42 protein-coding genes, 1 tRNA gene and 3 pseudogenes (2 of these 46 only partly in view) are annotated in these 57,671 nt (G+C 45.7%); 30 read left to right on the top strand and 16 right to left on the bottom strand.

Going from position 1 to position 57,671, the window contains the following annotated elements; all coding sequences use genetic code 11:
* A protein-coding gene (locus tag HRU78_13115; protein QOJ24464.1) for a CusA/CzcA family heavy metal efflux RND transporter crosses the window boundary here: on the top strand, positions 1 to 2,931 show its 3' portion. It extends 252 nt beyond the left edge of the window; the window shows 2,931 of its 3,183 coding nt (coding positions 253-3,183); its start codon lies beyond the left edge, outside the window; it ends in the stop codon at positions 2,929 to 2,931.
* A 446-nt stretch (positions 2,932 to 3,377) separates the two neighbouring features.
* On the top strand, positions 3,378 to 3,566 hold the full coding sequence (locus HRU78_13110; GenBank protein QOJ24463.1) for a hypothetical protein: 189 nt from the start codon (positions 3,378 to 3,380) through the stop codon (positions 3,564 to 3,566).
* A gap of 274 nt (positions 3,567 to 3,840) precedes the next feature.
* On the opposite strand, the pseudogene HRU78_13105 reads toward HRU78_13110, so the two are convergent.
* The 11 genes and pseudogenes from HRU78_13105 to HRU78_13055 form a co-directional block, all read right to left on the bottom strand.
* Positions 3,841 to 3,930: pseudogene (locus HRU78_13105) on the bottom strand (PEP-CTERM sorting domain-containing protein).
* 1,028 nt (positions 3,931 to 4,958) lie between these two features.
* Entirely contained in the window at positions 4,959 to 7,172 is a 2,214-nt protein-coding gene (gene rlmKL / locus HRU78_13100) for a bifunctional 23S rRNA (guanine(2069)-N(7))-methyltransferase RlmK/23S rRNA (guanine(2445)-N(2))-methyltransferase RlmL (protein QOJ24462.1), read from the bottom strand.
* Between the two features lie 79 nt (positions 7,173 to 7,251).
* Entirely contained in the window at positions 7,252 to 7,464 is a 213-nt protein-coding gene (locus HRU78_13095; GenBank protein ID QOJ24461.1) for an RNA-binding S4 domain-containing protein, read from the bottom strand.
* Positions 7,457 to 7,705 carry a DUF2132 domain-containing protein gene (locus HRU78_13090; GenBank protein ID QOJ24460.1) on the bottom strand — a complete coding sequence of 83 codons (249 nt, stop codon included), beginning with the start codon at positions 7,703 to 7,705 and terminating at the stop codon, positions 7,457 to 7,459. Before HRU78_13090 ends, HRU78_13095 begins: the two co-directional genes overlap by 8 nt.
* A 133-nt stretch (positions 7,706 to 7,838) precedes the next feature.
* Complete coding sequence (locus tag HRU78_13085) at positions 7,839 to 8,492, bottom strand: NAD(P)H-dependent oxidoreductase (protein ID QOJ24459.1); 654 nt, start codon at positions 8,490 to 8,492, stop codon at positions 7,839 to 7,841.
* 73 nt (positions 8,493 to 8,565) lie between these two features.
* Positions 8,566 to 9,612, bottom strand: coding sequence for a hypothetical protein (locus HRU78_13080; protein QOJ24458.1), 1,047 nt, complete (start codon positions 9,610 to 9,612; stop codon positions 8,566 to 8,568).
* Positions 9,613 to 9,784: 172 nt separating this feature from the next.
* Positions 9,785 to 11,227 (bottom strand): magnesium transporter, encoded by a 1,443-nt coding sequence (gene mgtE / locus HRU78_13075; protein ID QOJ24457.1) that lies wholly within the window; start codon positions 11,225 to 11,227, stop codon positions 9,785 to 9,787.
* 456 nt (positions 11,228 to 11,683) lie between these two features.
* Positions 11,684 to 12,502, bottom strand: a complete 819-nt coding sequence (gene aroE, locus HRU78_13070; GenBank protein ID QOJ24456.1) for a shikimate dehydrogenase — start codon at positions 12,500 to 12,502, stop codon at positions 11,684 to 11,686.
* 39 nt (positions 12,503 to 12,541) lie between these two features.
* A complete protein-coding gene (locus tag HRU78_13065) occupies positions 12,542 to 13,372 on the bottom strand; it encodes a TonB family protein (GenBank protein QOJ25056.1) in 831 nt (276 codons plus the stop codon).
* Positions 13,373 to 13,568: 196 nt separating this feature from the next.
* On the bottom strand, positions 13,569 to 15,425 hold the full coding sequence (locus HRU78_13060; GenBank protein QOJ24455.1) for an RNB domain-containing ribonuclease: 1,857 nt from the start codon (positions 15,423 to 15,425) through the stop codon (positions 13,569 to 13,571).
* A gap of 378 nt (positions 15,426 to 15,803) precedes the next feature.
* Positions 15,804 to 16,268 (bottom strand): DUF721 domain-containing protein, encoded by a 465-nt coding sequence (locus tag HRU78_13055; protein QOJ25055.1) that lies wholly within the window; start codon positions 16,266 to 16,268, stop codon positions 15,804 to 15,806.
* Between the two features lie 30 nt (positions 16,269 to 16,298).
* Here HRU78_13055 and HRU78_13050 point away from each other — a divergent pair, with 30 nt between their 5' ends.
* The 8 genes from HRU78_13050 to HRU78_13015 all read left to right on the top strand — a co-directional run bounded on the left by HRU78_13050 (position 16,299) and on the right by HRU78_13015 (position 24,009).
* Complete coding sequence (locus HRU78_13050; protein ID QOJ24454.1) at positions 16,299 to 17,216, top strand: M23 family metallopeptidase; 918 nt, start codon at positions 16,299 to 16,301, stop codon at positions 17,214 to 17,216.
* A gap of 103 nt (positions 17,217 to 17,319) precedes the next feature.
* The gene (secA, locus tag HRU78_13045) at positions 17,320 to 20,052 is read left to right on the top strand and encodes a preprotein translocase subunit SecA (protein QOJ24453.1); all 2,733 of its coding nucleotides are present in this window, start codon (positions 17,320 to 17,322) and stop codon (positions 20,050 to 20,052) included.
* 216 nt (positions 20,053 to 20,268) lie between these two features.
* Entirely contained in the window at positions 20,269 to 20,877 is a 609-nt protein-coding gene (gene petA / locus HRU78_13040) for a ubiquinol-cytochrome c reductase iron-sulfur subunit (protein ID QOJ24452.1), read from the top strand.
* Complete coding sequence (locus HRU78_13035) at positions 20,878 to 22,125, top strand: cytochrome bc complex cytochrome b subunit (protein QOJ24451.1); 1,248 nt, start codon at positions 20,878 to 20,880, stop codon at positions 22,123 to 22,125.
* A gap of 4 nt (positions 22,126 to 22,129) precedes the next feature.
* Positions 22,130 to 22,852, top strand: coding sequence for a cytochrome c1 (locus tag HRU78_13030; GenBank protein QOJ24450.1), 723 nt, complete (start codon positions 22,130 to 22,132; stop codon positions 22,850 to 22,852).
* 46 nt (positions 22,853 to 22,898) lie between these two features.
* Positions 22,899 to 23,498 (top strand): glutathione S-transferase N-terminal domain-containing protein, encoded by a 600-nt coding sequence (locus tag HRU78_13025; GenBank protein QOJ24449.1) that lies wholly within the window; start codon positions 22,899 to 22,901, stop codon positions 23,496 to 23,498.
* On the top strand, positions 23,495 to 23,917 hold the full coding sequence (locus HRU78_13020; protein ID QOJ24448.1) for a ClpXP protease specificity-enhancing factor: 423 nt from the start codon (positions 23,495 to 23,497) through the stop codon (positions 23,915 to 23,917). Before HRU78_13025 ends, HRU78_13020 begins: the two co-directional genes overlap by 4 nt.
* 16 nt (positions 23,918 to 23,933) lie before the next feature.
* Positions 23,934 to 24,009 (top strand) — tRNA-Thr (locus HRU78_13015).
* A 34-nt stretch (positions 24,010 to 24,043) separates the two neighbouring features.
* Here HRU78_13015 and HRU78_13010 read toward each other — a convergent pair.
* From HRU78_13010 to HRU78_12995, 4 genes are all read right to left on the bottom strand, one after another.
* On the bottom strand, positions 24,044 to 25,060 hold the full coding sequence (locus HRU78_13010) for a site-specific integrase (protein ID QOJ24447.1): 1,017 nt from the start codon (positions 25,058 to 25,060) through the stop codon (positions 24,044 to 24,046).
* Between the two features lie 239 nt (positions 25,061 to 25,299).
* A complete protein-coding gene (locus HRU78_13005; protein QOJ24446.1) occupies positions 25,300 to 25,728 on the bottom strand; it encodes a conjugal transfer protein TraM in 429 nt (142 codons plus the stop codon).
* Positions 25,725 to 26,456, bottom strand: a complete 732-nt coding sequence (locus tag HRU78_13000; GenBank protein ID QOJ24445.1) for a conjugal transfer protein TraL — start codon at positions 26,454 to 26,456, stop codon at positions 25,725 to 25,727. The genes HRU78_13005 and HRU78_13000 overlap by 4 nt, the downstream gene beginning before the upstream one ends.
* Complete coding sequence (locus tag HRU78_12995) at positions 26,456 to 26,929, bottom strand: hypothetical protein (GenBank protein QOJ24444.1); 474 nt, start codon at positions 26,927 to 26,929, stop codon at positions 26,456 to 26,458. Before HRU78_12995 ends, HRU78_13000 begins: the two co-directional genes overlap by 1 nt.
* Before the next feature lie 195 nt (positions 26,930 to 27,124).
* On the opposite strand from HRU78_12995, the gene traJ reads away from it, so the two are divergent.
* The 10 genes from traJ to HRU78_12945 all read left to right on the top strand — a co-directional run bounded on the left by traJ (position 27,125) and on the right by HRU78_12945 (position 37,830).
* The gene (traJ, locus tag HRU78_12990; protein ID QOJ24443.1) at positions 27,125 to 27,493 is read left to right on the top strand and encodes a conjugal transfer transcriptional regulator TraJ; all 369 of its coding nucleotides are present in this window, start codon (positions 27,125 to 27,127) and stop codon (positions 27,491 to 27,493) included.
* 41 nt (positions 27,494 to 27,534) lie between these two features.
* Positions 27,535 to 29,172 (top strand): relaxase/mobilization nuclease domain-containing protein, encoded by a 1,638-nt coding sequence (locus tag HRU78_12985; protein ID QOJ24442.1) that lies wholly within the window; start codon positions 27,535 to 27,537, stop codon positions 29,170 to 29,172.
* The gene (locus tag HRU78_12980; GenBank protein ID QOJ24441.1) at positions 29,172 to 31,016 is read left to right on the top strand and encodes a type IV secretory system conjugative DNA transfer family protein; all 1,845 of its coding nucleotides are present in this window, start codon (positions 29,172 to 29,174) and stop codon (positions 31,014 to 31,016) included. Before HRU78_12985 ends, HRU78_12980 begins: the two co-directional genes overlap by 1 nt.
* Before the next feature lie 29 nt (positions 31,017 to 31,045).
* Positions 31,046 to 31,585, top strand: a complete 540-nt coding sequence (gene traF / locus HRU78_12975; GenBank protein QOJ24440.1) for a conjugative transfer signal peptidase TraF — start codon at positions 31,046 to 31,048, stop codon at positions 31,583 to 31,585.
* A gap of 24 nt (positions 31,586 to 31,609) precedes the next feature.
* Entirely contained in the window at positions 31,610 to 31,828 is a 219-nt protein-coding gene (locus tag HRU78_12970) for a conjugal transfer protein TraD (GenBank protein QOJ24439.1), read from the top strand.
* The gene (locus tag HRU78_12965) at positions 31,815 to 34,652 is read left to right on the top strand and encodes a DUF1738 domain-containing protein (GenBank protein QOJ24438.1); all 2,838 of its coding nucleotides are present in this window, start codon (positions 31,815 to 31,817) and stop codon (positions 34,650 to 34,652) included. The genes HRU78_12970 and HRU78_12965 overlap by 14 nt, the downstream gene beginning before the upstream one ends.
* A 20-nt stretch (positions 34,653 to 34,672) precedes the next feature.
* A complete protein-coding gene (locus HRU78_12960; GenBank protein ID QOJ24437.1) occupies positions 34,673 to 35,788 on the top strand; it encodes a DNA repair protein RadC in 1,116 nt (371 codons plus the stop codon).
* Between the two features lie 78 nt (positions 35,789 to 35,866).
* Positions 35,867 to 36,169 carry a helix-turn-helix transcriptional regulator gene (locus tag HRU78_12955; GenBank protein QOJ24436.1) on the top strand — a complete coding sequence of 101 codons (303 nt, stop codon included), beginning with the start codon at positions 35,867 to 35,869 and terminating at the stop codon, positions 36,167 to 36,169.
* Positions 36,166 to 37,416 (top strand): type II toxin-antitoxin system HipA family toxin, encoded by a 1,251-nt coding sequence (locus HRU78_12950; protein ID QOJ24435.1) that lies wholly within the window; start codon positions 36,166 to 36,168, stop codon positions 37,414 to 37,416. Before HRU78_12955 ends, HRU78_12950 begins: the two co-directional genes overlap by 4 nt.
* 243 nt (positions 37,417 to 37,659) lie before the next feature.
* A complete protein-coding gene (locus HRU78_12945) occupies positions 37,660 to 37,830 on the top strand; it encodes a hypothetical protein (GenBank protein QOJ24434.1) in 171 nt (56 codons plus the stop codon).
* A 158-nt stretch (positions 37,831 to 37,988) separates the two neighbouring features.
* Here HRU78_12945 and HRU78_12940 read toward each other — a convergent pair whose 3' ends face one another.
* On the bottom strand, positions 37,989 to 38,321 hold the full coding sequence (locus HRU78_12940) for an HU family DNA-binding protein (GenBank protein ID QOJ24433.1): 333 nt from the start codon (positions 38,319 to 38,321) through the stop codon (positions 37,989 to 37,991).
* A gap of 774 nt (positions 38,322 to 39,095) precedes the next feature.
* On the opposite strand from HRU78_12940, the gene HRU78_12935 reads away from it, so the two are divergent.
* The 10 genes and pseudogenes from HRU78_12935 to HRU78_12890 form a co-directional block, all read left to right on the top strand.
* Positions 39,096 to 39,296, top strand: coding sequence for a hypothetical protein (locus tag HRU78_12935; GenBank protein QOJ24432.1), 201 nt, complete (start codon positions 39,096 to 39,098; stop codon positions 39,294 to 39,296).
* Positions 39,293 to 40,234 (top strand): DUF4007 family protein, encoded by a 942-nt coding sequence (locus tag HRU78_12930; protein ID QOJ24431.1) that lies wholly within the window; start codon positions 39,293 to 39,295, stop codon positions 40,232 to 40,234. Before HRU78_12935 ends, HRU78_12930 begins: the two co-directional genes overlap by 4 nt.
* Entirely contained in the window at positions 40,231 to 43,734 is a 3,504-nt protein-coding gene (locus HRU78_12925; GenBank protein ID QOJ24430.1) for a hypothetical protein, read from the top strand. The genes HRU78_12930 and HRU78_12925 overlap by 4 nt, the downstream gene beginning before the upstream one ends.
* Positions 43,724 to 44,515 carry a phosphoadenosine phosphosulfate reductase family protein gene (locus HRU78_12920; protein QOJ24429.1) on the top strand — a complete coding sequence of 264 codons (792 nt, stop codon included), beginning with the start codon at positions 43,724 to 43,726 and terminating at the stop codon, positions 44,513 to 44,515. Before HRU78_12925 ends, HRU78_12920 begins: the two co-directional genes overlap by 11 nt.
* 80 nt (positions 44,516 to 44,595) lie before the next feature.
* Entirely contained in the window at positions 44,596 to 46,428 is a 1,833-nt protein-coding gene (locus HRU78_12915; protein ID QOJ24428.1) for a hypothetical protein, read from the top strand.
* Complete coding sequence (locus HRU78_12910) at positions 46,425 to 47,957, top strand: hypothetical protein (protein QOJ24427.1); 1,533 nt, start codon at positions 46,425 to 46,427, stop codon at positions 47,955 to 47,957. The genes HRU78_12915 and HRU78_12910 overlap by 4 nt, the downstream gene beginning before the upstream one ends.
* A pseudogene (locus HRU78_12905) lies at positions 47,954 to 52,150 on the top strand (DNA translocase FtsK). Before HRU78_12910 ends, HRU78_12905 begins: the two are co-directional and overlap by 4 nt.
* A 339-nt stretch (positions 52,151 to 52,489) precedes the next feature.
* Positions 52,490 to 53,677, top strand: a pseudogene (locus tag HRU78_12900) (DNA translocase FtsK).
* Between the two features lie 56 nt (positions 53,678 to 53,733).
* Positions 53,734 to 56,094 (top strand): sensor histidine kinase, encoded by a 2,361-nt coding sequence (locus tag HRU78_12895; GenBank protein ID QOJ24426.1) that lies wholly within the window; start codon positions 53,734 to 53,736, stop codon positions 56,092 to 56,094.
* Positions 56,091 to 57,671: the 5' portion of a hypothetical protein gene (locus tag HRU78_12890; protein ID QOJ24425.1), read on the top strand. Its footprint extends 411 nt past the window's final position; the window shows 1,581 of its 1,992 coding nt (coding positions 1-1,581); its start codon is at positions 56,091 to 56,093; its stop codon lies beyond the right edge, outside the window. Before HRU78_12895 ends, HRU78_12890 begins: the two co-directional genes overlap by 4 nt.

Genomic DNA, 57,671 nt, shown 5'->3' with positions numbered 1-57,671 from the left:
ATTTCCCGCTATGGATTGTCGCAAGTCACGGTCATTTTCGATGATGGAACGGATATTTATTTCGCGCGCCAGCAGGTCAGTCAGCGCATCCAGGAAGCCAAAGGCCGTTTGCCCATTGGCATCGAGCCGATGATGGGGCCGATTTCGACCGGCTTGGGTGAAATTTTCATGTGGACGATCGAGGCCAAGGAAGGTGCGCGGAAACCTGACGGCACTCCCTATACCACCACCGATTTGCGCGAAATTCAAGATTGGGTGATCCGGCCGCAACTTCGCATGGTGAAAGGAGTGACCGAGATCAATACCGTCGGCGGCTATGTCAAACAATTTCATGTCGTGCCCTATCCGGAAAAAATGATTTCCTTCGGTCTATCGCTGGTCGATTTGATGACGGCGCTGGAGCGCAACAATTTGAACGTCGGCGCCGGCTATATCGAAAGAAGCGGTGAACAGTATCTGGTTCGCGTTCCCGGTCAGATTGCTGATCTGGCTGAAATCGGCAATATCATTCTGGGATCTCGCCAAGGGACACCGATCCGCGTCAAGGACGTGGCCGATATTCTGATCGGCAAGGAATTGCGCAACGGTGCGGCGACGCAAAATGGCAAGGAAGTCGTGATGGGCACGGTGCATATGCTGATCGGGGAAAATAGCCGCATTGTGGCCCAGGCTGCCGCCAGAAAACTCGAAGAAATCAGCCGCAACTTACCTGAAGGCGTCGTCACGACACCGGTATACGATCGCACCACGCTGGTCGATAAAACCATTCATACAGTGGCGAAAAATCTACTCGAAGGCGCGGCGCTGGTGATCGTGGTACTGTTGCTATTCCTCGGCAATTTGCGCGCGGCGCTGATTGCGGCCTTCGTGATTCCGTTGTCGATGTTGTTCACGTTTACCGGCATGGTAGCCAATCATGTCAGCGCCAATCTGATGAGCCTGGGCGCGATCGATTTCGGCATCATCGTTGATGGCGCGATCGTGATCGTCGAAAATAGCATCCGCAGGCTGGCGCATGAACAGACGCGGCTGGGACGGAGTCTGACGCTTCCAGAGCGCCTCGAACTGGTGTTCGATGCCTCGCGCGAAGCGCGGCGGGTGCTCATCTACGGTGAGTTGATCATCATCATCGTCTATTTGCCGATTTTTGCGCTGACGGGCGTCGAAGGGAAAATGTTTCATCCAATGGCGCTGACTGTGGTCACAGCTCTGGTGGGCGCGATGATACTTTCGATTACGTTTGTTCCGGCTGCCATTGCATTGTTCTTATCCAGCAAGGTGCAGGAAAAGGAAAGCCGTGTCATGACCTGGGCTAAAAAAACCTATGTTCCGTTACTGGCTGCCACGATGAAGAATCGTGAACTGACGGTTACGATTGCGATCGTCATCGTGATTTTGTCCGGTTTGTTGACCACCCGCGTTGGCAGCGAGTTCGTTCCCAGCTTGAATGAAGGCGATATCGCGCTGCACGCCATTCGCATTCCCGGCACCAGTTTGACCACCGCCATTGAAATGCAGAATGAACTGGAGCAAACCATCAAAACATTCCCTGAAGTCGAACGAATATTTTCCAAGATCGGCACCGCCGAGATAGCGACCGATCCCATGCCGCCGAGTGTCGCGGATACGTTCATCATTCTGAAACCGCAGGCGGAGTGGACGGGCGAGCACCGCACCAAAACGGAACTGATCGCAGCGATGGAGCAGGCTGTGCAGAAAGTACCGGGCAATAATTACGAATTCACGCAACCGATCCAGATGCGTTTCAATGAGTTGTTGTCGGGGGTACGCGCCGATGTGGCGGTCAAGGTATTTGGCGATGACATGGATACGCTGCTGGATTTAGGAGAGGCTATCGAAAAATTGCTGAAAACCGTTCCCGGCGCAGCGGACGTGAGAACTGAACAGATCTCCGGCTTACCGGTGCTGTCGATTCAGATGGATCGTGCCAAGATGGCGCGCTATGGTTTGAATGGCCGTGACGTGCAGGATGTGATTGCCATGTCGGTAGGGGGGCGCAGTACCGGCTTGATATTCGAAGGCGATCGGCGGTTTGATTTGCAAATCCGGCTACCAGAGCATTTGCGGATCGATATTGAAGCGCTGAAACGCCTGCCTATCAGCGTGCCCCTGCAAAGCACTGCTGTAGCATCCGCACCCATAGCGGCGCAACCGGCTCAGGCAGGGCAGCCTGCTGCGCCAGTTTTTGTCAGTCTCGGGGAAGTGGCGCGATTTGAATTGACGCAGGGGCCAAATCAGGTCAGCCGTGAGAATGGCAAACGCAGGATCGTAGTCACCGCCAACGTGCGCGGCCGCGATCTGGGTTCGTTCGTGCACGAAGCGGAGCAACTGATTGCAGAAAAAATGCGGATTCCACCCGGCTATTGGGTTACCTGGGGCGGTCAGTTTGAACAGATGATTTCCGCTGCGCAGCGTTTGCAGATCGTGATACCGGTTGCGCTCGGGCTTATTTTTATCTTGTTGTACACGATGTTCGGTAATGTGCGCGATGGGTTGCTGATGTTTACCGGCGTTCCCTTTGCATTGACCGGCGGTATTTTCGCGTTATGGCTGCGCGACATTCCGCTCTCGATTTCGGCGGGTGTCGGATTTATCGCACTATCCGGCGTGGCGGTTCTGAACGGCTTGGTGATGCTGGCGTTTATTCGCGGCTTGAGAGAAAAAGGATCGCCGCTGGATGATGCGATTCAAACCGGTGCGCTGACCCGGTTGCGCCCGGTGCTAATGACCGCATTGGTCGCATCGATCGGATTTCTGCCGATGGCGCTAGCTACCGGCACTGGTGCGGAAGTGCAGCGGCCTTTGGCTACAGTTGTGATCGGTGGCATTTTATCGTCGACTGCATTAACGTTACTGGTGTTGCCGGTGTTGTATCAATTGGTGCATAGAAAAAATGAAATTGATAAGTGATACGATATTTAAGGAAATTTTTAATGTTACTGTACTTGAATACGCTGCATTGAAATCAGGTTCAACATGCTCATTTATCACTGGTAAATTGTACCTATGCCTGATTTCACCTAGCTTGATCATCATTTACTACCCTTTTAAGAGCTCCCTTAGGGAAACGCTGATTAATTGACTATACGAGCGAATCATTTCGTTGCGCGGTACTTGCTCCTGCGCCTATCTTATTGATATGTCTCGGCTGCTGTGTTCCGTGCGCCTCGTGCTTTATCTCGTTCGCCGAGTTAATCAATGCTTCCTTTGTGTTGTGAAAATGATACCACTAACAAATTGTGGACAAATATAAATTTATTGTGAATAATATGTGAACATTTTGTGAAGTTTTGAATTGTGACTTTCAAAAACAGCTTCGAAATAATTTCGAATAATTTTTGTTAAAGGGAGTTTTTATGAGAAACAGCCAGGTTCTGATTTTTTTCGCAATGATTTTTGCTATCGCTTTTTATAACCTCATGGCGACATTCGAGCTGCCAGAATCCATGATGGGCTGGGTTTTATCCGATCTCGTTCTTTCTTTGTATGTGAGCTATCTGCTGGATACCTTCATTCGTGGTTCCATAAAGACAAGAATGCAATAATTTTGAAGGAAATGGCATCCTGACCGGTGGTACAACACAAGGCAGTTTGTTACTGCCATTGAGTTTCTGAGTTTGAATCTGGGGGAGCTACGGATTTTTACGAAGATCCGAAAACATGGATATTGAGTTTGCGATGTAGCCCTGAAAATCTGCTGAACTTGAGTCTGATTTTTAGTATCGAGGGGTGATTGCTTTTTTGAAATTCTGACTTTTAGGTTACGGTCTGCGGTACCTGCAACTCGCAGGTACCTATAGAAAATCGGATGAATCCCTATTATTTTCTGAGTCGTGTGCTAAATCCCAATAAACCCAGACCTGCGAGCAGCATGGCATAAGTTTCCGGTTCTGGAACTGCCGATACGGTCATTGAGCTGATATAGAACTGATCCGCATGAGCGCCGCCGAATTTGAAGTAGAAGTCATGGCCGGTGTGACTCAAAGCGAATTGACCGACATCTTTTGGCAACAAACCGGAGGTCCAGGTTGAATTGTCGAAACTGTATTGGAAGGTCGCATTAGAAATCCAACCCGTTGTATTGTGCCCTTCCGCACGAAAACCAACCGATGATAACGCTACTGACTGATCGAAATGCAACCAGATTTTTTCATTGGAAGTGATGTTATCGTCGCTGGTATCGGTTTTTACGTGATAAACACCCAAGCCGGCACCGACTGCATCTTTTCCGGAAAGCTTTCCGTTATATCCGTTCTCGTGATCCTGAACAACCGCGGCTCCCGAACCGAAAGCACCGCCATTGTAAGAACCTTTTGCGTGCACGGTAAGGCCGCCGTTGGTGAAAGAAAGGTCGCCGTTGAGCACGGATGAAATATTGGAGCTGCACAGATCGCCGCCGCTGCAGGCAATTCCATCCGTCGGCAGGAAGCCGCTATTGACGGAACCGTTGTACTTAAGGTTCGCGAAATCGAAAACCACGGGTGCCGCCGCAATCGGTCCGCTTGCCAAAGCAAGAAATGTTAAAACAGATAAAGAACGCATTTTAAGTAGTGCTCCTAAAAATTTTTATTTTTATTTCAAAACAATAAAGCTTGAGTTCCCATTCAGCCAATTCAATTTTGCTTATTTGAATCTCAAGCAATTTTTCCTAAGTTTGCTTCAACTTTCTCTATTTTCCGGAAATATCAAAAATAAAGATGTGATGAATTCTTACACTGTTCTTACGATACCAATGATGACAGTGATAGAAAATAGAACGATATGCCTGATTTATTAGTATCATTGTCCTCAGGAGTACTTTCACTATCTTCCAATAATCCTACATTACTAACAAAATTCATATTCCCTAAAGGAGTACCCTAATCAACGATTCTGCTTTTAGAACTTGCTAATAATCGATTTTTGCCTGATCGAGGGTATCTTGCAGGCGCTTCTTTTTATGATGATTTGTCACGCCGCCGGGAAATCCGCCAGCAATAATGGATCTTGGCATCGCGCGCGAAATCTTCCGGAATCATTTTACTGCTGATGTCCTCGATGACCCAATCGCTGAGCGCGTCCATGTCCATTTTGAAACGGCGGAAGTTGGTTGAGAAATATAAGGTTCCACCCGGCGCCAGCAGGGTGGCGGCGTTGCGGATCAGAGACACGTGGTCTTTCTGGATGTCGAAAGCTTCGTCCATTTTCTTGGAGTTCGAGAAAGTAGGCGGATCGAGAAAGATCAGGTCAAATTGCGGTTTTTGTTTGGCACTGGCTTGTTCGGCCAGCCATTGCGAGCAATCGGCGCGCACCAGCCGGTGATCGCCGTCAATGCTGTTGAGGACGAAATTTCGTCTGGCCCAATCCAGATACGTGTTCGACATATCCACCGTGACACTCGATAGCGCACCGCCAATCGCCGCGTGCACCGTGGCGCTGCCGGTATAAGCGAATAAATTCAGGAAACGCTTACCCTTGGCTTGTTGTTGGATCAGTAAACGCATGGGCCGGTGATCGAGAAACAGGCCGGTGTCGAGATAGTCCTCGAAATTCACCCAAAACTTGCAGCCGCCTTCTTCCACGACATGAAAGTGACGCGAATCGCTCAATTTTTCGTACTGATCTGTGCTTTTCTGCTTGCGGCGGATTTTTAGAAAAACCTGATCGGCGGGAATTTCCAGCACTTTGGGGATTTCCGCCATCACACCGGCCAGCCGTTGATTGGCTTTGGCGGGATCGACCGTTTTCGGCGATTCGTATTCCTGCACGTTGACCCAAGTCTGCTCGCCTTGATATATATCGACAGCCACCGCGTATTCCGGCAGGTCGGCGTCGTACAAACGGTAGCAATGGATCTGATTTTGTTTGGCCCACTTGGTCAGTTTTTTCAGATTCTTGCGTAAGCGGTTGGCGAACATCTCCGCTTGGCTGTCGGCTTGCCCGGATTGCGCGCGGCGGCTGATGTGTTCGATACGTTCCTGCTGCGATTTGGCTTTCGGTTCAAAGAAGGCTTTTTCCTCGATGGTGAAGCGCAATAACTTGCACTCCAGCGCGCCATTGAACAGCGTAATCGGTTTGTGCGAACGGATGCCCAGCCGGAAGCCCAATTCCGGGTTGCCGATGATCATCGCCGCTTGCCAGCCGGTGAAGCGCTGCTTTAACACCTCGCCGAACTGACGGTAGAGCAAGGCGGCTTGTTCTTCATCGCCGAGCCGTTCGCCATACGGCGGGTTACAGACGATCAGCCCTTTCGCCCAGCTTTCTGCTGCGGAAGCATCGGCAATGTCGCGCTTTTCGATGTGGATTTTTCCCGCCAGCCCGGCGTTTTCGACATGCTGCAACGCGGCGGCGACGGTGCGGCGATCCTGGTCAAAACCGGCGATCACCGGCAATTTACTCAAACCAATCTCGCGGCGTTGCTGCGCCTCGTCCCAAATATTTTGCCAAAGTGCAGGGTCGTGCTGTCTCCAGCCGAGAAAACCGAAATAATCGCGCTGCAACCCCGGTGCGATATCCCCGGCGATCAGCGCGCCTTCCACCAGCAGCGTGCCGGAGCCGCACATCGGATCAATCAATGAGCCGCCTTGCGCGGCAATGTCCGGCCAACCGGCGCGCAGCAGAATCGCCGCAGCCAGGTTTTCCTTGATCGGCGCGGCGATGCTGACTTCGCGGTAACCGCGTTTATGCGAACTTTCGCCGGATAAATCCAGGCTCAACTGCGCGGTGTCGTTGTGTAGATAGACATTGACGCGGATGCTCGGGTACTCGGTATCGACGTTGGGACGGCTGCCGAACTTGGCGCGCAGCTGATCGACGATGGCGTCTTTCACTTTGAGCGCGCCGAAATGCGTGTTGTTGATCGCCGGATTGTTCTTGCTGTTAAACGATACCGCCAGACTGTCGTCGGCGTTCAGATGCCCGGACCAGTCGATGCGTTGCACGCCATCGTAGAGATCCTGCTGCGATTTGACCTCGAAGCTGCTGAGCAGCAACAGCACGCGGCTGGCGGTGCGCAACCATAAGCAGGCGCGGTACGCCATCGCCAGGTCGCCTTGAAAAGCCACACCGGCGAGTTTCTGCTGCACGTTTTGCCCGCCGAGTGCCTGGATTTCGTTGGCGAGTATGCCTTCCATCGCTTTCGGCGTAGTGGCGAAGAGTTGGTATTGCGTCATGGTTTACGGTCTGGGCTGAATAGCCGCGTAGGATACTCGAATGTGCCGCCAGCGCGCTGGCTTTTTTGAACCGGATGGCTCAGAGTGTTACAGTGACTTGCTCCCGGGCATATTCCACCACCTGGCCGTTACGGATCTTGCAGGTTTTGCGCAGCTCGATCTGGCCATCCACTTTGACCTTACCCTTGGCGATCACGGTCTTAGCTTCGCCACCACTCCCGCACAGACCGGTGATCTTCAGCAGATCGTTCAATGCAATCGTGTCGTGCCCTTTAAGACTGAATTCACTCATGGCTACCTTGTTTCAATTGGATGTAGAGGGCCTCGACTTTCTCTCTGGCCCACGGCGTTTTACGCAGAAATTTCAAACTGGACTTGATGCTGGGATCTTGTTTGAAGCAATTGATATCGATCCTTTTAGCCAGCCCCTCCCAGCCAACCCGTGCATGCAGCTCGGTCAGAAGCGCTTCCAGGGTAACGCCTTGCAAGGGGTTTTTGGTTTGCGAGGGCTTGTTGCTTTCAGGGGCGGGCATGGTTACAGGGATAATCTTAATTGGGTTGTATTATACGGGCTGCATCTGCCCGGGAATGAAACATTTGAACCCTAATGTACATTTTCCATATCCAGCATACGACCTAGGTTGAGCAGTTTAGCAACTCATAAGCTTAGGGAGCATTTCTTTGTGAGGGATCTTTTTTAAAAGCGGGCGTCAGTTTAAGCGGGTCGATAGCATTCCGCTGATTTTGCGCGGCGGATGCCCACCAAGTGAGCTGCGCGAAGGACCTGGCAAAATAGTTTGTCCATCTTTCCGCGTCGACGGATGCGAGAAAGCTTCCATCCTCGGCAAGCACTTCATGCGCCTTCGGGACATGGATCATCGCTGAAACCGGCAAACAGCCCAGTTCCGACAGAAAAGACCGCATCCCCACCGCCGCCCTGACACCGCCCCATTGCCCCGCCGAATAAGTGACAATCGCGCTGGGTTTGTACGAAAACAGCGAACTGCCGAAGTGATTGAGCAAATGCGCCAAAGCCGGGCTCAGCGAATGATTGTATTCCGGACTCACCATGACATAACCATCCGCGGCTGCGATTTTGTCCGCTAAGGATTGGAGCTGAGCGGGCGCTTTGCCTTGCGCGTATGAAAAGTGTGGTTTGAATATCGAGCCAAGATCAAAATCCAGCGGATCGATCAGCTCCACTGAAATGTCACCTTGATGAAGTTGGGCTACGCAAGCTCTTGCGACTCTCAGGCCAAGGCGGGGAGGGTTGGGGGGTGAGCTGTCGCGAACTGTGCCAAGGAAGATCAGGAATTTCATGGGTATTTTAAACTCTTTCTAGCATGGGAATATAACACTATGTGTTAGCGATCGACTGGAGAGATTTGTTAAATTATGATCCAACTACATGAAACTGTGTCAATTTCCCTTCGGAATTAATGCGCAAATGATAGTGATCTTCATTATAAAAAACAGCCATTTTCCCATGACGACTAAAATCATTACTGATTCCTTTGATCAAATGTTCTTTTATTTCATCCTCTATCCGATGCAATACCTTCTCTATTAAGGACTCAAGTTCGATTGCCTTATATGGAAATGGTGTTTTGCATTTGTAAGTGCCTAATTGGTAGTCTTTTACATGTCTTAGCGCAATATGAACGTATGAGGTTAGATCCCAATAAACTTGGTTTTTTCCATGTAAAAGTATCGAGGGTGAGAAGTTTTCTATAGACCTAAATATCTCTCTTAAAATGATCTTATCTGATTCATCTGCAGAATTAGTAAATCCAGAATTTACTAATTCCTTTATAACCTTATTCATTTTTTCTAACGATAAGATATTTTTTATTTCATGATAGTTTTTTTCGTCAACATCGCTTAATTGTTTGCGCCTTGCTTTTACCTCATATAGGTGCTTCCATATATTGAGATTGTCTTGTAAGTCGCGCTCATTGTAGCCCAAATACTTTAAAAGCCTTGAATCAATCCTACCGCCATTAAAAGCTAATGTTATTCCAATGAGCTGTTCTTTTTCATATTGAACTAGATTTGTTCCGGTATTAATTTTTGACGCTAGGTAGTTCTGATTTAAGGTATCTTTATCCATGCCAATACTATCAACCTCTATCTCTATTAGGTTGGGCACTTTCTTTTCCCCGGATTCATGTTTTTCGATCCCACTCTTATAGGGAAGAAAAGATATTTTTTCGATATCTGATACTGCTAGCCCTCGATATTTTAGGTTACCTCTTTTCTCTAATGAGAGATCTCGTTCTGGTGAATCTATACGAACTGTTATTTCTGAAATTTCTTCCCCATTAATCAAGGAATCTTCCAATTCTTTTAAGCTTTTGTGATCGTAATTGATGACTCCTACAACTGCTAATCCAAACTCCTCAGATGATTTACTTCCGGCTCTCAATTGGAATGCGGTCATGTATTGTTTGCAGCCCACGATCTCATATAAATCTTGATAGTGAAATTGATTGCCGTAGACCTCGATACTAGGTATACCAAGTTCATGAAAATCAATTATGCGGTATTCATTTCTCATAAAAACATTTAGAGGATTGAGTCAGCTGGTCGGTCAAGTCAAATGTTTCTTTTGCTTACAACAAAAAAATAGTCGCCAACCCCAGAAAAATAAAGAATCCGCCGCTATCGGTCACGGCCGTAATCATCACGCTGGAGCCGATGGCCGGGTCGCGGCCGAATTTGCGCAGGGTCAGCGGGATCAAGACACCGAGTAGTGCGGCCAGCAGCAGGTTCAGCACCAGTGCCAAGGTCATGACTAGACCGAGTTCGGCGTTTTGGTAAATGGCGAAGGTGAACAGGCCGACGATGGTTCCCCACAGCAGGCCGTTGACGATACTGACGCCGACTTCTTTGGTGATGAGCTTCCAGGCGCTGCTGGTGTTGATTTGGTCCAACGCCAGCGCGCGCACGATCATGGTGATGGTTTGGTTGCCGGAGTTGCCGCCGATGCCGGCGATGATCGGCATCAGCGCGGCGAGCGCGACCAGTTTTTCGATGGAATCTTCAAACAGACCGATGACGCGGGAGGCGATGAACGCGGTGACCAGGTTGATGGCCAGCCACACCCAGCGGTTTTGCACGCTCTTCAAGACCGGTGCAAAGAGATCTTCCTCTTCGCTCAAACCGGCCAGATTCAGCGCTTCGTTCTCGGCTTTATCGCGGATGAAATCGATCACGGTGTCGACGGTGACCCGGCCCAGCAATTTATCGTTGTCATCCACCACGGAAGCGGAGACCAGGTCGTAACGCTCGAATGCATTGGCCGCCTGCTGGGCGACATCGTCCGGGTGCAGTTTGATTATTTCGTTGGTCATGACATCGGCAACCAAGGTGTCCGGATCGCTGACGAGCAGGCGGTTGATCAGCAACACGCCTTTCAACTCTTCATTCCGGTCGACCACGAAGAGCTGGTCGGTATGATCGGGCATTTCGTCCAGCATGCGCAAATAGCGCAGCACGACTTCCATGCGGACATCTTCGCGGATCGTGATGACATCGAAATCCATCAAGGCGCCGACGGAATCTTCCGCGTACGACATGGCAGCGCGCACTTGTTCGCGCTCTTCCATGGGCAGCGAACGGAAAACGTCGTCCATGACTTCCTGCGGCAAATCAGGGGCAAGATCGGCGATTTCGTCGGCATCGAGATATTCCGTGGCTGCGACCAATTCCTGGTTGCCCATGTCGGTGATCAGTGTAGCGCGGACGGCATCGGAGGTTTCCAGCAACACTTCCCCGTCCCGGTCGGTTTTGACCATGCTCCAGATCAACAGCCGGTCTTCCAGCGGCAACGCTTCGAGAATCAGCGCGATGTCGGCGGGGTGGAGCTGATCCAGGAAAGCTTGCAGCTCGGACAGATTTTGTTTCTGCACCGTCGATTCAGCCAGTGATTCATCCGGTGCATCCTGCAGATTCACCAATCCTTCGACCAGTTTATATTTGCGCAGCAGAAACGTCGCCTGTTGCAGCGGGGTCGGTGCGTCTTCTTGATCGCTGTTGTTATTTGTTTCGGTCATAACGGGTTCGCGCCGGCGTGGCAGTTTTTAGTTGAGATGAATCCGACCTGTTTATACGCAGAAAAGTTTGCAGAATAATGACCGGAAAGTATAACTGTCCGAGCTGTACCAATACCAATAAATATTGAATGGCGGCTAGGGAAACGCTGATTAATTGACTATACGAGCGAATCGCTTCGTTGCGCGGTACTCGCTTCCTCGCCTATCTTATTGATATATCTCGGTTGCTGTGTTCCGTGCGCCTCGTGCTTCATCTCGTCCGTCGAATTAATCAGCGTTTCCCTAGATTATTGAAGCAAGCGGAGGAGTTTCGGAAGTATTGTCTTCAACCTGTGGTCCGGCGTGACCTTGCTGCGGGGGTGCCGACGGGAAAATGCACATTAAGGCTGAATAACGTAGGAAAGCTCTGAAGAACTGCGCTTTCTCGTGTCGCTCGCTACCTTTTTCAGCGTTTCCTTAGAACTTTGATTTCAGCAGCGCAATCACCGGTTTTGTCTGTGGCCGGACGCCGCGCCATAGCAAGAAGGATTCCGCGGCTTGCTCCACCAGCATGCCGATTCCATCGGCTATTTGTTTGGCGCTGTTTTGCCGGGCGAAATCGAGAAAAGGCGTGGGTTCGCGGCGATACATCATATCGTAGGCGAGTGCGGTGTGCGCAAAAACACCGGCGGGTATGTCGGGTAATGCATCGTGCAGGCTGGCGGAGGTTGCATTGATGATGACGTCGAAATTGTCACCGGAAAACTGCATAAAATCGCCGGCAACGATGCCGCCGAAGGCCATAAACTGTTGTTGCAACATTTCGGCTTTTTGCGCTGTGCGGTTGGCAATCGCCAGCAGGGCGGGATGCCGTTGCAGAAGCGGCAAAATCACGCCGCGCGCGGCACCGCCGGCACCTAAGAGCAGGATGCGTTTTGCCGTGATGGAAATCCCCAGATTGTTTTCGATATCGTGTACTAATCCTGCGCCGTCGGTGTTATCGCCGAGAATTTCACCGTTTTCAAATTTCAGTGTATTGACCGCTTGCGCGATGGCAGCCCGTTCTGTCAGGCGCGTTGACAGTTGATGTGCTTCCAGCTTGAACGGTACGGTGACATTCAGTCCTTTGCCGCCTTGCTGACGAAAGCTTTCCACGGCTTCCCGGAAACCATCCAAAGGCGCCAGAATGGCGGTATATTGCAAGGCTTGGCTGGTTTGCTGCGCAAATGCGGTGTGAATCAGTGGCGATTTGCTGTGTGCGATGGGGTTGCCAATTACCGCGTAAGAATCAAGCATGACCGGTATCTCTAATTGAGTTTGCTAATACTCTGAAAATTATCGACTAAGCAGCATATCGGAAGCTGCAAATACCCAGGTGCGGGTGATGTGCAGAATATCCGTATCCTGACTGATATCCGGCGGAAAAGGCGCGAATCCATTTTGTCCGGCAAGCTTCACGATATTGATGGCGGCTTCGTCGAGGATTTTTTCTCCGGAGGAACGGTTGATTTCAATGGACTCCAAACTGCCATCGGCGCGGATTCCGACGGTCAGTTGCAGGTTGCCGTAGAGTTTTTCTTTTCTGGCAACTTCCGGGTAATTCAAGTTTCCGATCCGTTCCACTTTGATGCGCCAATCCTCGACATAGCGCGCAAACCGGTATTCTTTGGTGCGCGCACCGACAAATTTGCGCTTCGGGCGTTTTTGATAGTTGTCGTGATCCTGATCGACTTGCGCCCGCAACCGTGCAATATCAAAACTGCGCAGCAATAATTCAGTGGAATCTATCACAGCTTGCTCACTGCCGGTTTCGCTCTTCTGTTCGACGGGTTGTTGTATCTGCGGCGTTTCGCTGACAGCGGCCATCAGTTTTTTGGCTTCTTGTTCGAGCTGTTTGACTTTCTGTTGCGCCACGTTTTCTTTGATGACCGGCTTGCTTTTCGGTAGTACCGGAAAGGGTGTTTTCGCCCGGCGATCTTCATCCGTATTGCCGCCGCCATCCAGATTGTCTTGCGCGAGCAATTGGGATTCCTTCGGTTTTGTCAGCGTCTTGTTGTTGACCAGTACGACTTCCAGTGATGAAGCGATTTTGTCGGGTTTCGGCTGCGGAAACTGAAAAGTTACGCCGAAAAATAACATAGCATGTAGCAGCAAGGAAACGGCCATCGCGCCCGGCAAGCGATTGCTGCGCAAATATTGATAACCGGCCGGCGCTACTGGCGGGGTTCCGAGTGTTTGAGTGGTCACAGCCTAAGGGTCAACTCTTGAGTTAAGTCTATAAACTGACGGGGGACTGCACTATTTTAGGCAACAGCTTTTCGCTTGTCACATGATTCATCCAAATTTTTCAGAGATAGCGGATTCATGCATCCAGTTTTTGCAGAAATTCCGCGTGCAAAGTGCGATCCAGTAAATCGATTTCGGATAATTTAAGTTTGACATAGGTGCCCGGTGCCGCTTCGGGTAGCGATGGAACTCTGACGATCAACGGAATATGGTCCAGTTTTACCAGATTTTCTTTAATAACCAGCGCATTGGTGGTTTGAATTTTTTCCTGCAACAACCAGCGCAAGCACCAATAACGCTCCATTGACCGCTGGAATTCGCCATAAATTCCGTAGGCCGTTTCGAAATCGCGCATGGCGATTAACAGATGATTGCTGTTTTTGTTATAAGGAGGCGTTTCATTGCGCAGCATCGCGATGATTTGCCGCTGGTTGATCAAATCAACGTAACGTCTCATCGGTGAACTGCTCCAGGCATACTGAGAAACGCCCAATCCTTGGTGGGGAGCGGGCGAAATGCTCATCTTTACCTTGCCATTGGCCTGGCTGCGGAAAATACCGGTGATACCCGCATCGGTCAGTTGCTTTCCCCATTCCGTGTTGACATAAATCATTAATTCGGACACGACCTTATCAATCGGCGAGCCGCGCCGGCGCTCGCTGATCGTGACATGCTCACCGTTGATTTCGAAGCTGTAGTCGATTTTGTCGCTATTGCTGTCATTGGTCTTGCCGCGTTGATTCTCCATCTTGCAGGCGAATTTCCATAACAGGCTGAATTCCTTGCTGAACGTATGTGTAAAATCACCTCTACTTAATGTGGTTTCGTTGAAGTGCTGTTCCAGCTCATTGTGGCGCAGGTTTGCGGCGATTTTGATTTTTTCAAGCTTGCTTTCTGCTGCAATGACTGTGAAATCGTCCGCGACATCCAAGTACAGAGACAGTACCGGGCATAGCTTGTTTGCAGCCAAGGTAAAGTGATTGATGATGGAATCCGGCAACATGGTGATTTTTTTTCCGGGCAGATAAACAGTGGATAAGCGTGAGGAGGCAGTATGTTCAAGTGCTGATTCCGGCTGAATTCCCAGTGTCGGTGCCGCAATATGAATACCAATGCGGAAGCTTCCGAGTGCCAGTGGTGTTACCGAGAATGCATCGTCAATTTCCGTTGTCGAGGCATCGTCGATGCTGAATGCGGCAACATCCGCATAGCATAAATCGGGTAGAGCATCTTCCGCCGGCTGAGCTTCCAGTTCACCAAACTCGGTGCCATCGGGAAAATATTCCCGGATAAATTGATTGAAATGGTAATCGTGGGAAGATGGAATGGCACCGCATTTTTCCAGCAGTTTTACCGCAGTGAGCTTTTTTTCTACGCAAACAGCCTCGAGCGCTTTCCACTCCAGGGAGTTCTTATCCGGTTTGTAGAGCAATTCAGCGATGCGCGGTTTAAATTCCTCGGGCAAGATGAATTGACTTAATTGCTCGACATAACGCGCTTGCTGTATTGCTTGCAGGCGTTTCTTTTCCTGCCCGGCGAGAGCCGCTTTCAGTGCATCCGGCGGTGCGGCTTTGTAGCGGCCATGCCCCTTTTTATAAAAATACATCGGCGCATTTTGCAGCAGCAGCAACGTGGCGGCCGCTTCAACCGGACTCGGAGCATGGCCGAAGTAATCCGCCGCAAGCGTGTCGCTGGCAAACTCGGTTTCTTGCGGACAGCATTCCCAGAGAAAATCCGGATCCAATTCATCGGCAGCTTTTTGCGCATGACCCATGAATTCGGCTAACGGTGGCGTGTTGAATCGAAACAGGACGGATGCTGTTTTGATTTTTGATCGCTTGCCATGAACAGTCTCTATTTGCAGCGAAGTGATGTTGTCAGCCAGGATGGCGCCTACCTTAAAGGCTCCAGCTTCTTCATAAAAAACATTCATAGGATTGTTTTTCTGGGTGCGATTGAATGATTGGAACTAAATTGCTGCATCGGGGAACGATGATTTTTCATCAAAAGTTAGAAGCTTATAAAATTCGGAAAGGTTTCTTTTGCAGTGAAAAAACCTGACCGGCGATTTTGCATTATATACGAGACTATGACTCAACAAAAAAGCAGTAGACCATGAGTGCCGGGAATAGTGCCGGTATTTTTTAACAAACCGGCTAAGCTTGCTGATGCCGGGAAAGCTGTTGATGTTTAATCAAAAGTTGCGTTTTGTACAGACTGGTGGAAGCCGGGAAGGATTGAAATTCGTCCTCGGATGTAGTTGCACACGAATGTCAATGGGATTCCATGCTGCTGCAAGGCAATGTGCAGTTCAATCACCTTGATTTTTTTTTACCAACGACTGTATTGTGTTTTTCAATTCAGAATCGGCCAAGGTTGCGGCTAATTGATTCAAACAGGCTTTTCCGGTTTGGCTCAGTTTTATTTTTTTTCCGGTGCATTCGTGTTTTGCTGGCGATTTCGCGTTTTTCGAAGCGGAATCCGCTTGCACCAAAATTTGAATTGCAGTAACTTGCCACTCTAGTTTTTGCAGCTTGAGCAACAATGAAGGCGAGATTTGCTTAAGCTTTGCAGCAATGGCGCCATTCTCAGTCAATATAACCAGTTTGCTATCCTTAATCCGGCCCAGGCTGCAGTGTTGTGCCAGCTGAGCTGGAATAAGTCTAGAGAATGTTGCTTGGTCTTCACGCAATTTTTGCGCCAATTTGAACAGATCTGCATATTCAGGGGTTTTGCCAAGCAAATCAAAATAAGCATCAACTTTATGAGGAGTCATGGTTATTTCATCAATATCCAATAAGAAAGTATGAATATTATTTTTATTTCCAGTAATTCGGACCGGGCGCGCAAGCTAACATTAACCAAAGCACGCATTGTATTATTATTGAGTGCTTTTTTGTGCATCATTCTGGCGGCGGCATTGTGTTTGAATTTCATTTCGCTGCGCTATGCCGACCGGCTTGATGCTCCCGCTTTAAGAGCGGTGCTGGTTAATCCGCAAGAAGAGCGGCATCAAAAAATTCAAACGCATTTGCAAGACAGTCTCAACATTATGGCAAGTAAGTTAGGGCAGATGCAGGCGCAATTATTGCGTTTGGATGCGTTGGGCGAGCGTCTGGCGAAATCTTCCGGCATTCAAGCACGGGATTTTTCATTCAATGAAGCGCCGGGTCAGGGAGGGGCGCGTCATGACCTATCCTCCGAGGAGCTGTCATTTTCTGAATTCAGTCATAAGCTGCAGGAATTGTCGAATATGCTGGATGAAAGAACCGACAAGCTGGGGGCGCTGGATTCCCTGCTGCGCCATGACCGCATAACAAAGTTTGTGTTGCCTTCCGAAATGCCGGTTGAAACGGATTGGTATTCTTCCGGTTACGGCTACCGGATCGACCCGTTCACCGGGAAGAGAGCGTTTCATGAAGGTGTCGATTTTATTGCGGAGGTCGGTGCACCGATAAAGGCTGCGGCGGGCGGTGTGGTGATCTATTCTGATCGGCATCCCGAGTATGGTAATATGGTCGAGATTGATCATGGGGATGATTTGGTGACTCGGTATGCGCATGCGTCGAAGCGTCTGGTGAGTCTTGGAGAAGTTGTGCTGCAGGGGCAGAAAATAGCTGAAGTAGGCAATACCGGGCGCTCTACCGGACCGCATTTGCATTTCGAGATCCGGCACAAAGATAAACCGCAAAATCCATCCAAATTTTTGAAGAAGCCTGGCTAAATTGCAGGGTGCCAATTTTTTTCAGGTTCTTTGCGGGGTGAGCAGTAAACTCACCCTTTGTTTTTTTAAAACGGTGTATTCAATACGGAATATTTAGAGACTTATGCTAGGTAATCTACTTAAGAAAATTTTTGGCAGCCGCAACGACCGGATGATCAAACAGTACTCGCAGACTGTACGTGTTATCAATGAATTGGAGCCGGTTATTGCGGGATTGTCAGATGCCGATTTGCGCGCAAAAACCGATGAATTCAAACAGCGTGTGCAAGATGGTGAAACGCTCGATTCACTGTTGCCGGAAGCTTTTGCCGTCGTTCGTGAAACCGGTAAACGTGTATTGGAAATGCGTCATTTTGACGTGCAATTGATCGGCGGTATGGTATTGCATGGCGGCAAGATTGCCGAGATGCGCACGGGTGAAGGTAAAACGCTCATGGCGACTTTGCCGGCTTATTTGAATGCATTGTCGGGTAACGGTGTGCACGTGGTCACTGTGAACGATTACTTGGCGAAGCGGGATGCCGAGTGGATGGGTAGAATCTACCGGTTTCTCGGCATGAGCGTCGGTGTCATTTATTCGCAAATGCCGCATGATGATAAGCAGGCTGCTTATGCCGCCGATATCACCTACGGCACCAACAACGAATACGGCTTTGATTATTTGCGTGACAATATGGTGACGCATGCTAACGAGCGGGCGCAACGCGCGCTTAATTTCGCGATCGTGGACGAAGTGGACTCCATTTTGATCGATGAAGCTCGCACGCCCTTGATCATTTCCGGGCAGGCGGAAGGCGATACCGAAATCTACGTGCGCATCAATAAGCTGGTTCCGAAGCTCGTGCGGCAAGAGAAGGAAGACGATCCGGGCGATTACAGCGTGGACGAAAAATCCCATCAGGTTACGTTGAGTGAAGCCGGTTTCGAACATGCGGAAAAGTTACTGGAATCCGCCGGGTTGCTGAAATCGGGGTCAGGTCTTTACGATCCGGCCTATATCAATTTAATTCATCATCTGAATGCAGGCTTGCGTGCACATAATCTGTTTTTTCTCGATCAACATTATGTTGTGCAAAATGGTGAGGTGGTCATCGTCGATGAGTTCACCGGGCGGCTGATGGCCGGCCGCCGCTGGTCGGATGGCTTGCATCAGGCAGTGGAAGCGAAGGAGGGGGTTGCTATTCAGAAGGAGAACCAGACGCTCGCTTCCATCACCTTTCAGAATTATTTTCGCATGTATCGGAAGCTATCTGGCATGACAGGTACCGCTGATACCGAGGCGGCCGAGTTTCAGCAAATCTATGGTTTGGAGACAATCATCATTCCAACGCATAGACCGATGATTCGTGAAGATCGTATGGATCTGGTGTTCCGCACTTTTAAAGAAAAAAATGAAGCGATTGTTCATGAGATCAAGGACTGTTATGAGCGCGGTCAGCCGGTACTGGTTGGCACAACCTCTATTGAGAACAATGAATTGTTATCCAAATTGCTGAACCGGGAAAAGCTTCCGCATCAAGTTTTGAATGCCAAGCAGCATGCCGGTGAGGCCAGTATCGTTGCACAAGCTGGTCGGCCCAAAATGATCACGATCGCGACCAATATGGCGGGCCGCGGCACGGATATCGTGCTGGGAGGAAATCCGGAACCGGAGATAGAACAGATCCGGCATGATGAAAAATTAAGTGACGAAGCAAAAGAAAAACGTATCGCCGAAGTGCACGAACAATGGAAGCAAATACATGAAGAAGTATTGAGCAAAGGCGGTTTGCATATTGTCGGTACGGAGCGGCACGAATCCCGGCGTGTGGATAATCAGTTGCGCGGCCGTTCGGGCAGGCAGGGGGATCCAGGGTCCAGCCGTTTCTTCCTTTCCTTGGAAGATCCTCTGCTGCGTATATTCGCATCGGATCGTGTGGCCAATATCATGACGCGCCTTAAAATGCCGGAAGGGGAAGCGATTGAGCATCCGTGGGTGACTCGTGCCATTGAAAATGCGCAGCGCAAAGTGGAAGCGAGAAACTTTGACATGCGCAAACAGTTACTTGAATATGATGATGTTGCCAATGATCAGCGGCACGTCATTTATCAGCAGCGTAATGAGTTATTGGAAGCGGAACAGGATATTTCGGAAACCATAACCGCCATTCGTGAAAACGTTTTAAGTGATTTATTCAATCTACATATCCCGCCACAAAGTGTTGAAGAACAATGGGATGTACCCGGGCTGGAAAAAGCGCTTGCTGCAGAGTATCAGCTTCATTTTTCGCTGCACAAGTGGCTTGAGGATGACCCGGGGTTGCACGAGGAGAGCTTGTGTCAACGCATTATCGATCTTGCGAATGATCACTATCAGGCTAAAGTTGCACAGATCGGTGCAGAGATCATGCATCACTATGAACGGGTAGTGATGCTGCAGATTCTGGATTCGCACTGGCGTGAACATTTGGCGGCATTGGATCATTTGCGTCAAGGCATACATTTGCGCGGTTATGCGCAGAAGAACCCCAAGCAGGAATATAAGCGGGAGGCTTTTGAGCTTTTTGCAAATATGCTTGAAGAAGTCAAGCGAGAAGCCACCAAAATACTGTTAACGGTGCAAATAAAGAGCGAGCAGCAGGTAGAAGCGGTGACCGATACTTTGCGAGCGCCGGAGAATATACAGCTTCATCATGACGCATACCAGGAGTCATTGGCGGAAGAAACGGAGCATGTGGGTATGGATGATGAAAAAGCCCAGCCTTTTGTGCGTCACAACGAGAAAATAGGGCGTAATCAACCTTGTCCGTGCGGTTCCGGTAAAAAATATAAGCAGTGTCATGGAAAGATAAAATAATGCATTGCAAACAGTGGTGTAGCGTAAGTCTGATTGATTTGTCCGATGCTCATGGAAATTTCCAAGATTTCTATAATCCTTAAACCGATTGTGGTATACTGCGCGCTTTTGTAGTTTGCACTATGTAAATTTGCAGGTGAAGCTGGTGGGGGTTGGATAAAAATATTATTTTATTGATGACCTTACGTAAAAATATTACTGATGGAATGATTGAACATGGCGGATAGTTTCAGCATTAATGAAGAGATGAGCGGCAGGAGGAAATTCCTGGTTGCCGCGACCTCGGTAGCGGGTGGAATTGCTGGCGCTGCGATTGCAACGCCTTTTTTATTGAGTATGATGCCTAGTGAGCGGGCTAAAGCGGCTGGGGCACCGGTTGAAGTTGACATATCAAAACTTGAGCCGGGGATGCTGCTGATGGTTGAGTGGCGCGGTAAAGTCGTATGGATTTTAAATCGTACGCCGGAAATGTTGGAAAGCTTGACTAAAGTGGAAGACCAGCTTGCTGACCCGAATTCGGATAAGAAGCAGCAGCCGGATTACGCGAAAAATCGTACGCGCTCCATAAAACCGGAATTTCTGGTTGTCGAGGGGGTATGTACGCATTTGGGTTGCTCGCCCGTATTCAGGAAGGATGTTGCGCCAGCGGATCTTGGACCTGACTGGCTGGGGGGGTTTTTCTGTCCCTGTCACGGTTCTAAATTTGATTTGGCAGGACGCGTATATAAACATGTACCGGCTCCGACTAATCTGGTTGTTCCTCCTCATGTATATTTGAGCGACAGTCGGCTTTTAATTGGATCTGAAAGCGAAGGAGCTGCGTAAATGAGTAATTTGTTTAATTCGATGATTGCTTGGATCGATAAACGTTTTCCACTGACCTCGAACTGGAAGGCGCATTTGTCGGAATATTATGCACCGAAGAACTTTAATTTCTGGTATTTCTTCGGTTCATTAGCTTTGCTGGTTTTGGTCAATCAGTTGCTGACAGGGATTTTTCTCACCATGAATTATAAGCCGGATGCCAGTCAGGCTTTTGCATCGGTTGAGTATATTATGCGTGATGTGGATTATGGCTGGCTAATCCGGTATATGCATTCTACTGGGGCATCGATGTTTTTTGTGGTGGTTTACCTCCATATGTTTCGCGGAATGATGTATGGCTCATATCGAAAACCGAGAGAGCTGCTATGGTTAATAGGGATGGTCATATTTTTTGTCCTGATGAGTTTGGCTTTTACCGGTTACATTTTGCCGTGGGGACAAATGTCTTACTGGGGAGCGCAAGTAATTGTCAGTATGTTCGGTGCGATACCGAGCATCGGAGAAATATTGCAGCAATGGCTATTGGGTGACTTTACACTTTCCGATGCTGCGCTTAATCGCTTCTTTGCCTATCATGTCGTGACATTGCCACTAGTACTGCTGGTGCTGGTTTTCGTTCATATTCTGGCTTTGCATGAAACCGGATCAAATAATCCGGATGGTATTGAGATAAAAGAAAATAAGAATCCTGAGACCGGTATTCCTGTCGACGGTATTCCATTTCATCCTTATTACACGGTTAAAGATATCGTTGGGGTTGTAGTGTTTCTGATTGTGTTCTGTGGAATTATCTTCTTTGCTCCTGAGATGGGAGGATACTTCCTTGAGTACAATAATTTTATACCTGCAAACACATTGCAAACGCCCGATCATATTGCACCCGTTTGGTATTTCACCCCTTACTATTCGATGTTAAGGGCTGTAACAGTTAATTTTCTTGGGGTTGATGCAAAATTGTGGGGTGTGATTTTGATGGCGGGCTCAGTAGTGATTTTTTGTTTCCTGCCATGGCTCGATCGGAGTCCTGTCAAGTCGATACGCTATAAAGGTCCTTATTTCAAAGTTGCATTGACGCTCTTTGTGATTAGCTTTTTTGTACTCGGTTGGCTGGGAACGAAATCTCCAACGCCTCTATATACATTATTGGCGCAGATCTTTACCGTCATTTATTTTGCATTCTTTGTTCTGATGCCGTGGTATAGCAAGATAGATAAAACAAAGCCTGAACCAAAAAGACTAAAAGAGTAGAAAAATGAAGAAAATAACGATTGCTTTATTAATCTTGTGCATGACTCCGTTTAGCATTTTTGCCAGTGAGTCTGGTATGCCGTTAGATCGGGCTCCGGTTGATATAACTGACAATGCTTCGTTAAAACGTGGTGCGGAAACCTTTGTTAATTATTGCCTGACTTGTCATGGTGCGAGTTATATGCGCTACAACCGCCATCGTGACATTGGTTATACCAACGAAGAAATTCTTAACAAACTGATTTTTACCGGCCAGAAAGTCGGTGATCTGATGCAGTCAGCCATGCGCAAGAAAGAAGGTGAAGAGTGGTTCGGTGTCGTTCCACCGGACTTGTCCGTGATTGCACGTGCTCGCGGTGCCGATTGGTTATATACTTACCTGCGTGCATTTTATCGTGATGATGCTACCCATACTGGGTGGAATAATCTGGTTTTTGATCGCGTGGCAATGCCGCATGTTTTATACCAATTGCAAGGCGAACAAAAACTGATCGTTAAGACATCCGATAAGGGCGAACAAAAAAGCTTGGCTCTCGCAAGTCCCGGTCAATTGAGCGCGACTGAATACGATAAATTTGTTGGTGATCTGGTAAACTACCTAGTTTATTTAGGTGAACCGCATGCCAATGCACGAAAAGAGCTGGGAATCGAAGTGATGATTTTCCTATTGGGTATGTTGGCTTTATCCTACGTACTGAAGAAAGAGTATTGGAAAGATATTCATTAACCTTAATTGCTGAATATACATATAATTTTATCTAAGATTAAAAGTTATGATGACATTATATTCAACAATTACGTGTCCATATAGTCATCGCTGCAGGATTGTTTTGCACGAGAAAGATATGGATTTTCAGGTAATAGATGTTGATCCCAATAACAAATCAGAAGACTTGGCGGTAATGAGTCCTTATGGTAAAGCGCCGGTACTTGTGGAACGCGATCTGGTATTGTACGAATCAAATATCATCAATGAATATATTGACGATCGCTTTCCACATCCGCAACTGATGCCTGCAGATCCGGTAATGCGTGCACGAGCGCGATTATTGCTATTTCGTTTTGAGCAGGAATTGTTTTGCTATATAGACGCATTCGATGGTACAGACCAAAAAGCGATTGATAAAGCACGAACAGCGATAGCTGAAAATTTGACGATGATATCGCCGATTTTCGAAAAACAGAAATATATGCTGGGTGATGAATTTTCCATGCTTGATGTTGCTATTGCACCATTACTCTGGCGCCTGGAGTATTATGGAATTCGCCTGCCTAAACAGGCGGCATCGCTATTAAAATACTCTGAGAGATTATTTAGCCGTCCATTATTCATTGACGCATTATCAGCTTCGGAAAAAGTAATGCGAAAATGAGCATGAATTCAACAAAACCTTACTTGATTCGTTCGATTTATGATTGGTGTATAGACAGTGGCTTTACGCCTTTTATATCAGTAAAAGCTGATCCGGAATTGGATGTACCTCAAGAATTAGTAAAAAATGGTGAAATAGTTTTTAATATTAGCGTTAAAGCAGTTCAAGGGCTAAATATCAGTAATGAATCTATCATGTTTAGTGCTCGCTTTAATGGAATACCGCGTAATCTTGATATCCCATTAGATGCTGTTAAAGGGGTATTTGCCAAAGAAATCAATCAAGGAATAGCATTTTCTGCTGAAGATAAAGAGGCACAAGCGAAAATGGCAAATGAACAATCAAGTGATTCAATTCAAGATTCATTGATTCCTCAAACAAAAGTTTCAAGCAAACCTAATCTTCGAGTCATTAAGTAAGCTTCTCAAATTAATTGCCGGCATAGCTCAGATGGTAGAGCAGCTGATTTGTAATCAGAAGGTCCCGAGTTCGATTCTTGGTGTCGGCACCATAAAATCAATGAGTTAGATTGATTTTATGATCTTCTAATTTTCCACTTGTGTCAGAATTGTGTCATTCAGAATTTCATCTACAACCATTGCATGTTTTCTGAATTGTTCGGGTGCCAAATGAGCATAACGTTTCACCATCTCAGTTGATTCCCAAGCCCCCATTTCTTGAATTACGTTTAGCGGCACACCCTTCTGAGTTAACCAGCTGGCCCAAGTATGGCGCAAATCATGCCAATGGAAGTCTTCTATACCTGCTCTACTTAATGCCTTTCGCCATGCCCTGGTATTGACCTGAATAATTGGTTTTCCTTGGTAAGTAAACACTCTTAACGGATGCTTGCCAACCTGCTTTCTCAAGACTTCCATAGCCGTTGCATTCAGTGAAATATGAATGCTTTTTCTTGCTTTGGCCTGATCTGCATGAATCCATGCAACATTTCTCTGCAAATCAACTTGCGACCATTCCAAATCAGTAACATTGCGTTTGCGCAATCCTGTTGAAAGTGAAAACTTTACCAAGTCAACCAAATGCTCTGGTAATTCATTTAATAATATTTGTACTTGCTCAGGAGCTATCCAGCGAATCCGCCGCTTGGGTTCCTTATATAGCCGGATAAAGGGTGCTTTCTCAATCCATTCCCAATCTAAAGCCGCTCTTCGCAGAATGGCCCTGATAGTTGCCAAATAACGATTAGCCGTCGAAGGTGATGTTTCTTTGCATTTTATTTCACCTACTTCAGCAATCACTTCTCGAGTTAATTCAGAAAGTAATTGGCCCCTAAAAAACTGTTGAAACCACGCAACTTGCTTCATGTCCTGCTTATGGGAAGCCTTATGTTGTGTCTCCATCAGCCATTTATAAGCCGCTTCATCCCAAGTCCGCTTTGGCTTATCCCCCAGTCTTGCAACCCGCCAGGATTCCGCTTTCAGCTTATCGTGGAATTCTTGCGCCTGGGTTTTATCTTCAGTTGCAGCAGAGCATCTAACTCGCTCGCCGCTTGGTGTGGTGAAACTAATCCACCACGTCTTACCACGTTTACAGAGTGACATAATTGTTTCTCCTCATGTCCCACTTGCAACGCTTGCCGAGTGCAAGCATATAACGAGCGAATGTGATCAGCAAGATCATCTTCAATAAATGCCCACCGTTTCCCTAATTTTGCACCCGGAATAATTCCTGCTTTAGCGCGACGACGCACTTCTTCAGGGTGCAACTTCAAGAATTGAGCAGCTTCACTTAAATTTAATGTCCTCATGAGCCATTCCATTGCATTGTTAAAAAAGATTGGCTATAACAAAATCAGAAATATGGTTACAACCGAAATTAAAAGTAAGCTTGATGCCATTAAATTAATGATGGCTGCTTGCCTGGAGATTCTGGCTAGATCATAAATTTCCTGACCTACCCCGCTTTTTATCTTTTCATCAATCAACTGAATACAGCTCTCCAGAAATTGGTCTCGTGTCAATTGTGCGTTACTCATGGATGCATTAATCAGTGCATTTGATTTTTTGGTAGAGTACTCACACCATCGATTAAAGTTTTCTTCCAATATCGCCTGGTAATTGCTTAATAGCTCAGCATGGGCTTTTTCATTTTGTTCCAGCAATACTTCATTGAGCGTATGCATCATCAATACCGGATCATCCTGCGACAGAACAATGCCGTGTTCAGACGCTATTCTTTCAATGATCACATCTAATTTGTCGGTATTCATGTTAAAACCGAAGCCACATTTTCAATGTTGGTGAAGAGCTGTCTGCGGATGATCGTTAATCTTTGGCGTACCATCACCGGCAAAGCACTATTTTTAAGTGCTTCATCGAAAGTAAATTTTGATTGCAGGATTTCACTTAAATCTTTGCCAAAAGTCTCGGGCTTGTAGTGTGGAATTCGAATAATCGCCGATACTCGACCTTTGTTATCCACATAAGCTTTCATTTCCTCAAACTGCTTGCCATTCATGCTGATTTCTCCCCAATAAGGGTTTAACCAAACCACAAACAATGCTTCCTTAGGAAACTGTTTAATCAGATGTACAAAACCATTCAATGTATCCAGCAAAGCCTGACTACCTGTGATGACGGTATGCACAACCAACTCATGCCCCATATCCAGAAGTAAAGCGGGTATCTGGTTGCTGATGAGGTAATGCGACATCGGTACAAAGGTGCTGGCACCATTGTCAATAATGACGTCATTGTCTGCTTTTGCGATCAATTCAATTAAATCATCAAATTTTCTCGGATCAATCTCATCATTGTTCATCACATTAATCTGCTTAACATTGAGCTTTTTAAATCCATAAAAAGTAGCATTAACCGGATCGGTATCAATGCATAAAGGATTGCCGCCTTTTGCAACTTTATGTTGCGCTAGCGTGGATGATATAAACGATTTGCCTACTCCACCTTTCCCTTGCAGAATCATATGTATTCTAGCCATCAGACCAACTCCTCTTTTTCAGTTGCAGAATTAAAACGAAATCCTTCTTGACCATTCCCAGCTGACTTTCCTTGATCAATGCGCGGATGCTGTTTTCTGTCCTCACCAATATGTCGATTGACCAATGTTCGGAACCATTGATAAGAACATTTGATTTTTTCTTCCTGGTGCAAAATGTTCCAGATCTGCCGAATCGTCCAACCATCCTTGAGTGCCTGCTCGATATCAGGTTTCAACGCGATGAACGCCGGTAAAAATTGCTTAACCGTACTTTTGTTTTTATCCGCATAAAGTGCGATTCGATCTGATAAGGATTTAGTCATCACACAATTTCCACAAAAATATTTATCTTGGCGTCCAAACAGCTTTTTGATTTTTTGCTTTCCTTTCTGTTTCTTTTTGTTGTTTTCAATTTCTTTGAGTTTCTTATTCTTTCTTTTTGTTTCCAAGTCACTGTTATTTAGTTGAATCAAGCTTCTTTCAAGTATTTTTATACTGATTGAAATTATGATATAACGAAAGTAATCTATTTGCAAACATCGATTATAGTGTTAGTATATTTCTTGAAACTCACAGAACCGGGCAAGATATGTGGAGATGGCCATCTCCACTCCAACTTATTTGCACTCTGTGCTCAACGTTGATCTTGCTCTTCGAGGAAAACCGAAATGATTACCCAAAAGAACCCCAAGACAATCGGAAAAGAAAGAAGAGATAAGAAGCTTAGGGTTCCTGTTTTGCCAATCGAGGAAGCTGAAATAAAGACTAAGGCGCAGGATGCCGGATTAACCGTTGCCGAGTATCTGCGCAATCTGGGCCTGGGTTATCAAGTACCCAGTATTGTTGACAGCAGACAGGTAGATAGCCTGCTAAAAATTAACGGTGATCTTGGCAGATTGGGTGGATTGATCAAACTTTGGCTTACCAACGACAAGCGTACAAAATTGATTGGCAAGTCACAGTTGCATATGACCTTGGACAGTATCCGAAATACGCAAAGCACGATGCTGGATGTCATTATGAAGCTTAAAAAATAACTTTCGGAATAGTCCTTTTTGACTTAAGCAGCTTAAATACGATGATCGCTAAAATCATACCCATCAAATCAGTGCGCAAAAGCAACTACTCTGCGTTGATACAGTATCTGACCGATCCTCAAGACAAGAGTGAACGTGTCAGCCAGATCAAGGTATCAAACTGTTATTCAGACGATCAGATAGCTGCATTGATAGAGATACAAAACACACAGGAAATGAATAAGCGCGCCAAATCGGATAAAACCTGTCATTTGGTGCTGAGCTTTCCGGAAGGTGAGCGTTTATCCCTTTCTGATCTGAATGCTATTGAAGAGCGGTTTTGCGATGCTTTGGGTTTTAATGGTCATCAACGCATCAGCGTAGTCCATGATGATACCAATAACCTGCACATCCATATCGCCATCAACAAGATTCACCCCAAAAACCTCACAATCCATAACCCCTACTATGACTACAACAAAGTAGCCAAGCTTTGTGAGCAGATAGAACAAGAATATGGCTTAACAACAGTTAATCATGAAACCCAAAGCGATAAAGCGTCCAGGGTAGCGCAGGAAATTGAAACCAGAACCGGTGTTGAGAGTTTGCTGGTCTGGATCAAGCGTGAGTGCTTGGATGAATTGAAGCAGCCGGACAACTGGCAGGATTTACATCAGGCTCTAGCTAGACATGGCCTTGAAATCAAGGAACGTGGTAATGGGTTTGTATTGGTTGCCAACAATGGCACGGCTGTTAAAGCAAGCTCAGTTGATCGCTCTTTATCCAAAGGAAATTTAACTCAAAGACTGGGTGCTTTTGTACAGAATGAACATTCTACACAATCGTCACAACAAAACGCCAAACAATACCAGCCAAGACCATTGCAGAATCGAATCGATACTTCAGAGCTTTTTGCGAGATACCAGCAAGAGCAGACAGATAACGCCAGACAGCGTTCAATCCAGTGGGCAATATTGCGACAAAGCAGAGATCAACTCATTGACCGCGCCAAACGAGAAGCGAAACTCAAGCGCAACATCATTAAAAGCATCAAAGCTGGGAGATTGGCCAAAAAAGCGCTATACGCAACCGCTCATCAGCAATTCAAAACAACTATAGCAGTCATTAAAAGCGATTACCAAAAAGCCTATCAAAGTTCTAAAACCTGTCATTCCAGAATGGGGTGGCTGGATTGGTTAGCATTTGAGGCCAAAAATGGTAAGACGCAAGCATTGGCTGTTTTGCGATCCAGAAGAATCGGTCAATTTAAGGGCAACCAGGTATCGGCTAAGCCAAGCAATGATAAATCTAATGGCTACTTCAAGGATGGCTTTATTAAAGACGATTGTGTGGAATCGATCAGCAAAATCGGCACAGTCACCTATAAAGCAGGATCAACCACCATCCGCGATGACGGCAAGCGGTTAATCGTTCTGCCGGATACAACACAAGATGCATTGGCAGATATTCTGCATGTTGCCATGAAGAAGTACGGCAGTCACTTGGCAATCAATGGAACTGAACCGTTTCGCCTTCAGATAGCACAGGTTGCAGCACAAAACCAAATGCGCATCACTTTTGACGATAAGCCGCTTGAACAATACCGTCAGCAATTAATGAAACAGCATGCTTTAGGTAGAGAGCAATCGGCAGGTCAAAAACGACCCACCACCTCCATCACCACCCGAAGGAGCCTCTGATGAATAACATCAATCTGAGTTCTAAAGACAGCAGAAATGTCAAAAAAGACAAGATTATCGTTCGCTCATTATCCATTGTCTGTCTTGTTGGCGGATTCCAAGTCGCTACCCAGTATTTTTCCCACCAATTCAACTATCAGCCGCAATTAGGTACTCACTTCTTTAACATCTATGAACCTTGGGCAATTCTGCTATGGGCAAATAAATGGTATGGCGAGTATTCGGGCATCTTTGATCTGGCGGCAGGTTTCGGCATTTTATTCTCCAGCATCGGTTTGATACTGGTATTGGTCATTAAAATGGTGCTGGCCAATTCATCCAGAACCAATCAAGGATTGCATGGTTCGGCCAGATGGGCAGATAAAAAGGACATTGTAGCTGCAGGATTGCTTGCAACAGGCAAGAATCACAAAAGTAACCAGAGCGACGTCGTTTATGTCGGCGGCTGGCGGGATAATTCCGGTAAAACCCACTATCTGAAACACAGCGGCCCGGAACATGTGTTGTGTTATGCCCCGACTCGCTCTGGCAAAGGTGTGAGTCTCGTCATACCGACCCTGCTTTCCTGGACTCAGAGCGCGGTCATTACTGATCTTAAAGGTGAGTTATGGGCATTGACCTCCGGTTGGAGAAAGCATCATGCCAAAAACAAGGTGCTGCGTTTTGATCCGGCATCAACCAGTAGCGCGCATTGGAATCCACTCGATGAAATCCAAATTGGCAGCGGCATGGAAGTGGCCGACGTTCAAAACCTGACCACCTTAATCGTTGATCCGGATGGCAAGGGATTACAAACCCACTGGCAGAAAACCAGCCAGGCATTGCTGGTAGGTGTCATTTTGCATGTTTTATACAAGTCTGAGCGAGAAGGAACCCCCGCCACATTATCGACTGTCGACGCAATGCTATCTGATCCTGATCGCGATATTAGGGAGCTGTGGATGGAAATGGCCATGCAGGATTATCTGGACGGTAAAAGTCATCCAGTGATTGCAGCCAGTGCGCGCGATATGTTGGATCGCCCTGAAGAAGAAGCAGGTTCCGTGCTATCAACCGCAAAATCCTATCTATCTTTGTATCGCGATCCGATCGTCGCCAACAATATCAGCACATCGGATTTTACAATCCGCGACCTCATGCACCATGAGCATCCCGTCAGCTTATACATTGTGTCACACCCCAATGATAAATCCCGGTTGCGTCCTTTAATTCGCATTCTGATCAACATGATCATCAGAAAGCTGGCCGATAGAATCACGTTTAAAGACGGTCAACCAGCTGCGCATTATAAACACAAGCTGCTATTGATGCTGGACGAATTCCCAAGCTTAGGAAAACTTGAAATCTTTCAGGAATCCCTCGCGTTTATCGCAGGCTACGGCATGAAAGCCTATCTGATTTGCCAGGATTTGAATCAGCTCAAGAGTCGCGAGACCGGCTACGGGCATGATGAAGCGATTACTTCAAACTGTCACATTCAGACCGCGTTTGCACCCAATCGGATTGAAACGGCGGAGCACTTATCCAAACTGACCGGGCAAACCACCGTTATCAAAGAGCAGATTACCACCAGTGGTCGCCGCTCATCGATGATGCATGGACATGTTACCCGTACCCTACAGGAGACGCAGCGCGCATTATTAACGCCGGATGAATGTATGCGACTGCCCGGCCCCATGAAAGATGCTGAAGGCAAAATCACCAAACCAGGCGACATGATCATCTATGTGGCCGGTTTCCCGGCCATTTATGGCACGCAGCCTTTGTATTTCCAGGATGAAACCTTTACTGCACGGGCACAGGTCAATCCCCCGAGCTTCAGCGACAAATTAACCGGACTGTGAGATACCTCGAACTCATGAGAATCCACTTCATGAAAAAACCCATCAAATTCCTGGCTATTTCTGTTCTGGCTATGAGCGCTAGCCTATTTGTACTGAGTATTAGTGCACGAATCAGCGGGATTTATATCAATACCACACCCAGCTTGCCAGTGGGTTTTTACAAAGTGGTTGATGAACCGATTGTCAGCGGCGCTTATGTCGCTTTCTGCCCACCACAGGATGCGATTTTTGATATGGCTAAGGATAGATCCTACATCAATCAAGGTAATTGCCCTGGTGGCTATGGTTTGTTGCTCAAACGTGTGTTTGCACAATCCGGAGATCGAGTTTTGATCGCTCAGGCTGGCATCTATGTGAATGGTGAACATTTGCCGAATAGCGCCCAGCTAACAGCCGATGCTGAGGATCAACCATTGCCGCAATATCGGCTTCAAGCTGTGGTGAATGATTCTGAATACCTACTGCTATCCGATGTGAACCCACAATCCTTTGATGCGCGCTATTTCGGATTGATTGCGCGTGATCAGATTCAACAGGTGGTACGTCCAGTTTTTACCTGGAGTCATTAATTAAAATTTAAAGGAGACAATGTTATGAATAGACCGCCGATTGATGCTGAAACCAACAATCCTGACATAACAGAAATCATTCAGGAAAAGCTACTCGATGCTGAGATACCGGGCTTCCAGGCTGAATTTGATCCCTTAGAAGCTGAGAGATTGGGCGCATTTGCGGAAGATGCCTTGAATGAACAAGATGCGCTAGAGAGCAACATCGATCATACAGCGGAGGTTGACGATGAAAGAAGCTAAGAAGGCTTTTCATGAACAAGTTGCCGAGAATTTGATTGAGCAACTCAAAAAAGGTGTTGCGCCCTGGCAAAAGCCGTGGGAACCCGGTGATTTGCTGGCTACATTACCCATGAATCCAACAACGGGGAAGCGCTACCGGGGCATTAATAGCCTGAACCTGATGAGCCGTGCGTATACGGATCCGCGTTGGTTAACCTACAAGCAAGCGGTAAGTCTGGGGGCACAGGTGCGTAAAGGTGAAAAAAGCACGCTCGTGCAATATTGGAAATTTACCGATGAACGCATCAAAACCGATGACAACAATAATCCTGTACTCAATAATGAGGGCAATTCTATTAAAGAACAGATCAGGCTTGAGCGTCCCAGGGTGTTTTATGCCGCCGTATTTAATGCGCAGCAAATGGATAATCTGCCAGAACTTGACATTAAAGCCCCTGACTGGGATCCGCTGGAGCGGGCAGAACGCATATTACAGGCATCCCATGCTGTAATCCATCATGGCGAGGCTGATCGCGCATTTTATCGGCCATCAACCGACAGTATCCACTTACCCCATAAGCACCAGTTTCCAACCCCCGATCGCTACTACGCAACCGCACTGCATGAACTGGGGCACTGGACCGGTCATGAATTGCGCTTAAATCGTGATCTCGCGCATCCATTCGGCAGCCACGGTTATGCCAAAGAAGAACTACGTGCCGAGATTGCCAGCATGTTGCTCAGTGGTGAATTGGGTATCTGTCATGATCCGGGGCAGCATGTGGCTTATGTGAGTTCATGGATCAAAGCGCTACAGGAAGATCCCACAGAGATATTTCGTGCTGCTGCTGATGCGGAAAAAATCCAGGATTATGTACTGGCATTGTCACAACAACAGGAAATTGCACAGGAAGTTGATGCAGAGGAGGCAATCAGAATGGATCAAATCAAGCAAAACACCACAGCTTATTTACTGAATCTCTCACCGGATCTGGCCACCATCGCATCCCACAATATCAAACGGTTTAATGATCTGACACAAGCTATGTCAAAAAAGGATCAGGATGCCATCATTCTGGTTGCCGATGCACTCAAGTTTACGAGGGGCGGCGGTATTGATAACTTGGAGTTTGAAGAAGTTGCGGAGGACAAATTGGGTTTTAGAATTCCGGCTGACTGGAATGGACAGTTACAGATTCAGGGTAATGCGATTCATTCCGATGAAAATGGTATTAAGTCTATAGTATCTGCTGATTCAACGAATAAAGAGCCACAATTCTGGGGCGTGACTATGCAGCGTGATGATCAGATTTTTCAATGGGTGAAAAACTGTGGGTCTAAACAGGAAGCGCAAGAATTAACCAATTTGCTTGCACTCATTGATGTCGCTGCCGAAAAGAATGAACATGAGAAGGCCGTCAAGCTTGCCAATATCCATGAAAATCGCATTCGAAATGATCCAATTAGCACTGAAGTATCGATATCAGGAGCCAAGACCGAACAAAACGATGACAATGCTCGTCAATATTTGATTGTTCCTTATCGTGATAAAGACTTGGCAAAGGCCGCTGGCGCTCGTTGGGACAAAAACGCCCGTGCCTGGTATGTAGGGCCAGAAGCAGATATCCAAACATTGCAACGTTGGCTACCGGAGAATGTTTCCAGTCAGCAGGAACCGGCTATTGATCCCGTGAGTGAATTTGCTGATTTGCTGCGCGCTCAAGGTTGTTTGGTTGATGGCAATCATCCGTTGATGGATGGCGGCACACACAGAATTAAAGTTGAAGGTGACAAGTCCGGTGAGAAATCAGGTTTTTATGTGGCGCATCTGGATGGCCATCCTGCCGGATATTTCAAGAATAATCGAACCGGTATAGAGACTCGCTGGAAAGCCAAGGGGTATTCGTTAACGGATGCGCAAAAAGCCGAGTTGATCGCTCAAGCTGCTATCAAGCAGCAAAACCGAAAAGCCGAGCAACAGGCACAGCAAAATAAAGTTGCTGATGCAATTCAAGCCTTGCTGGCGATCGCACCAGTTGCCGATTCCGAACATCCTTATCTGAAAGAAAAGTGTGTCCGCCCGGGCAATTTGAGAATCGTGCCGCAGAATGCGGATGATTTGCTGACCGATTCAATCATTAAAATCGGTCAAAACTGGCAGGAAGTCAAAGTACTACGAGAAGAAAATCCAGACAGTATTGTACTGACTGCTGGTGATTTGTTGCTGGCCGCACAAGATGTTCATGGACAAATCTGGGGTGTACAAACGATACAACCCAGTGGCTCAAAGCTTTTTGCTACGGGTAGCAGAAAGGAGAATAACTTTCATGTCGTTGGTGGCGAGAGTCAGGGACTTACAGCACTGGATGCTGCACCTGCCATTGTAATTGCTGAAGGCTATGCCACGGCAGACACGCTATCTCAGGCGCTGGGTTATCCTGTCATCGCTGCATTTGATTCAGGTAACTTACCCAAAGTAGCTAAGGATTTGCATGCAAAGTATCCGCATAAGCCCATCATTATTGCGGGAGACGATGATCATCACCTGGAATCCACCCTTGGCAAAAACCCCGGCAAGGAAAAAGCGCTGGAAGCAGCGGCATTGGTAAATGGGTTTGCGGTATTTCCGGTTTTTGCGCCGGGTGAGCAGATATCAAAAAAATTAAATGATTTTAATGATCTGGCCAATAAAAGCGCGCTAGGTATTGAGGCGGTTAAACGTCAGGTTGGATCGGTTGTTGAAAAAATATCTCAGCAGGCTAAACAGGACAGCTTATTGAAGTTACAAGTCCCTATTGAACCTAAGCAGCAGGAAATCAGGCAAAAACGGGCATTGGTCAGGTAATCTTTTAAGGAGACTACAAGATGCGCGATAATATGCTGAAGATTCCAGGAACCCCATCCAATTCTGATGAAGGTGATCTTTATGAAAACATTGAGACTCGTCCCGGCACTACCGAAAAGCAAAAGGAAGCAGGAAGAGGTGCCTATACAGAACTGCTCGAATCTCATGCTCGATGGGCAGGTGGCACCTTACTGGGTTGTGATTTCCCGAAAGACTTCCGAGAAAAAGGAGGAACCACCTTCCTGAATCAGTCCATCAAGTCAGGCCATGATCTGGCAATAATGGCGCAAATACTGCGTGATCCGCGCTATGAAACGCTGAGAATATTTTATACCCGTATGAATCGCATCGTTCATCATACTGCTGTGAGTTCCAGATTACCGGGTGCAGTCTATTTGGAAAAGATTGGTCATGCCAAATATGATCTGGGTGTTTTGGTAGAAAAGACTAGGCGACATGTTAAAGCAGATGGTTACTGGTTATTGCATAATCATCCATCGGGTAATGCTAAGCCATCAAGTCAGGATATCAGGCTTACAGAAATACTTGCATCATTTGTTCCGAGTTTTAAAGGCCATGTCATTATCAATACCAGTCAATACAGTATCATTGATAAAGAAGGTCATGTCGATTTTGTGGATTGGATGGGTGATCAGGCAGGAGGTTATCAGAACAATCATTATAAAAGTCATACGCTGCTTTTGGAGAAAATAGCCTCACCGGAGGATCTTGCGAAGATAGGCCATGCTTTAAAAAAGCAAGATCAGTTTTTTAACTTGATAGGCATCAGTGCAAATGGTTTTGTATTGTCGTTAAGTGAATTACCCTTATCGGTACTGAATCGTCCTCAAAATCTGCTTCTGGCGCGACTACAAAATTTTGCACGCAATTCTGGCGTCAATACCGTATTTGCCATCACGAATGCTAATGATTACAGACATCCGGTATTATCCAAAGCCTGTGAAGTTGGCATACTAAAAGATGTGCTAACCGTTGAGGGCTATGATTATCGTTCATTGCGAGAAGAAGGGTTATTTGCGTCATTGTCCGGTGAAATAGGTGCTATTTTTAGAAAACCCAGAACCTTTGTGAAGGAAGATGGTGGATTGGGCAAGCGCAAAAGTCGTACCCGCTGACAGTTATTCGGTATTAGTTCTATATATAGTATACTATAGTGATCTTTATATAATAACATGTGCGCTATAGTATTCATTATGTCTGTCAGATCATTTCGTGTTGAGCAAGTCCTAAAGAAACTTGGTGGTGACATTCGTGACGCAAGAAAGCGCCGAGGAATTACTGTGCAGTTGATGGCTGAGCGCATGGGCGTTACACGGGTTACGGTTGCAAAAATTGAACGCGGCGAACCAAATACCAGTATGGGCAATTACGCGATGGCGTTATACATCCTTGGTAAAGCCGATGAACTCGAAATGCTGATGGATCGTACCCATGATTCCCTGGGCCTGGATCTGATGGATGAGAAACTACCCAAACGAGTCAGGGTTTCTAAATGAATGATACCCACCTGCTTGTCTCATTGGATTGGCAAGGACAATTGCATCGCATTGGTCACCTGGAAATTCATAAAAGCCGTGGCAGGGAAAATTACCGCTTTATCTATGAGCGTACTTGGATCAAACACCCAAATCGCTTTGCCATTGACCCGGAACTCCCTTTGCTGGTTGATATGCCGTATTTGAACAACCGTTTATGGGGTGCTTTCCAGGATATTTCACCAGATCGTTGGGGCAGACTGATTCAGACACGCACAACTGGTATCTTTTTAAGTGACAGTGACTATATGTTGGGTGTTAGTGATTACATGCGCATGGGTGGACTTCGTTTAAGTCACAGTCATACGCCCGATGTGTTTCTTGCAGAACATACAAATATCCCCAAGTTGATTCATATGCGACAACTTGAAACCGCAGCCAGACATTTTGAAAGCGGTACGGAGACTGCCGCCGATCTTGCCATGCTTGCGCAGCCTGGTTCATCGCTTGGCGGAGCGCGACCTAAAGCGGCGATTGAAGATGCCGGCGAACTCTGGATTGCCAAGTTTTCTTCACAGAACGATACAGAACGAGTCAGTCTATGGGAAGCCGTTATGCTGGATCTTGCACAACAAGCCGGAATTGAAGTAACAGCATTTAGGGTTTTAAATGCAAAAAGTGATTCGCCGGTCTTACTGGTCAAACGATTTGACCGTGAGAAAACACTGCGTACCCCTTTTATGTCTGCCATGACACTATTAGGACGCAATGAAGATACCAAGGAGGGGGCGAGTTATCTGGAAATAGCTGATGCCATTAATCGTGAATCTGCGCAGCCTGCACAAGATCGCCTGGAATTATGGCGGCGTATGACATTCAACGTTATGACCGGCAATATTGATGATCATCTACGCAATCATGGTTTTCTGCGCGCCCCTCAGGGATGGCGACTGGCACCTGCCTATGATTTAAACCCAACCTCTCAGCCCTTTATCCAACGAGTGCATCAACTGGCATTTAACCAAAGCGTTAAACCATCATTAGATACCTGTCTGGAGCTGACAGAATACTTTGCATTAAATCAGTCAATAACCGATCTTGCATTAAAAAAGATCGGGAAAAGTCTGGGTAATTGGCAATTGACCGCAAAACGCCATCAATTACGCAGCGATGAGATCAAGCGTATGTCATCATCCTTTGAACATGAAGATAGTCAACGGTTAATTTCAATAGCCACAAAAACAATTTCACGATCACGCAGCAGCTAATGGTAGGGTTACTATGTGTGGCGGAATTGAATATCAGAGTGAAAAGATATATTTCCCGCAAACGGGGCGCGGTTGCCGGTGCGTTTGCGAGATGGCAGTGTAACTTGGATAGCCTGGAGCAGACGCAAGGATGAAGCCACTGGTAAATTTCCGATCGGCGGCTGGGCACGACTGAATTCCATCAAAAGCGGCAAATGGAAACTCTGGCACCCAAGACCGTTTTAATCGCTGCTGGACCAGTTCATGGGAAAAGACCATGATAACCAGTCTCATTGGGTACCCTTGGATAAAAGAATGGCGATTCAAGGATTATTAGCAGAAAGAGATGATGAAATGCGGGTTTATGTGGTGACTATCAACACCCACCATAATATGCTTGGATACATGATCGCTGGCCGAGACTGGTTTGACTGACGGATCAATGGTCATTCAAGTTTTATTTATCTGGTCGATGCAATAACTGTAGGCAATAACAAATTCTACCGTATGATTTTATTCATAAACCTTCTCCAGGGAATTGTCCTCCCTTGATGATTCCCTGGGTTCCTCCAATCAAAACACACTCAATCGTATTATTTCTTTTTTTCTGTTTGTTTGGGCTTTGTTGGTTTGGCAGTATTGATTTTCTTAACAGAGGCCGCAGCATCAGACAGGGCTTTGCCTGGCTTGAATTTAACGACCTTTTTGGCAGGAATTGTCATGGTTACACCAGTCGCTGGATTGCGGCCTTCACGACTTGCACGTTCTGTCACTGAGAAAGTACCAAATCCCACAAGCTGAACATCGCTGCCACTAGCCATGGTTTCCTGAATAACTTCAAGCAATCCGTTCAGCATGGCAGTTGTTTGGGCTTTGGTGGTTTTAGAACGTGTAGCAATGGCTTCAATCAATTCAGTCTTGTTCATGGGGACGCCCTAAAAGTGGTTTAAGAAGTGAATGGTAATCTAGCAGGGTATAATGTGAAAAATCAATAACTTTTATTCATCTTATACATTTTTTACCTGGAAACTTATTTTATTTGCAAATTTAAGACACAGTCGGATTTCAATCCTGAATGAATTGCTTTTCAGATTGCTCTAAGTCTATGTATTGGATCTTCTATATAGGCGGGATTATGTGGCTGCGTTTTGTCATTATTATTAAAGACGCGGCATAACTGTATTTTTGAGCTTTTCTGTTCGATTTAAGTATATTCAAGTCAAGCGCGCACAAGTTTTTACAAAGAAGGAAACCCGTTTTGCAGAGGTCTCTATTATTTTTTTGCCGGTTTATTCAGCAGTTACCAATACTCATGATTTGGTACACCATAGGATCATACTCTTGGATGAATCTCACCAACGGCCGGAATCTTTCCAATTTTTTCAGTCATTATAGAGTCGGCCATTAAACAGTTCGATTTTTCATAGCAGAGAAGGCCGGAATACGGAGATTCTAATAAATCTTTTTAATGGTCGGATCATTAGTTACGCAATATTTGCCGCCGATAAAAAAGATACCTTATTGTTATATTGGGTTGCTAATAGTTAGCAAACGGTGATTGATGCGTATTTAGAACGTGCTGCTGGGCATGATGAATGAATGCGGTAATTAAAATTGCGAAATCAGGGGCATCTTTACTAAATCCAGAAATTGGAACACAATTTGTAATATTACATAAGTTACATCATATAGAGGGATAGATGAGCATTGGAAGAAGCGGACGTGTAGTGATTGAGATTGATCCTGCATTGAAGAAGACACTGCATGCAACATTAATGAAGAATGGTCTTACACTTAAAGATTGGTTCGTTCTATCAGCGGAAAGTTATTTGGCTAATACCACGCAAGGATCCTTACCTTTTGATGAAGATGAACATCAAATGAAGGATACTTTAAAATGAAACCATTTGATAAATCTTCTGCTGTATCTTTTGGTCGTCATGAGACCTTTACACTTCGTTTTGGTTGGTTAACAAAAGGCTTCAAAGCATGGTGCGAAGACTCCTCGATTTTTGAAAAGGATGATGCAACAGTTGTTCTGGGCGTGGGTAAAAACATGGTTCATGCGATTCGCTATTGGCTTATTGCGTGCCAAATTCTAGAAGCTAATAAACATACGTTAACATCGACCGTACTAGGAAAACGGCTATTTGATATAAAAAATGGACATGATCCATATCTAGAAGACGATGCCACTATTTGGCTACTCCATTGGTTGATCGCTTCAAATGCCGAGAATGCAACAGCATTTTTCTGGTTTTTCAATAGATTCCACAAACCCGAATTCACACAAAAAGAATTATTTGAAGCTTTGCAAGTATTTGTTCATGAGAATGTAAGTAGCCGAGTTGCCGATAATACTTTGAGAAGTGATATCACATTAATGCTACGAACATACGAGCCGACAATAGATTTTAAGAAAACTCCAATTGAAGAAGGACTTGACTCTCCGCTAGCTATTCTCGGGTTGATTAATGAAATTGGTAATTCAAAATATCACGAGTCTAAACTTGAAAATCGTTGGAATCTCCCAGTCGTGCCATTTAGCTATGCGGTTCTGGAAGTTTTCAAAGTTTCTAGATTATCTAGCCTGCCTGTCGAGAAATTAATGATCAGTGATGGTTTTTATGCTGCTCCAGGAGCCGTCTATAGGTTAAATGAAGAAGGGCTAATCGATAAACTAGAAGAAATGATAGCTTGGTTACCTGGCGTTTTTGAACTGAGAGAAACTGCCGGTATTCATCAATTGTACATGCTCAAGCAAATTGAACCATTGGATATATTAGATAAATATTACGAAGAATCTAACCAGTCACGATTGGTGGAGATAAGAGCATGAGACTGATAAACCTTTTGAAGGTTAACACGCATTACACCAGATCGATTAATCTGGAACGAGATTCTGAAGAAAATTCAAGTGCATGTACTTATATTCCCACACATCGTGCTGTTCAAACGTTGGGTCGTGTCATCGACACAATTAATACTAAAGAAACGCCCCGTGCATGGGCATTAGTAGGGCCTTATGGATCAGGGAAATCAGCATTTGGCTTATTTCTTAGCCAATTATTAGGTAACCCAGGATCTGCAACATGGCAACATGCAATGAATGTATTAAAAAATACAGATGAGGGTATGGCCAAAAAGATTACACAAGAACTCACCGGAACTGGTGGTTATTGCTGTATCAATTTAACGGGTAGTCCAGAAGCACTTAGTAGAAGACTTACGAAAGCTATGCTTACAGGTGCTCAAGTTTTTTTTGGTAAAAAGCTAGAGCCTTTGCCGGAAATTCTTAAGCAGCTTCAGGCTATATCAGAGTCTGACTTCGTTACCACTTCAAAAGTAACTGAACTAATTTCAGAGCTTCAGAAGGCTGTTCATCGAGCGCAAGGAGCTGGCATCCTTATCATAATTGATGAGTTAGGCAAATTTCTGGAATTCGAAGCGAGGAATCGCAATGCTAATGATGTATTTTTGTTACAAGCAATTGCGGAGTCTGCTTTTAAGCCCAATTTAATTCCACTGCATTTTGTAGTTCTATTACATCAAGCTTTCGAACAATATTTCCAAGGATTTGGTGAGAAGCTTAAAAATGAGTGGAAAAAAGTACAAGGTCGTTTTGAAAATGTACCATTTCTTGAATCCGCTGAACAAACTCTACGAATTCTTTCGGCATCGCTGATTTCTAGTTTTGATAACGATATTATCGTACGGAAATCTACTCAATGTGATCACATAGTAAAATCACTCGCTTTGGTCAATGCTTTACCCACAGGAATGAGCGTTGCAACTGCTCAGAAATTATTTGAGAACTGCTATCCCTTACATCCTTTAACTTTATTATTGTTGCCTACGCTATGCCAAAAAGTAGCACAAAATGAACGTACTTTATTTACCTATTTAGGTAGTCAAGAGCCATATGGTTTTCTTGATACGTTAACTCATCTTGAAATTACTGATGATCGATTGCCCTGGATAATGCCTTGGGAAATTTATCAGTATTTCATTTTGAATCAGCCAGGACTAACCACAGATCATGCAACTCACCGCCGCTGGGCAGAAGTCGTGATGGCGTTGGAACGTTTAGGGGATGCACCTATACAGGAAATCCAATTACTTAAAACTATCGGATTACTTAACATTATCAGTGCTCAAGGTGGATTAAAGGCATCAAAAGAAATTATTGCCCTTTGTGGAGATGGTAATGAAGACATTATCAATCACGCATTGGAGTCGTTACTAGAAAAATCAATTATCACTTACCGTAAATATAATGCCGAGTATCGTGTATGGCAAGGTAGTGATTTTGATCTAGAAGCTTCTGTACAAGAGCAAAAAGCGCAGATGACCAGCGCTCATCTTGCTGAGACACTTAATGAAAAAAAACCTTTGCAACCTGTCGTTGCCCGACGTTATGGGATTGAAATAGGCACGCTACGATATTTCAGACCAATATTTATTGATAGATTTAATACAAATCAAATCGTTTCAACAGATGAACCTACACTATATTTATGTTTGTCAGAAACGGGGGAAGATGAAGCTCTCTTTGAAAGCTGCTTAGGTACACTCGGGTGTTCACTAGCAATCGGTGCAATTATAGATTCAAGTGCAACATTGAAAGAATCTTTGATTGAGATTATCGCTTTGCAAAAGGTCCAGCATAGTAGTCCTGAATTAGCATCCGATCCGATTGCTCAACGTGAGCTCAAAGATAGGTTGACTGTCGCTATCAAGAATGAAAGACAGGTTATCTCAAGTATTCTTGAAGAACCAAGTAAATCGACTTGGCATTGGGGTGCTCGCCGCTACAAAGTAAATAATAAACGTGCATTCCAAGAGCTACTAACTTTAGTGTTGAAAAGTAATTACTCTAAAACACCGCATTTACATAATGAACTGATCAATCGTGAAAAACCTTCTTCAAGTGCAATAGCTGGCCGTAAGAAATTACTGCTTGCTATGCTTGAAATGGAGTCTATTGAAGATCTAGGAATTAAAAAATTCCCACCAGAGAAAGCGATCTATCGCTCTATTCTTCGAGCTACTGGCCTTCATTCTAAGACGAATCAAGGGTGGCAATTTACAGTACCGGAATCCCAGTTAGCATCAGATAGAGGTATCCAATCCCTTTGGGAAGCAATTGATAACTTCTTAAGTCGTACCGAGCAGAATCCTCTAGCGATCTCTCAACTTTACCAAGAATTATTAAATCCACCGTATGGTATTAAATCAGGCCTACTACCAGTACTTTTTCTTGCAGCTTATTTGGTTTATAAGGAAGAAATTGTTATCTACGAAGATGGTTATTACTCACCATTCCTAACTCAGGAATTGTTGGAAAAAATCTTGAAGTCGCCTGAGATATTCTCAATTCAGCGCCTCAGAATTGATCATCTTAGAGACCAGCTTTTCAAGAAATATGCTCAAGCAATTACACTTGATGACCCTGCTGAGGTTAATATGATGGCAGTACTTAAACCACTATCTAGGTTTATGGTCAATTTGCCGGATTATACAAAGCGAACCAAACGTATTTCTGAAAAAGCACAGAAAGTACGTGAGCATTTCTTTGCAGCCAAATCCCCTGCACAATTGTTGTTTAGAGAATTGCCGGTTGCCTGCGGATTCAAACCCATCGGCGCAGAAACAACAATTGAAGTACTTGAAGATTTTTCCAAAGAATTAAAGTCAATATTCTCAGAACTGCGAATTGCCTATCATAGTTTGCTGAGCGAGTTTCGGATGATGCTTAAAAATAGCTTTAATGAGAATGAGAAAGTTGCGTTCTCAGAATTGCGTGAACGTTTGCGCGGACGCTATGGCCCTCTTCAAACATATACAATTGATACACATGGATTAAAGGCATTTTTGGGTCGTTTAGCTGATCCCTATGGTGATGACGGACATTGGCTAAATAGCCTGGCCACTTTCGTCGCTCGCAAACCTCCTGAAAAATGGTTAGATGAAGATATCAATATAGCGGAATACCGTCTTGTTGAATTTTCAAAACGTTTGCGAGATCTGGAACGTTTGCGTATTCACTATGAAGATAGCGCGCCATCTTCTCACAACACTCAAATTGAGGTGGTAATGCTCCGAACAGTGCGTCAAGGTGGGAATGATCATGATGCTATTATTTCACTTGATGAATCCAAGAAAAAAGCCATAAGCGAAAAATTCGAATTGATTCAGCGCATGCTGAGTGATTTGCCTTCAGAAGATCTTCGTTTAGCACTTCTAGCTCAGCTTTTTGAAGAACACATTGCGAATCAAAAGAATAGAGATAATAATTTATCATCTAAAAAAGAAACAGGAGCAAGTAATGAGCGATAAAAAAATACGTCACGTTCTTGGTCTTTCTGGAGGTAAAGATAGTTCTGCGCTTGCAATTTTTATGCGAGACAAGGTGCCACAGATGGAATACTTCTTTACTGATACAGGTGCTGAACTACCCGAGACTTATGAATACTTGGATAAATTGGAGGCTTACCTTGGCAAGCCTATTGCTCGTATCAATGCTACACGGACTTTTGATCACCTTCTTAAAAATCAATATAACAATTTTCTTCCATCGGCTAATACTCGCTGGTGTACTCGTGAACTCAAGATAAAACCATTTGAAAAATTTGCAGGTGATGATGTCGTCGTTAGCTATGTAGGAATACGTGCTGATGAAGATCGAGAAGGATATATAAGTACTAAACCTAATATCAAGGCAGTATTTCCTTTTAAAGAAGCAGGTCTTGTATATGCTGATATCATGCGCATTTTGAATGATTCTGGTCTTGGTATTCCTGCTTACTATGAATGGCGTAGCAGGTCAGGATGTTATTTTTGTTTTTTTCAGCGTAAATCTGAATGGGTTGGTCTCAAAGAACGCCACCCAGATTTATTTAAAGCGGCAAAGCACTATGAAAAATTTGATGCCGAAACAGATACACGTTACACCTGGTCACAAGGAGAAAGCTTGGACGAACTTGAAGCCCGGTCAGAAGAAATTAAGCTGAACGCAAATCAAAAATCACAATCCCTCCCGGTTAAAAGTTGGCAAGTCACGCTCGCATCAATTGCTGAAGAAGAAACCGATGAATCTTGTTTGATTTGTTCTTTGTAATCTTTACAAACAAATTTAGATTATTCAAACAGAATTTAATTTTGATATCAAAGAATATTCTTACAACATAATTCGATAGTATGACTCATATTAACAATTTGATTTCTTTCTTGCGGCATTACGGGCCTATCCCTGCTGGGGACAACATGTACGACGAACTAATTCAATCCGAGATAGAACGGCATGGGATTGATCCTGCAATTCACATTACTCCTGCCAGATTGCAGAAAGTTCAGGAGAACTTTGAGTCATCGGTGCCTCGCAATGTGATACTGACGGGGACAGCCGGTGATGGCAAAACATACCACTGCCGACGAATCTGGACGAATTTCGGCGGCGATCCTGAGCAATGGAAAGCAGGCGAGAAAATTGTCTCTCTCTCACTTCCTGCTTCCAGAAAAACGCTTACGATTATTAAAGATTTGAGCGAATTGACAGTAAGCGAGAAAAACAACGCGCTCGCCAATCTGGCCCTTGCAGTGACTGGCGGTAGTGCAAACAATGTTTATCTTGTGGCAGCCAATGACGGTCAACTTCTCGCCAGCTGGCGTGATTGGTCGGATTCCCAAGGAGAAGAAGCGCATAAGGTTTTCAAAACTGTAGAGGATATGCTAGTTGATGAGCGAACAAGTGACGACGCTCTTAATTTGGATCTTTTCAATCTTAGCCGTCTTGATGCATCTGAGCATTTTCAGGAGCTCGTCGAACAGATTGTCGCACATCCTCAATGGTCACAATGCGAAGGCTGTGACTTACTCAATAAAGATGGATCAACGACTTGCCCCATTCGTATAAATCGGGAACGACTCCGCAATGGAAGTAACGGGTCGGTATTTCGAAAGCGTCTGGGAGAGTTGATGAAGCTTGCCCGCGCCAACCGCATGCATATACCTATCCGAGACCTTCTTCTCCTGGGCGTAAACATTCTTTTGGGCGACCGGCAAGGGCAGCAAATTTTGTTGACTTGTCGAACGGCGAAGAATAGAGCAGAAAAACAAGATTATCGACTGACAAATCCCTACGCAAATGTGTTCGGAACAAACCTGCCTGAACGTCAGCGGCAACAATACCAGGTTTTCAATACACTTGAAGCTTTCGGCATCGGACGCGAAACAGATAACAAATTTGATAATTTACTTATTTACGGGATATACGATGATTCGGCACTTTACAAAGAATTAGTGTCGATGGACACTCATTACGGAGCATCGGCCTATGAAGCATGTCTACGTGATTATCTTGAAGGGGAACGGGAAAATATAGAGGAGTTTATGAACGCTCTGTCCCGGCAACGGCAGCGCCTTTTCTTTTCTTTGCCGACGGAAAGTGCTTTGGACCCCTGGCGATTAACCATTTATCAAGCGTCAGGCAGGTTTTTAACGTTTTTAGACGGGCTAGCAAATAGCAGTGATGTGTCACGCGTGACCGAACTTTTGGTCCGGGGGCTCAACAGAACGTTTTGTGGCATGATGATTGATGATGGTGCAGAACTATATCTTGCCTCCTCTGGAGGTGACGGACGGGGTCGGATAGCGTCTCTCCTCAATTATTGCCTGCCGACAACTAGACATCGAAGAGACCCCTATCTCAGCTTTGCAGTAGGAGCGGATGGCGCGACACCATGCTTGCAAGTTATTGATCCTGCGGGCCAAGGCGATGGCATCGTTGATAGTCTCACTCTTCAACTCACTCACTTTGAGTATCTTGTTCGCGTGGCCAGTGGTAGCCTGCCAGCTAGCTTCTCGCGACAGTGTAATGAGGATTTCCTCGATTTCAAATTGCGACTCATTAAAAGGCTTGATGATCTGATCGGTGAAAAACCTTCAGGTGATGAAATCAGTTTACAAGCGCTAACAGTTGATGAGCGTGGGCGAGCGCATGCCGACAACATTCGTATCAGGTTAGGCTCATGAATAAACGTCTCGAGGCTCCTGCCAAATACAGAAACGATGTTAATGTTTGGGTTGATGAGGCTATTTGGGGACACCGCCTATACAATGACCAGACGCCATGGCTTGTATTTCTAGAGTTCCTTGCAATCTTTCAGTCAAGACAGGCCGAGGGCAAAGCGCTACATGAGGGAGAACGCGACGGAACACATGAATCGTTTACCTACTATATTCCACGGCTAATTCCAATACGGCAATTGGTTTTTAATAACCCTCATATTCGTTATATTGAGGATAACTATCAATCTGACCCGGAGCGGTGGCGTGCATGGTTAAAGACATTTTCTACAGACAATAACTTTGAATATCTGCAAGAGCGTTTTGGGTCGTTCACACGGCTTGCTCGTGTAGTCGAGTTCTTCCAGACGACAGCAATTGAGCCACATCGTCAGCGCCGATGGAGTTCCCGTTTTCTATTTCCATACGGCCCAAATTGTCTCTATGCAGATTTGCCCGCAAATGTAAAAGGAAGCCCAGATCGACGCTTCTTCGCACGAAGCGGTGAATTGCTTTACCTGATGCTAAATCGCAGTGGCAAGGGTGTAGAAATAGCGAAGATGATTTCAGAGAAGTTACTGCGGCCAGGCGAGACATGGAATCGTGTGGTTCGTGCATTGTTGCCGGAGGGTTACCGAATCGATTCAAATCCAGTTTCAAGCACAATTGGCTATCTTCCTTTTGCCAAGCGCCCTGAATATGAAGAGCTTGCGGAAACATGGACTCAGCTTCTCAAATTAGACCTATCTGGGGAGGTACTGTTCGATCCATTGATGCGCCTTTCAGCTTTGCACATGCTGCTTTATATGCTGCGACGCGCCAATGAAGAGATTGGTGATTCAAGCGAGCCCAAATTTGTATTGGAAATAGCTTCACCACGAAGATCAACGTTGTTTGAACTTTCGAAGGAAAATTTCGGAGCAAATCGAATGCTATCAACGCGTGCGGTTCGTGCGTATATAGAATCTGCCAAAAAAGACGAGCGGTGGAGTGCCGCGTTGCAAGCAAGAGCACCATCGGAAGCTGTAAGAGAATATCTAACAGAACGCTACGAATGGCAATACGATGAGGGCTCGCCTTCAGGCGATCCGGAGGCAATATTTGAAGCCCTTAGAGGTTACGCAGAGAAGCGTCACGAACAACACGTTGCGAAAGTACATATGGAATGGGCAAGGCAAATTGGGTTGGCAGTATCACGCCGAGGTGCGGGTACATGGTACTCGCCTGATGACTTGCTGCTCAAAGCGCTTGTCATTTGTACTGTTGACGAAGGCCGCGAAGAGTACCATCGGTTTCTTGCCAAGCTATATGACCGTTTTCGACTGGTTATTGGCGCCAGTGAGGCAGAACGAGCGTTTGGGGTTCTTCCAACCGATCAGAACGCTTTTATGCTGAATACACAGCGCTTAGAGCAGCGCTTAAGGACTTTGGGGCTGTTACGCCGTCTTTCTGATGATTGTGCTTACGTCGAAAATCCGTTCAGGAGCAATGCATGACAAGAAATGAGCTCATTGCGTCAGTGGCGCTCGACTTTATAAAGACACATCTAAATCAGGAACCCGAAGGTTCTTTGCGTTTTTGTATGCTTGGGTTAGAGGCATCGCTTGTGCGCTCAATTGCGCAGGCAGTCTTGGCGGATTCAGATGCGGGTGCTATCGTTTCAGTCAAGATCTCCTCCTTCTTCGATCCAGAAAGCAATCTGCCTTTGGATGCAAGAAGCGACCAATCCATTACACACTGGCGTCACTGTCGTTTGGTAGAAGGGACACGTGCGGTACTCTTTGCTGCATCGCAAGAAGAGCTACAACGTAATGACAAGAGCGTTGAAAAAATCACAAAGATCGAAACTGACACTCTAAGAACAAGCTATGACGCTTGGATTGATAAAGTTGGATTGACATCTAACTATCTTGATGGACATAAAAGATATCACCTACTCACAGCTCTTCAATCTGCGAATCTTTCCCATGCCGCACGAACGATCGAGACCTTCGCAGATTTTGTGCTAGCCATTTCGGACGGAATTATCTGGAAAGGGCTTCCTTTACAAAAGGCTATAGACAATGCCCTTCCCAGCCTCAGGCTTCCTCGCTATGCAGGGTATTTTGATCGCATACCCGAGAAAAAGCGTAGATCACTAACTGAGTGGAGCAAGATATTCAAGAGTCTCCATAGTAAAGTTAGACCACTTCTTGTCCGAGAAACAGAGAGAGGGGAACCTATTCCACGCGACCAACTTCGGACAAATTTCAAAGATCTCTCAGATCGGTTGACCGATTCAGAACGAACGGCTATACAGAGCTTTCTTGATGCTGATTTGCGTATTGATGATTGGTCTGATGCCCAAAAAGGGTTAGCAGACCTGGATTGGAGGTCAATCTCTGACTTGTTCGAAGGCATTATGAGAACAGTTTCCTTGTCTTTGGGAGAACAAACCATCAAGTTCTTTGACGATGAATTTGATGATCTGCTGGAAGATGAAGAGCGTGAGCTACTTTCAAGAGATTTTCTCAAGGAGCCATCAGACGATCTTCAGAAATTCTTTGAAACCCACCGTGAACATCTCGCACGCGACAAAAAGCTGTCTGGAAAATGGGAGCGCTATATCTATCGTAACCCGCAAGTTTATCAAGATTTCCTAGTGGGATTGCTGGAAACTCTGGACAGCCTGCGCCGCCGTGTAAGTGACGAGGAGTTGAAAGAAAACAAACTGGCAATACGCATTCCTAATGCCCGAGAGAAAAGTTTCTGGCGTGGAAAGAACGCAAAAGTTGCGAGATATCTTGCCTTTCGTTACCGAGGGCTTCAAACAATTCTAGGTGAAAATGTCAAATTAGATTTTGGAAAGTTGTTGGAGTTTTATTATCCAAAAGTCGATGATGATCTTGTTAAGACTACTTCTGGCTCGAAAGAAGCACGGTCTATCAAATTCGAGGCCATCCTCGATCCCGAAGGTGCAAAGACTAAGCTTATATTCCATTGGGAAATGCCGATCGATGCTATTGCAACAGCCTTGCCTGATGATTTGTTGAATGTCGCCAACCAAGATAAAAAATGGGCCTTATTGCCGACAGCAGATATCGCCAGACAGTTTGTCAGTGCCAAGGGTAGTATTCAGCGCATAGCGCTCAATGATGTCAATACTATCCGGGACGTAACCAACTCAAATGATGGAAGGCTGGTTGCCCCTAACAAAAATAGCGGGGACAGAAGTACGCCGTTTTTGTCTGCACTCAATGAGATGTCAAGCATATTGGGAACATACAGTACAAAAAAAATTCATGAAGCGTTTGAGCGATTCATCAATTTATACACAAAGGCTATACGAGAGTGGGTCACACCAGAAGGCTCCGGAATTGCATCAGATGCCCTTATAGAACAGGCTATAGCCTACGGTGAGCTTTTTGATACTCTTCTAGAACATGCAAATAACGATCTCTCACGAGAAAGGCTTTGGCAGGAAATTTTGCGTGTTGGTATTGCAAATGTCGGCGCTGGCACTCCTGCTGCAATTGTTACACCGTGGCATCCGATGCGACTTGCCGAAATAAGTATTAAGGCACGCCAATCTGCAAAGCTGATCAATAATGTTCTAAATGCTAAAGAAGATGATATTTTTCGTGCTGACTTGCTGTTTGGCCAGATACAGACTGAACTCATTTCGAATTATTATCCAGAAGTCTGTATTGGCTTTGATCAAGATCAACCAATACTCCTTGCAGCAGCTGACACAATATATGATTACACACTAGCAGAGCCGCCGCTACGTCGGGCACGCCCGAATGGGGATGAAGCGCTTGACATTGAACCCGGTGTAGCAGCCAAAGCTTTTGGAAATGTCGGAGAACAATACCTTAAGCTTCTCCCTCATGAACGCAGTAATTTCTCAATAGTGCTTTATAACGCTGAGTCTAAAGCTCTACCGAGTGCTCTAGCTTCCGAACTATCTAGCAAAGTCGAACAAGAAAATGACCTGCAATGTGATCTGTTGTTAACACATTCAGATCCCAAGCGTATTAGGCGGATGTATGAACAACAAAATGTTACCGTTAACGAAGAATCCGGGTCGGTCATGGCCAGCGAAGCCGCCAGGAACTTCCTCTCTAGACTGCGCGTTGGCTTTCTCGACGCCGCTAATATCCCTGATGATAGTATCGATCGGGTTGCTGACCTTGTGGCGCTTCAGGATGTAGTTGCACGCAATGCAAAGTTGGTCTGGAAACGCGCACCCGGTGAAAGACATTCTGAATTGCTTGATCATGTTCCGGCGCGCTGGTCTAGACGGCGCCCCATAGGTTTAGCTGATACAGCAACAGCAGTTTATCTAGCTTGCCCTGTTCAGCCTCATGTAGGTCAAAGCTACCTCAACCTAGTACAGGGCTTCCTCGAAGGTGGCAATGCTATGCCGAACAATGTCATCCCTGCACGTGAAGTCAATTTCCGCGATGGCGATATTGGTGATGTATTTCGTCAGACACACAAGATCGGTGAATGGGTTGTTAACTTCGATGAATTGGTTGACCGTCGTCTCTTGAGCAACAACGGAGTACATGTCATCCGTCATATTCATGACCGGCATGTAGATCGCAATATTGTTGTATCGACAACATCCAACCCCAGACTCCTTCGTGTACTTCTGAAAGAGCGCCTGGAACGACTTGATCCAGCAATCATCGACGAAAATGAAACCGTTATTGACCGACTTATCGAACAGGCCAATGCACTATCCGGTCAAATCGTTATGCGCGCAGCACGTTACGGCCACTATGCGAATGAATTACTTGGTATTGTCTTATCAATGGAGCAAATCCGAACTGGACTTGGAAGTGCAGATTTACCGATGGGTTGGTTTTTTCTGGATGATTTAGCCTCTTGGTTCGGCCAGCGGGAAGAGCAAATTGCCGATATCATGGCGATTGCCCCTCGTATTGTGAATGGTATGCCCGTTCTAAAGATTGCAATTTCTGAAGCCAAATTTGTCAGCTCGCTTGGTTATAGAACTCAGGCAAAGAAATCTGCAAAACAACTTGAAGAGACTGTTGCTCGTCTTAGCCGTGCGATTGATCCAAAACACAACCGAATAGACCGTGAAATCTGGCTACATCGATTAGGGGATTTCATGATAGAAGGCATGGAGCCGTTTGATCCGAATTTAATGAACTGTTGGGATCTACACAAATGGTCAGATGAAGTCAGACAAGACAAAATTCCGATTCAACTTGCAGGATTTTCACATGTCTTCATTCATGACACTGAGGAATGCGTAGATGCGGGAGATGTAATACCTTTAAAAGGAATGCCTCATTGTACGCAGCAAGTCTTCGACAAAACAAGAGTTTCTGGATTTATTCGATCTTTCGCTCAGCAGAATTCGGTTTCTGCTATGCAGACAGTATCTGAAGGTGAAATGTGGGCTGACGCGCTTGTTTCTAAGGAAACAATCTTTAAAAACTTGCAAACCGATACCCAGCTTAGTAGCAACCATATGTCGCAAGGAGTGAATTCAGTACCCATATCAAACAACAAGTTCGATAAACCAGAACCACTAGAAGAAACAAAACAAAACGATTTCGTAATAGCATTAGAAAAGACAGAATTTCAAATGGAATCAGTGGTAGAAGACACTAAAGATGCTATTCCAAATAAATTGTTAAAAATGTGGTTATCTAATCAACTTGCGGAATGGTTGAAACAAGTTTTTGACAAATCTAATGTTGTAGAGTCTTCACGCCCTACTAATAAGCACAAACCATCTTCAACCAAGCGGGTAGTGTCTGAAGACGAAGAGTGGAACGACGCGCAGGTTTCTAAGGAATCAGCATCTGACAACGAACAAGCTAATGCTCAGTCTAGGAGCAACCAAATGTTGCATGCAATGGATTCATTATCTTTATTGAATAACAAGGTTGTTAGCCCAGAGCCACCCAAAGAAACAAAAAATATTAATTCGCCAACACCAGTAGATGGAAATGTTTCATCTCAACCAGAACCTGAGATGAGGGATAGAGAATATGCTATACCAAATGATTTGCTAAAAATGTGGCCATCTGGCGAACTCGCTCAATGGGTGAGTTTAGGTACCTTCTCAGATGAAGAAGATGAAGATACCAAAGCCTGGCTGGATACAACGGTCAAATCATTGCAGAGAGCATTGCGCGGTTATGAAATGACTGCAGAACTCATCGGAGCGCGATTAACACCCAATGCGGCGCTCGTGCGCTTTCGGGGATCAGATGATTTGACTGTAACAAAGGTCGAAAAGAAGCGACAGGAGTTGCTGACGTCCCATGCTGTTGATGTCATCAATATTTTGGCCGCCCCGATGGAAATTATCATCATGGTAAAACGACCACATCGGGCAATATTGCATTTGCGGGACCTTTGGCGACGACGCGAGCTTCCTTCAACCGCACCTGAGTCAAATAATAGTCTACTGCTTGGCGCAAAAGAATCAGATGGTGAGTTGCTATATCTGAATGTAGGGAATGAGTTTGGAGGGCATCAGTCTCATGGACCTCATACACTAATTGCTGGTGAAACAGGAAGCGGCAAAGGCGTCTTGGTACAGTCCCTCCTGCTAGATATTTGCGCAACAAATTCCCCCAAAAGAGCACGCATACGTATGATTGATCCTAAGGCCGGGATTGATTTTCCGTGGCTTCGCACCATGCCGCACCTTGATGGTGAATTAATCACGGAGCAGGGTCAGGCTATTTATGCTTTGGAAGAATTAGTTGCTGAAATGGAGAGAAGGAACAGATTACTGGCTGAGGCAGGTGTCACTAAGCTCGATAACTATAATTGCAAGGTCTCTTCTTCCGAACAGCTTCCGCGCATATGGCTGTTTCATGATGAGTTGGCGGATTGGATGATGATGAATGAATATCGTGATGCCGTGGATCTAAATGTAAGTCGTTTGGGAGTAAAAGCACGTGCAGCTGGAATTAACCTAGTATTGATTACGCAACGACCTGACAAAGATGCACTACCAATGCAACTTCGTGCAAACTTGACGAATCGCCTAGTCTTAAAAGTTGCAGACAAGAGGAACTCAATTCTTGTTCTTGACGAGCCAGGTGCTGAACGATTACTTGGTCGCGGTCATTTGGCAGCTAAGCTGTCAGGAGAAGGTAGAGTTATCCTTGCACAAGTGCCTTTTGCTTCGGAAGAAGAAATTTCTGAACTTGCCCACTTGATTGCAGTGGCACGTAAATAGAGTTAGTAATGAACAATCATCAACACCAAATTGATAATAAATAGAGGAAATTTGGTTTGTTCCGAATTACTGCGAGAACCGTTCTAGAACTTGGCTCTGAGCTGATTAGCTCAGACATAATAGCATTCTACGAACTCATCAAGAATGGTTTCGACGCACGTACCAAGAGTGGTGTCGATGTTCGTTTCGATATCTTGCTATCCCAACGAGCTTATTTGCGACTCCAAAATAAAATCGCCACCGGTGGTACCTTGGAGGAGTTAAAGGCGCAGATTAAGTCGGAGTTGCTTCCAACGGCTAGTGAAGGAGCGCGTGGAGATTTCACTGCAACCATCAATAAAGCAACATCAATTGAGTCTCTATCACAATGCTTCGAGATGGCTCAAAAAGGTTATAACACTATTACCATATTCGATAATGGTGTCGGGATGTCGCTAGAAGATCTCAATCGCAATTTCCTCGTAATTGGTACCCCGTCACGAAAGAAAGAGGTTGAAGCTGCACTTCAACGTGGTGACAAACAGACGCCATATCTTGGCGAGAAAGGTATTGGTCGGCTTTCAGCTATGCGGCTTGGAGAACGGCTAAGAGTTGAGACAGCCAAAATATCTGACTCTCACCTCAATATCCTCGAGATCGACTGGGCAGAGTTTGGTGATATAGATGCCATGCTCGATCAGATACCGGTTGCACCAGATATTGGAGATACCAAACCAAAGAATGACTGGTCAGGTACCTCAATAGTTATTAGCGATCTCCTAGAAAACTGGACTGAATCCCGGGTACGTGAATTGGCGGAGTATGATTTTGCTCGTCTGACTGACCCCTTTGCAGATGCAGGATCACGCCCCCGTATTGCGATCTATTGGAACGGCGAGCGTATAGCAATTCCAATTATGTCGAGTTCTATCCTCAACGCCGCCCATGCACGCGTGAAAGGGAATTATGAAATTATCAATGGATCACCGGTTCTTACCTGCAATTTTGAGGCACTTAGCTTAGGTTTTGAACACCCGATCGAGCAGCAAACGTTGGTGCTCCCGGTAGAAGATCTTCAAGCAGCAATTATTGGTAAAGATGGTCCTGTGGAAGATTCAGCACTTACTTCTATTGGTCCTTTCAGCTTCGAAGCACACTGGTACAACAGACGAAGACTCTCTAGCATTGATACTATTGGCGATCAGCGAGCGGTGCGTGAATTACAGCAGAAATGGTCAGGAATTCTTTTATTTCGTGATAGATTCAGGGTGTTTCCTTATGGAGAAGATGAAGACGATTGGCTGGAGCTTGACCGGAGAGCGCTACGGAGATCGGGGTATACACTTAATAAAACGCAGTTTATTGGTCGTGTAAATATATCTCGAACTGGAAATCCAATGCTAGTCGATCAAACTAATCGAGAAGGATTGCGCGAGACGTCTGAGCAATATGTACTTCTCCAGGTACTACGATATTCAGTTCAGGATCGACTAGGCATGTTCATGCAGGACATCGAACGGCAATACAAGCATCAAAAAATAGATCTATCAGATGCACAGGCAAAAGTCATCAAACTTGAAGATCGTGCTCGTACTGCTATCCAGCAGTTGAAAAAACTCACACCTCCTGAGGGGGGAGAAGCGATTGAGGATCTTCAGCAGACCTTGTTTGAGTTTTCTGAGTTCGCTGCACAAGCACGGAAGCGAATTGAAGAAATGGAGCAAGAAAGTCGCCAAATGATTGAAATGGCCGGTGTTGGCCTAATGGTCGAAGTGGTAGCACATGAACTGGCACGGGCATCGGAAAATGCACTTAAAGCACTTGTCAAGCTTAAGGGTAACGATGTCCCATATCAGTTGAGAAGTTACTTCAACACACTTCAGGCAGAGATGAAGAGTATTAGTAAACGGGTTCGTGTGTTAGACCCGTTAAGTGTGTCTGGCCGACAACGGCTAGAAATATTTGCATTGGATGAAGTAATCCGCGAAGCAATTGAAGCCCATGAAACGCAGTTCAAGCGTCATAAAGTATGCGTAGCTTTAGATCTCCCAAGCCGACCGTTACTTGTGCGTGCTGTAAAGGGTATGATAGTGCAGATAATAGAAAATCTTATTTCAAACTCAGTCTATTGGCTAGACATGCGTGTAGAACGTGAGTCCTCGTTTAAAGCTGAGATTAAGATCGGCCTATCACGTAGTCCTCCAACAATGACATTTGAAGATAACGGCCGCGGTATCGCACCCGAAAACCGCGAGCAGGTTTTCAAGATGTTTTTTTCACTTAAAGATAGCCGACGGCGACGAGGCCTCGGGCTTTATATTGCTCGTGATGCAGCACAACACCATGGTGGCACGCTGGAACTAGATGAAGATCGTAATCCCGAAACAGGTCGCTTACATCGCTTTATTTTAGAGTTGCCGAAAGGAACCGAAGTATGAAGCTTCGTGACCTGCTTGCAGAAAAGGGTATTAGACGAGCACTCGTTGTTGACGATGTCTGTGATTCTATACCCACTGCAAATGATATTGGTCCGGCAAACGAGGCTTGGCCAATATTTAATGATGATTTGCTCGAAGTGCACAAGGCGAAGATAACTGACGCGTATCCTCCAGCTACAAATAGACGCTTCGATGAGCTTATAGCCGATGATGGTTACGTTGCAGCTATTTGGAACTTACGTGATTATCTTGGCGAAATCTGTAACCCCCTCTTTGAAACATACATTAGTGACCAAGATTCTGACCGTCGATATATAGAACTGGCACTGGCGAAACTCAGAGTCCTTGGCCTTGAGTGTGAGACCTCTGGACGAAACTTCACTGCCGCTGCTCAGTCTATTGATTTAATTTTGATCGATTTATTTTTCAACAAAACTCAAGATGATTCCGCACTAGATGAATCAAAGGATAAACTGAAACTCGCCCTTTCGACGAGGCGTGAAAACCCGCCACTAGTCATTCTTATGTCACGTAGTACTCGCCTAGATGCAAAACGTGACGAATTCCGAGACTATGTCGGATTACTAGATTCTGCCTTCCGTATCATTAAGAAATCCGACTTAGAAAATAATGATCGTCTTGAACGTCAACTTGAACGCCTTGTAGAAAACGCTGTGGATTCTCGTAAGTTGGCTACATTTTTCTGTGCACTTGAAAAAGGGATGGCTAGGGCGACCGATCGAACCCTAGAGCTTCTTAGAAAATTGCGTCTTTCTGATATTGGACAAATCCAGCAACTTCTATTGAGCGTTGAAGGGGAGCCTACCGGTAGTTACCTTGTCGATGTGTTTGATCGCATTCTTCAGCATGAGATAGAGCGCGAGTCTACTATTATAAATGCTGCACTTGACCTAAACGAATTTTCTATTGCAAATCATCCCCCTCCCTACATTGCTGGCTCACCTGAACTGCAAGTAATAGTCGAGCGTATCTTGGCTCAGAATGCTGAAAGATTGCGTTTGCCAGGGGCGCTCGAAGCTTCTGTGGCCTTTGGTGATATTCTAAAAATGACAGAAACCGCCGATGTAGATAGACTTAAATCTTTATTACTTGTAGACACAGGACCCGATAAGGTCATGCTGATTTTAACTCCAGCGTGTGATCTGCAACGAGGAGGAGCTCCTCGTATTCTTTTACTAGTGGGGACACTAAAGTCCCTCGGGGTACATGACTGGTCATATAAAGGTGATGCCAGAACACCCGTGATCAGTATTGGAAAAAAATTATCATGGATTCAATGGAATTTAAAACACATCGATACGGTCTCGCATGATCAGCTTGGGCAGGTGTTCGAAAATGGCGATCTTGCAGTGGTTGCTCGTCTACGCGAAGCTCATGCTCTTGAATTACAGCAAAGGGTTCTGTCAGGACTTGGCAGGGTGGGAATGGTTGCAAAGCTACCCGCGACCTTTCCGGTATGTGTAGAAGTCTATTATTCCAATGTAAGTGGAGTTCCAACGAGACTAGATATCCCTGCTCTCGAAGAGGCTGCAGTATGTTTTGTGGGACGAGATGAG

The organism is Gammaproteobacteria bacterium (assembly GCA_015709635.1).
In the GTDB taxonomy this organism is placed as follows: Bacteria; Pseudomonadota; Gammaproteobacteria; order Burkholderiales; family Nitrosomonadaceae; genus Nitrosomonas.
Note: the sequence above shows the minus strand (reverse complement) of the source record. Positions and strands in the feature narration are given on the sequence as shown.

Coding starts and splice junctions, on each gene's coding strand:
- HRU78_13110 (QOJ24463.1), top strand. CDS start 3,378: ATGAGAAACAGCCAGGTTCTGATTTTTTTCGCAATGATTTTTGCTATC.
- rlmKL (QOJ24462.1), bottom strand. CDS start 7,172: ATGACGCAATACCAACTCTTCGCCACTACGCCGAAAGCGATGGAAGGC.
- HRU78_13095 (QOJ24461.1), bottom strand. CDS start 7,464: ATGAGTGAATTCAGTCTTAAAGGGCACGACACGATTGCATTGAACGAT.
- HRU78_13090 (QOJ24460.1), bottom strand. CDS start 7,705: ATGCCCGCCCCTGAAAGCAACAAGCCCTCGCAAACCAAAAACCCCTTG.
- HRU78_13085 (QOJ24459.1), bottom strand. CDS start 8,492: ATGAAATTCCTGATCTTCCTTGGCACAGTTCGCGACAGCTCACCCCCC.
- HRU78_13080 (QOJ24458.1), bottom strand. CDS start 9,612: ATGACCGCATTCCAATTGAGAGCCGGAAGTAAATCATCTGAGGAGTTT.
- mgtE (QOJ24457.1), bottom strand. CDS start 11,227: ATGACCGAAACAAATAACAACAGCGATCAAGAAGACGCACCGACCCCG.
- aroE (QOJ24456.1), bottom strand. CDS start 12,502: ATGCTTGATTCTTACGCGGTAATTGGCAACCCCATCGCACACAGCAAA.
- HRU78_13065 (QOJ25056.1), bottom strand. CDS start 13,372: ATGGCCGTTTCCTTGCTGCTACATGCTATGTTATTTTTCGGCGTAACT.
- HRU78_13060 (QOJ24455.1), bottom strand. CDS start 15,425: ATGAATGTTTTTTATGAAGAAGCTGGAGCCTTTAAGGTAGGCGCCATC.
- HRU78_13055 (QOJ25055.1), bottom strand. CDS start 16,268: ATGACTCCTCATAAAGTTGATGCTTATTTTGATTTGCTTGGCAAAACC.
- HRU78_13050 (QOJ24454.1), top strand. CDS start 16,299: ATGAATATTATTTTTATTTCCAGTAATTCGGACCGGGCGCGCAAGCTA.
- secA (QOJ24453.1), top strand. CDS start 17,320: ATGCTAGGTAATCTACTTAAGAAAATTTTTGGCAGCCGCAACGACCGG.
- petA (QOJ24452.1), top strand. CDS start 20,269: ATGGCGGATAGTTTCAGCATTAATGAAGAGATGAGCGGCAGGAGGAAA.
- HRU78_13035 (QOJ24451.1), top strand. CDS start 20,878: ATGAGTAATTTGTTTAATTCGATGATTGCTTGGATCGATAAACGTTTT.
- HRU78_13030 (QOJ24450.1), top strand. CDS start 22,130: ATGAAGAAAATAACGATTGCTTTATTAATCTTGTGCATGACTCCGTTT.
- HRU78_13025 (QOJ24449.1), top strand. CDS start 22,899: ATGATGACATTATATTCAACAATTACGTGTCCATATAGTCATCGCTGC.
- HRU78_13020 (QOJ24448.1), top strand. CDS start 23,495: ATGAGCATGAATTCAACAAAACCTTACTTGATTCGTTCGATTTATGAT.
- HRU78_13010 (QOJ24447.1), bottom strand. CDS start 25,060: ATGTCACTCTGTAAACGTGGTAAGACGTGGTGGATTAGTTTCACCACA.
- HRU78_13005 (QOJ24446.1), bottom strand. CDS start 25,728: ATGAATACCGACAAATTAGATGTGATCATTGAAAGAATAGCGTCTGAA.
- HRU78_13000 (QOJ24445.1), bottom strand. CDS start 26,456: ATGGCTAGAATACATATGATTCTGCAAGGGAAAGGTGGAGTAGGCAAA.
- traJ (QOJ24443.1), top strand. CDS start 27,125: ATGATTACCCAAAAGAACCCCAAGACAATCGGAAAAGAAAGAAGAGAT.
- HRU78_12985 (QOJ24442.1), top strand. CDS start 27,535: ATGATCGCTAAAATCATACCCATCAAATCAGTGCGCAAAAGCAACTAC.
- HRU78_12980 (QOJ24441.1), top strand. CDS start 29,172: ATGAATAACATCAATCTGAGTTCTAAAGACAGCAGAAATGTCAAAAAA.
- traF (QOJ24440.1), top strand. CDS start 31,046: ATGAAAAAACCCATCAAATTCCTGGCTATTTCTGTTCTGGCTATGAGC.
- HRU78_12970 (QOJ24439.1), top strand. CDS start 31,610: ATGAATAGACCGCCGATTGATGCTGAAACCAACAATCCTGACATAACA.
- HRU78_12965 (QOJ24438.1), top strand. CDS start 31,815: ATGAAAGAAGCTAAGAAGGCTTTTCATGAACAAGTTGCCGAGAATTTG.
- HRU78_12960 (QOJ24437.1), top strand. CDS start 34,673: ATGCGCGATAATATGCTGAAGATTCCAGGAACCCCATCCAATTCTGAT.
- HRU78_12955 (QOJ24436.1), top strand. CDS start 35,867: ATGTCTGTCAGATCATTTCGTGTTGAGCAAGTCCTAAAGAAACTTGGT.
- HRU78_12950 (QOJ24435.1), top strand. CDS start 36,166: ATGAATGATACCCACCTGCTTGTCTCATTGGATTGGCAAGGACAATTG.
- HRU78_12945 (QOJ24434.1), top strand. CDS start 37,660: ATGGGAAAAGACCATGATAACCAGTCTCATTGGGTACCCTTGGATAAA.
- HRU78_12940 (QOJ24433.1), bottom strand. CDS start 38,321: ATGAACAAGACTGAATTGATTGAAGCCATTGCTACACGTTCTAAAACC.
- HRU78_12935 (QOJ24432.1), top strand. CDS start 39,096: ATGAGCATTGGAAGAAGCGGACGTGTAGTGATTGAGATTGATCCTGCA.
- HRU78_12930 (QOJ24431.1), top strand. CDS start 39,293: ATGAAACCATTTGATAAATCTTCTGCTGTATCTTTTGGTCGTCATGAG.
- HRU78_12925 (QOJ24430.1), top strand. CDS start 40,231: ATGAGACTGATAAACCTTTTGAAGGTTAACACGCATTACACCAGATCG.
- HRU78_12920 (QOJ24429.1), top strand. CDS start 43,724: ATGAGCGATAAAAAAATACGTCACGTTCTTGGTCTTTCTGGAGGTAAA.
- HRU78_12915 (QOJ24428.1), top strand. CDS start 44,596: ATGACTCATATTAACAATTTGATTTCTTTCTTGCGGCATTACGGGCCT.
- HRU78_12910 (QOJ24427.1), top strand. CDS start 46,425: ATGAATAAACGTCTCGAGGCTCCTGCCAAATACAGAAACGATGTTAAT.